52 protein-coding genes, 1 other RNA gene and 3 pseudogenes (1 of these 56 only partly in view) are annotated in these 48,171 nt (G+C 61.5%); 31 read left to right on the plus strand and 25 right to left on the minus strand.

Annotation, left to right across the window (positions count from 1 at the left end; genetic code table 11):
- Nucleotides 1–161: the 5' end (the start) of a translation elongation factor 4 gene (gene lepA / locus AC1DMK_RS22750; RefSeq protein WP_037065484.1), read on the minus strand. It extends 1,675 nt beyond the left edge of the window; only the first 161 of its 1,836 coding nucleotides appear in the window; it begins with the start codon at nucleotides 159–161; the stop codon falls past the left edge of the window.
- Between the two features lie 140 nt (nucleotides 162–301).
- On the opposite strand from lepA, the gene AC1DMK_RS22755 reads away from it, so the two are divergent.
- Complete coding sequence (locus AC1DMK_RS22755; RefSeq protein ID WP_477862223.1) at nucleotides 302–868, plus strand: helix-turn-helix domain-containing protein; 567 nt, start codon at nucleotides 302–304, stop codon at nucleotides 866–868.
- A 19-nt stretch (nucleotides 869–887) separates the two neighbouring features.
- Entirely contained in the window at nucleotides 888–1,406 is a 519-nt protein-coding gene (locus AC1DMK_RS22760) for a GNAT family N-acetyltransferase (RefSeq protein ID WP_477862225.1), read from the plus strand.
- 4 nt (nucleotides 1,407–1,410) lie between these two features.
- Here the strand turns inward: AC1DMK_RS22760 and AC1DMK_RS22765 are convergent, their stop codons facing one another.
- Both AC1DMK_RS22765 and AC1DMK_RS22770 read right to left on the minus strand, forming a co-directional pair.
- Nucleotides 1,411–1,878: a group III truncated hemoglobin gene (locus tag AC1DMK_RS22765; protein WP_477862227.1), complete on the minus strand. Its 468-nt coding sequence runs from the start codon at nucleotides 1,876–1,878 to the stop codon at nucleotides 1,411–1,413.
- 340 nt (nucleotides 1,879–2,218) lie between these two features.
- The gene (locus tag AC1DMK_RS22770) at nucleotides 2,219–2,929 is read right to left on the minus strand and encodes an LssY C-terminal domain-containing protein (RefSeq protein ID WP_477862229.1); all 711 of its coding nucleotides are present in this window, start codon (nucleotides 2,927–2,929) and stop codon (nucleotides 2,219–2,221) included.
- A 192-nt stretch (nucleotides 2,930–3,121) separates the two neighbouring features.
- Between AC1DMK_RS22770 and recF the strand changes: the two genes are divergently transcribed.
- Both recF and AC1DMK_RS22780 read left to right on the plus strand, forming a co-directional pair.
- The gene (gene recF, locus AC1DMK_RS22775) at nucleotides 3,122–4,246 is read left to right on the plus strand and encodes a DNA replication/repair protein RecF (protein ID WP_477862231.1); all 1,125 of its coding nucleotides are present in this window, start codon (nucleotides 3,122–3,124) and stop codon (nucleotides 4,244–4,246) included.
- Complete coding sequence (locus AC1DMK_RS22780) at nucleotides 4,243–5,067, plus strand: molybdopterin-synthase adenylyltransferase MoeB (protein WP_477862233.1); 825 nt, start codon at nucleotides 4,243–4,245, stop codon at nucleotides 5,065–5,067. Before recF ends, AC1DMK_RS22780 begins: the two co-directional genes overlap by 4 nt.
- Before the next feature lie 60 nt (nucleotides 5,068–5,127).
- On the opposite strand, the gene AC1DMK_RS22785 is transcribed toward AC1DMK_RS22780, so the two are convergent.
- A complete protein-coding gene (locus tag AC1DMK_RS22785; protein ID WP_037065399.1) occupies nucleotides 5,128–6,129 on the minus strand; it encodes a 2-hydroxyacid dehydrogenase in 1,002 nt (333 codons plus the stop codon).
- Nucleotides 6,130–6,309: 180 nt separating this feature from the next.
- Between AC1DMK_RS22785 and AC1DMK_RS22790 the strand changes: the two genes are divergently transcribed.
- Nucleotides 6,310–6,849, plus strand: coding sequence for an SH3 domain-containing protein (locus AC1DMK_RS22790; protein WP_037065400.1), 540 nt, complete (start codon nucleotides 6,310–6,312; stop codon nucleotides 6,847–6,849).
- 32 nt (nucleotides 6,850–6,881) lie between these two features.
- Here the strand turns inward: AC1DMK_RS22790 and AC1DMK_RS22795 are convergent, their stop codons facing one another.
- Entirely contained in the window at nucleotides 6,882–7,874 is a 993-nt protein-coding gene (locus tag AC1DMK_RS22795) for an adenosine kinase (RefSeq protein ID WP_037065401.1), read from the minus strand.
- Between the two features lie 418 nt (nucleotides 7,875–8,292).
- Between AC1DMK_RS22795 and AC1DMK_RS22800 the strand changes: the two genes are divergently transcribed.
- Nucleotides 8,293–9,240: an AEC family transporter gene (locus AC1DMK_RS22800; RefSeq protein ID WP_477862236.1), complete on the plus strand. Its 948-nt coding sequence runs from the start codon at nucleotides 8,293–8,295 to the stop codon at nucleotides 9,238–9,240.
- A 57-nt stretch (nucleotides 9,241–9,297) separates the two neighbouring features.
- Here AC1DMK_RS22800 and AC1DMK_RS22805 read toward each other — a convergent pair whose 3' ends face one another.
- Nucleotides 9,298–9,873, minus strand: a complete 576-nt coding sequence (locus tag AC1DMK_RS22805) for a c-type cytochrome (RefSeq protein ID WP_477862238.1) — start codon at nucleotides 9,871–9,873, stop codon at nucleotides 9,298–9,300.
- Nucleotides 9,874–10,027: 154 nt separating this feature from the next.
- On the opposite strand from AC1DMK_RS22805, the gene AC1DMK_RS22810 reads away from it, so the two are divergent.
- Together AC1DMK_RS22810 and AC1DMK_RS22815 are read left to right on the plus strand one after the other, a co-directional pair.
- Complete coding sequence (locus AC1DMK_RS22810; protein WP_477862240.1) at nucleotides 10,028–10,783, plus strand: 3-deoxy-manno-octulosonate cytidylyltransferase; 756 nt, start codon at nucleotides 10,028–10,030, stop codon at nucleotides 10,781–10,783.
- A 10-nt stretch (nucleotides 10,784–10,793) separates the two neighbouring features.
- Nucleotides 10,794–11,657: a prephenate dehydratase gene (locus tag AC1DMK_RS22815; protein ID WP_477862241.1), complete on the plus strand. Its 864-nt coding sequence runs from the start codon at nucleotides 10,794–10,796 to the stop codon at nucleotides 11,655–11,657.
- 37 nt (nucleotides 11,658–11,694) lie between these two features.
- On the opposite strand, the gene AC1DMK_RS22820 is transcribed toward AC1DMK_RS22815, so the two are convergent.
- The 5 genes from AC1DMK_RS22820 to AC1DMK_RS22840 form a co-directional block, all read right to left on the minus strand.
- Entirely contained in the window at nucleotides 11,695–12,063 is a 369-nt protein-coding gene (locus tag AC1DMK_RS22820) for a VOC family protein (protein WP_037065406.1), read from the minus strand.
- Between the two features lie 116 nt (nucleotides 12,064–12,179).
- Entirely contained in the window at nucleotides 12,180–12,401 is a 222-nt protein-coding gene (locus AC1DMK_RS22825; RefSeq protein ID WP_477862244.1) for a hypothetical protein, read from the minus strand.
- A 69-nt stretch (nucleotides 12,402–12,470) separates the two neighbouring features.
- Nucleotides 12,471–13,160, minus strand: a complete 690-nt coding sequence (locus AC1DMK_RS22830; protein ID WP_037065410.1) for a helix-turn-helix transcriptional regulator — start codon at nucleotides 13,158–13,160, stop codon at nucleotides 12,471–12,473.
- Between the two features lie 9 nt (nucleotides 13,161–13,169).
- Complete coding sequence (gene nudC, locus AC1DMK_RS22835; RefSeq protein ID WP_037065412.1) at nucleotides 13,170–14,132, minus strand: NAD(+) diphosphatase; 963 nt, start codon at nucleotides 14,130–14,132, stop codon at nucleotides 13,170–13,172.
- A complete protein-coding gene (locus tag AC1DMK_RS22840) occupies nucleotides 14,129–14,539 on the minus strand; it encodes an HIT family protein (RefSeq protein ID WP_051974119.1) in 411 nt (136 codons plus the stop codon). The genes nudC and AC1DMK_RS22840 overlap by 4 nt, the downstream gene beginning before the upstream one ends.
- A gap of 89 nt (nucleotides 14,540–14,628) precedes the next feature.
- Here AC1DMK_RS22840 and ffs point away from each other — a divergent pair.
- From ffs to AC1DMK_RS22860, 4 genes are all read left to right on the plus strand, one after another.
- Nucleotides 14,629–14,725: signal recognition particle sRNA small type (gene ffs / locus AC1DMK_RS22845), an RNA gene on the plus strand.
- A gap of 46 nt (nucleotides 14,726–14,771) precedes the next feature.
- Entirely contained in the window at nucleotides 14,772–16,640 is a 1,869-nt protein-coding gene (locus AC1DMK_RS22850; RefSeq protein ID WP_477862247.1) for a DNA polymerase III subunit gamma/tau, read from the plus strand.
- A 22-nt stretch (nucleotides 16,641–16,662) separates the two neighbouring features.
- Nucleotides 16,663–16,986, plus strand: coding sequence for a YbaB/EbfC family nucleoid-associated protein (locus AC1DMK_RS22855; protein WP_037065415.1), 324 nt, complete (start codon nucleotides 16,663–16,665; stop codon nucleotides 16,984–16,986).
- Between the two features lie 69 nt (nucleotides 16,987–17,055).
- Entirely contained in the window at nucleotides 17,056–17,667 is a 612-nt protein-coding gene (locus AC1DMK_RS22860; RefSeq protein WP_037065417.1) for a LysE family translocator, read from the plus strand.
- Between the two features lie 20 nt (nucleotides 17,668–17,687).
- Here the strand turns inward: AC1DMK_RS22860 and AC1DMK_RS22865 are convergent, their stop codons facing one another.
- Nucleotides 17,688–18,167: an Lrp/AsnC family transcriptional regulator gene (locus tag AC1DMK_RS22865; RefSeq protein WP_477862250.1), complete on the minus strand. Its 480-nt coding sequence runs from the start codon at nucleotides 18,165–18,167 to the stop codon at nucleotides 17,688–17,690.
- 112 nt (nucleotides 18,168–18,279) lie between these two features.
- Here AC1DMK_RS22865 and AC1DMK_RS22870 point away from each other — a divergent pair, with 112 nt between their 5' ends.
- On the plus strand, nucleotides 18,280–18,816 hold the full coding sequence (locus AC1DMK_RS22870; protein WP_477862252.1) for an RBBP9/YdeN family alpha/beta hydrolase: 537 nt from the start codon (nucleotides 18,280–18,282) through the stop codon (nucleotides 18,814–18,816).
- Here AC1DMK_RS22870 and AC1DMK_RS22875 read toward each other — a convergent pair.
- Nucleotides 18,813–19,430 carry an MOSC domain-containing protein gene (locus tag AC1DMK_RS22875; protein WP_477862254.1) on the minus strand — a complete coding sequence of 206 codons (618 nt, stop codon included), beginning with the start codon at nucleotides 19,428–19,430 and terminating at the stop codon, nucleotides 18,813–18,815. The two genes, AC1DMK_RS22870 and AC1DMK_RS22875, sit on opposite strands and share 4 nt — an antisense overlap.
- A 57-nt stretch (nucleotides 19,431–19,487) precedes the next feature.
- Between AC1DMK_RS22875 and recR the strand changes: the two genes are divergently transcribed.
- Together recR and AC1DMK_RS22885 are read left to right on the plus strand one after the other, a co-directional pair.
- Nucleotides 19,488–20,093, plus strand: a complete 606-nt coding sequence (recR, locus tag AC1DMK_RS22880) for a recombination mediator RecR (RefSeq protein ID WP_477862256.1) — start codon at nucleotides 19,488–19,490, stop codon at nucleotides 20,091–20,093.
- Between the two features lie 109 nt (nucleotides 20,094–20,202).
- Nucleotides 20,203–21,456, plus strand: a complete 1,254-nt coding sequence (locus tag AC1DMK_RS22885; RefSeq protein ID WP_477862258.1) for a lytic murein transglycosylase — start codon at nucleotides 20,203–20,205, stop codon at nucleotides 21,454–21,456.
- A 2-nt stretch (nucleotides 21,457–21,458) separates the two neighbouring features.
- Here the strand turns inward: AC1DMK_RS22885 and AC1DMK_RS22890 are convergent, their stop codons facing one another.
- Together AC1DMK_RS22890 and AC1DMK_RS22895 are read right to left on the minus strand one after the other, a co-directional pair.
- Nucleotides 21,459–21,914 (minus strand): N-acetyltransferase family protein, encoded by a 456-nt coding sequence (locus AC1DMK_RS22890; RefSeq protein ID WP_477862260.1) that lies wholly within the window; start codon nucleotides 21,912–21,914, stop codon nucleotides 21,459–21,461.
- A gap of 8 nt (nucleotides 21,915–21,922) precedes the next feature.
- Nucleotides 21,923–23,581, minus strand: coding sequence for an MFS transporter (locus AC1DMK_RS22895; RefSeq protein WP_477862288.1), 1,659 nt, complete (start codon nucleotides 23,579–23,581; stop codon nucleotides 21,923–21,925).
- 209 nt (nucleotides 23,582–23,790) lie between these two features.
- Here AC1DMK_RS22895 and rimP point away from each other — a divergent pair, with 209 nt between their 5' ends.
- The 9 genes from rimP (at nucleotide 23,791) to AC1DMK_RS22940 (ending at nucleotide 35,027) form a co-directional block, all read left to right on the plus strand.
- Entirely contained in the window at nucleotides 23,791–24,396 is a 606-nt protein-coding gene (gene rimP / locus AC1DMK_RS22900) for a ribosome maturation factor RimP (protein WP_477862262.1), read from the plus strand.
- Nucleotides 24,397–24,457: 61 nt separating this feature from the next.
- Nucleotides 24,458–26,062: a transcription termination factor NusA gene (gene nusA / locus AC1DMK_RS22905; RefSeq protein WP_037065432.1), complete on the plus strand. Its 1,605-nt coding sequence runs from the start codon at nucleotides 24,458–24,460 to the stop codon at nucleotides 26,060–26,062.
- Nucleotides 26,062–26,751 carry an RNA-binding protein gene (locus AC1DMK_RS22910; protein WP_037065434.1) on the plus strand — a complete coding sequence of 230 codons (690 nt, stop codon included), beginning with the start codon at nucleotides 26,062–26,064 and terminating at the stop codon, nucleotides 26,749–26,751. Before nusA ends, AC1DMK_RS22910 begins: the two co-directional genes overlap by 1 nt.
- A gap of 102 nt (nucleotides 26,752–26,853) precedes the next feature.
- Nucleotides 26,854–29,592 carry a translation initiation factor IF-2 gene (infB, locus tag AC1DMK_RS22915; RefSeq protein WP_477862265.1) on the plus strand — a complete coding sequence of 913 codons (2,739 nt, stop codon included), beginning with the start codon at nucleotides 26,854–26,856 and terminating at the stop codon, nucleotides 29,590–29,592.
- A 75-nt stretch (nucleotides 29,593–29,667) separates the two neighbouring features.
- A complete protein-coding gene (gene rbfA / locus AC1DMK_RS22920; protein ID WP_037065439.1) occupies nucleotides 29,668–30,075 on the plus strand; it encodes a 30S ribosome-binding factor RbfA in 408 nt (135 codons plus the stop codon).
- A gap of 12 nt (nucleotides 30,076–30,087) precedes the next feature.
- Nucleotides 30,088–31,020 (plus strand): tRNA pseudouridine(55) synthase TruB, encoded by a 933-nt coding sequence (gene truB / locus AC1DMK_RS22925; protein ID WP_477862267.1) that lies wholly within the window; start codon nucleotides 30,088–30,090, stop codon nucleotides 31,018–31,020.
- A gap of 165 nt (nucleotides 31,021–31,185) precedes the next feature.
- Nucleotides 31,186–31,455: a 30S ribosomal protein S15 gene (gene rpsO, locus AC1DMK_RS22930; protein ID WP_037065443.1), complete on the plus strand. Its 270-nt coding sequence runs from the start codon at nucleotides 31,186–31,188 to the stop codon at nucleotides 31,453–31,455.
- A 341-nt stretch (nucleotides 31,456–31,796) separates the two neighbouring features.
- A complete protein-coding gene (gene pnp / locus AC1DMK_RS22935) occupies nucleotides 31,797–33,935 on the plus strand; it encodes a polyribonucleotide nucleotidyltransferase (protein ID WP_037065444.1) in 2,139 nt (712 codons plus the stop codon).
- A 75-nt stretch (nucleotides 33,936–34,010) separates the two neighbouring features.
- Nucleotides 34,011–35,027: a class I SAM-dependent methyltransferase gene (locus AC1DMK_RS22940; protein ID WP_477862270.1), complete on the plus strand. Its 1,017-nt coding sequence runs from the start codon at nucleotides 34,011–34,013 to the stop codon at nucleotides 35,025–35,027.
- 266 nt (nucleotides 35,028–35,293) lie between these two features.
- Here AC1DMK_RS22940 and fabI read toward each other — a convergent pair whose 3' ends face one another.
- The 3 genes from fabI to fabA are packed head-to-tail and all read right to left on the minus strand — an operon-like array spanning nucleotide 35,294 to nucleotide 37,903.
- Entirely contained in the window at nucleotides 35,294–36,100 is an 807-nt protein-coding gene (fabI, locus tag AC1DMK_RS22945; RefSeq protein WP_037065446.1) for an enoyl-ACP reductase FabI, read from the minus strand.
- Between the two features lie 4 nt (nucleotides 36,101–36,104).
- Entirely contained in the window at nucleotides 36,105–37,328 is a 1,224-nt protein-coding gene (gene fabB / locus AC1DMK_RS22950) for a beta-ketoacyl-ACP synthase I (protein ID WP_037065447.1), read from the minus strand.
- 59 nt (nucleotides 37,329–37,387) lie between these two features.
- Nucleotides 37,388–37,903, minus strand: coding sequence for a 3-hydroxyacyl-[acyl-carrier-protein] dehydratase FabA (gene fabA / locus AC1DMK_RS22955; protein ID WP_037065448.1), 516 nt, complete (start codon nucleotides 37,901–37,903; stop codon nucleotides 37,388–37,390).
- 302 nt (nucleotides 37,904–38,205) lie between these two features.
- Between fabA and irrA the strand changes: the two genes are divergently transcribed.
- Nucleotides 38,206–38,625, plus strand: coding sequence for an iron response transcriptional regulator IrrA (irrA, locus tag AC1DMK_RS22960; RefSeq protein ID WP_037065449.1), 420 nt, complete (start codon nucleotides 38,206–38,208; stop codon nucleotides 38,623–38,625).
- Nucleotides 38,626–38,627: 2 nt separating this feature from the next.
- Here the strand turns inward: irrA and AC1DMK_RS22965 are convergent, their stop codons facing one another.
- The gene (locus tag AC1DMK_RS22965; protein WP_037065450.1) at nucleotides 38,628–39,263 is read right to left on the minus strand and encodes a trimeric intracellular cation channel family protein; all 636 of its coding nucleotides are present in this window, start codon (nucleotides 39,261–39,263) and stop codon (nucleotides 38,628–38,630) included.
- Between the two features lie 120 nt (nucleotides 39,264–39,383).
- Between AC1DMK_RS22965 and AC1DMK_RS22970 the strand changes: the two genes are divergently transcribed.
- Nucleotides 39,384–39,866: a hypothetical protein gene (locus AC1DMK_RS22970; protein WP_115105990.1), complete on the plus strand. Its 483-nt coding sequence runs from the start codon at nucleotides 39,384–39,386 to the stop codon at nucleotides 39,864–39,866.
- Nucleotides 39,867–39,872: 6 nt separating this feature from the next.
- Here AC1DMK_RS22970 and AC1DMK_RS22975 read toward each other — a convergent pair whose 3' ends face one another.
- Together AC1DMK_RS22975 and AC1DMK_RS22980 are read right to left on the minus strand one after the other, a co-directional pair.
- Complete coding sequence (locus tag AC1DMK_RS22975) at nucleotides 39,873–40,658, minus strand: YdcF family protein (RefSeq protein WP_477862275.1); 786 nt, start codon at nucleotides 40,656–40,658, stop codon at nucleotides 39,873–39,875.
- 63 nt (nucleotides 40,659–40,721) lie between these two features.
- A complete protein-coding gene (locus AC1DMK_RS22980) occupies nucleotides 40,722–41,438 on the minus strand; it encodes a YoaK family protein (protein WP_037065456.1) in 717 nt (238 codons plus the stop codon).
- Between the two features lie 566 nt (nucleotides 41,439–42,004).
- On the opposite strand from AC1DMK_RS22980, the gene AC1DMK_RS22985 reads away from it, so the two are divergent.
- The 4 genes from AC1DMK_RS22985 to AC1DMK_RS23000 all read left to right on the plus strand — a co-directional run bounded on the left by AC1DMK_RS22985 (nucleotide 42,005) and on the right by AC1DMK_RS23000 (nucleotide 45,900).
- A complete protein-coding gene (locus AC1DMK_RS22985; protein WP_477862278.1) occupies nucleotides 42,005–42,934 on the plus strand; it encodes an ArdC family protein in 930 nt (309 codons plus the stop codon).
- A gap of 89 nt (nucleotides 42,935–43,023) precedes the next feature.
- Nucleotides 43,024–43,575 carry a calcium-binding protein gene (locus AC1DMK_RS22990; RefSeq protein WP_477862280.1) on the plus strand — a complete coding sequence of 184 codons (552 nt, stop codon included), beginning with the start codon at nucleotides 43,024–43,026 and terminating at the stop codon, nucleotides 43,573–43,575.
- Between the two features lie 374 nt (nucleotides 43,576–43,949).
- Nucleotides 43,950–44,861: a calcium-binding protein gene (locus AC1DMK_RS22995; RefSeq protein WP_477862282.1), complete on the plus strand. Its 912-nt coding sequence runs from the start codon at nucleotides 43,950–43,952 to the stop codon at nucleotides 44,859–44,861.
- Between the two features lie 730 nt (nucleotides 44,862–45,591).
- Nucleotides 45,592–45,900 carry a DUF736 domain-containing protein gene (locus tag AC1DMK_RS23000; RefSeq protein ID WP_037065464.1) on the plus strand — a complete coding sequence of 103 codons (309 nt, stop codon included), beginning with the start codon at nucleotides 45,592–45,594 and terminating at the stop codon, nucleotides 45,898–45,900.
- A 48-nt stretch (nucleotides 45,901–45,948) separates the two neighbouring features.
- On the opposite strand, the pseudogene AC1DMK_RS23005 reads toward AC1DMK_RS23000, so the two are convergent.
- From AC1DMK_RS23005 to AC1DMK_RS23015, 3 pseudogenes are all read right to left on the minus strand, one after another.
- Nucleotides 45,949–46,151 (minus strand): annotated as a pseudogene (locus tag AC1DMK_RS23005) (HU family DNA-binding protein).
- Between the two features lie 37 nt (nucleotides 46,152–46,188).
- A pseudogene (locus AC1DMK_RS23010) lies at nucleotides 46,189–46,501 on the minus strand (WGR domain-containing protein).
- A gap of 173 nt (nucleotides 46,502–46,674) precedes the next feature.
- Nucleotides 46,675–46,857 (minus strand): annotated as a pseudogene (locus AC1DMK_RS23015) (type IV secretory system conjugative DNA transfer family protein); the annotation flags it as partial.
- A gap of 40 nt (nucleotides 46,858–46,897) precedes the next feature.
- Between AC1DMK_RS23015 and AC1DMK_RS23020 the strand changes: the two are divergent.
- Nucleotides 46,898–47,245, plus strand: a complete 348-nt coding sequence (locus AC1DMK_RS23020) for a hypothetical protein (protein WP_477862284.1) — start codon at nucleotides 46,898–46,900, stop codon at nucleotides 47,243–47,245.
- A gap of 58 nt (nucleotides 47,246–47,303) precedes the next feature.
- On the opposite strand, the gene AC1DMK_RS23025 is transcribed toward AC1DMK_RS23020, so the two are convergent.
- Nucleotides 47,304–48,171: HEPN domain-containing protein (locus AC1DMK_RS23025; RefSeq protein ID WP_477862286.1), on the minus strand; the 868-nt coding region annotated here is incomplete at its 5' end.

Raw genomic sequence — 48,171 nt, forward strand, 5'->3', positions numbered from 1 at the left:
TCGAGCACCTGTTCCGACATGTCGCGTTCGGCAAGGCCGCCGGTCGACTGGATCAGGCGGTCGGCCAGCGTCGACTTGCCGTGGTCGATATGGGCCACGATCGAGAAGTTGCGGATATGGTCAAGGGCGGTGCGGTTCGGATTGGTGCTCATGGGCGCCATATAGCAGCGCATCCCCTTGCCGCAAAGCGGAAAAGCAGGGTTTCGTTGACGATAAGTCGCAGTTCGGGTGCCGCGCGAATTGCACTTGATTCCATCATCGGACTATGCATTTCTATTATAGTGGAATAATGGATCAGGTGATGGAACAGGAACTCGAAGCGGCGATCGGCGTCCGCATCCGCAAGCTCCGGATCGACAAGAGCCTGACGCTGGACGACCTCGCCACCGCCTCGGGCGTTAGCCGGGCCATGATCTCGCGGATCGAGCGTGGCGAGGCGAGCCCGACTGCCTCTCTGCTGGCGCGGGTCTGTGCGGCCCTCGGCCTTTCCCTCTCGGCCTTCTTTGCCGAAGAGGGGCAAGCCTCGCCGCTGTCGCGCCGGCAGGAGCAAAAGGTCTGGCGCGACCCGCAAACCGGCTACGTCAGGCGCTCCGTCTCGCCGCCCGGCACCGCCTCGGATGTCGATATCGTCGATGTGGAATTCCCGGCCGGCGCCCGCGTCAGCTTCCCGCCGCATGCGGCAATGAGCGGCATGGCTCAGCATATCTGGCTCTTCGACGGCGAACTGGAAATGACGACGGGCAAGACCGTCCACCGACTGCTTCCCGGAGATTGCCTCTTCATGCCGGTCGCCGCGGGCCACATCTTCCACAATCCCGGCAACAAACCGGCCCGCTACTGTGTCGTCCTCGACCGCCGCGGGCGCTAGTTCACTTCAGGAGAAACCCATGACGACCATCCGCCTTCTCGGCGCGGCAGAAGCCCGCGCGGCCATTCCCGATCTGTGCGACGTGCTCGCCGATTGCGTCAACGGCGGCGCGTCCGTCGGCTTCATGCAGCCCCATGGCTTGGAGGATGGCGAACCCTACTGGCAGGGCGTTGCCGACGCCGTTGATGCGGGCGCGACCCTGCTTCTCGTTGCCGAGATGGATGGAAAGGTCGTCGGTACGGTGCAGATCGGCGCCGCGCAGATGCCGAACCAGCCGCATCGCGCCGACCTGAAGAAGCTTCTGGTGCATCGTTCAGCCCGCGGCAAGGGCCTGGCACGTCTGTTGATGGATGCAGCCGAGCGCCAGGCCGCCAGCCGCGGCAAGAGCATCCTTGTGCTCGACACCGCAACCGGCAGCGATGCCGAAGCGATCTATCCGCGTCTCGGCTGGGAACGCGTCGGCGTCATTCCCGATTACGCGCTCTGGCCGCAGGGCGGCTTTTGCGCCTCCACCTTCTTCTACAAGCGCATCGCCTGAGGCCTCAGGCCGGCTTGCCTCGCGGGTCGTCGAGCGCCGGATTGTAGAAGAGCGAAAGCGTCAGGCTCCTGGCGATCCGCTCCGCGGTTGCCATGAACCAGGCCTTCGCCTCGGCATTCGGCGCGATATCGTCGAGCGTTTCCGAAAAGAGCGCCAGCCATTGCGCAAAGAGCGCCGGCGTCAAGTCGGAGACGCCGGTATGCGCCTGCACCGGCTTGCCGCCATAGGCGCCGCTGCGAAAGGCGACGGCCGACCAGAAGCTCTTCATCTTTGCCATGTGCTCCGGCCAACGGCCCGAAAGCCTGGCGTCGAACACCGGCCCGAGGGCAGGGTGCTTCAGCACCCGGCCATAAAAGGTCTCGACCAGCCTGTCGATGAACGCTTCATCGACGCCCATCGCCTGCATCTCGGCTTCTGCGCGCTCGCGAATGGCAGCCACATGTGCCGCCCGGCCCTGTATTTCGGTGTTCATTGTTCACTCCGGCATGCCGCTCATCGCGACCGCCTCTCATATAGGCAGTCGATGCCGCTCAGTGAAGGCCGAAGCGATGCCGGCGACAACCGCGCAATGCGTCATGGCGTCGCCGGTGGCCCCACTCCTGTGCCTGCCACAGGAATGAGGGCGGGGACGTAGATATTGGCGCAGATGAAGAAAAGTCAGTGGCTTAGCGGAAATCCGCTGCTCGATTGTCCCCGCTCCCCAAACCCGTACCTGCAATTGCCGCGTCCCGTCATTGGATACACCGCAAGGTATTGCGGCGAGGGGGGCCTGGGTGTGGGTGAACGACGCAGGCTCTCTTATCCCGCGTTCGTTACCGGTCTGCGCCGCGAAGCACGCCGACCAGGGCCCTCCCATCGGTGAAATAGGGATCGCCGCCCCCGTTGCGGCCGGTTTTCGTGGCCCCGATGCCTGGGATCTCGTAGGTCGACGAGAGTTGCCCGGCCTTGAGAAGGTCGCCGATCGTCAAATCCCGCTCCGCATCGACATCCGGTCCGATGTGATGGGTGATCTGGCCGGTGTCGTGGCTGAACCCCACCCCGCGGTCGAAGCTCGCCGAGCCCAGCCACAGCGGGCGCCCGTCCGCGCCGGTCTTTGGGGTCAGCCAGAAACGCACGTGGTTGCGCTCGTCGGCGCTCTTGCCGACGGACTTTTCAAATGCCAGATCCTGCTTGCGCCCCTCAAACAGCAGCGGGCTCACCGGCGCATCGAGGTCGGGCCGATCAAGCACGACGCTCAATCCGATTTCAGCCGATGTCCGCAAGGTGATTTTATCGGCGGGATCCCATCCCGCTGCCGCGAATGCCCGGATTACCTCTTCCTTGGAGCCGACTAGACCGACATTGATGGGGTCTCCAGGAATGTCCTGTTCAGTGGTCGTGACCATTTTGCCAAAGTCGGCAACGCGGCTGGCATCCCGAAGGATCCATATTTCTGGAACGATGAAATAGGCGGCAAACAGATAGGCAACCAAAAGTGCCAGCATGCCGCTTATCGCCATCCGCGTTTTCGTGCGATGTCTCATCCCGGTTCGCGTCGCCTCATGTCTCCTGAGCGCTTATAGCATACTGTCTCTCCGGTTGATCGCGCAAATTGCAGGGAGAAACGCGCGGCAAGGAAGGGGTTGCGAACCGCCGTCCGCACCGACAAGGGTGCCCGCCCTTGCCATTGCTGCCCGTAGCGCTTAGCTCTCAGCCGTCACGAATCCGGATATAGCATGCCGCATAAGGTCACCATTTCCCGCCTCAAGCTCTCCGATTTCCGCAACTATGCGGCCGCGGCATTGTCTCTTGATGGCCGGCATGTCGTGCTCACCGGCGACAACGGCGCCGGCAAGACCAATCTCATGGAAGCGGTCTCCTTCCTGTCGCCCGGTCGCGGCATGCGGCGCGCCACCTATGGCGACATCACCCGCGTCGGCGCGACCGCCGGCTTTTCGATCTTCGCAGAGCTCGACGGCATGGAAGGTGACGTCGAGATCGGCACCGGGCTCGATACGACCGACGACACGGCCTCGCGCCGGCTGCGCATCAACGGCACCGCCGCCAGGACCGCCGACGAACTCACCGATCATCTGCGCCTGCTCTGGCTGACGCCCTCGATGGACGGGCTCTTTACCGGCGGCTCGTCCGAGCGCCGTCGCTTTCTCGATCGCCTCGTCCTGTCGCTCGATCCCGCCCACGGCCGCCGCGCCAGCGATTTCGAACGCGCCATGCGCAGCCGCAACAAGCTGCTCGACGAGCGCCGGTTCGATCCGTCCTGGCTCTCCGGCATCGAAGAGCAGATGGCAAGCCTTGGCATCGCCATGGCGCTGGCGCGCCAGGAAATGCTCGGACTTCTGAGCCGCCTCATCGGGGAAACGCGCGAAACCTCCCCCTTTCCCTCGGCCTCGCTGGAGCTTGCCGGTTTCATGGACGGACAGTTCAGCCGCCCCGCCGTCGATCTTGAGGACGACTATGCCGCGATGCTCGCCGAAAGTCGCTATCGCGACGCCGCCGCCGGCCGCACGCTTGACGGTCCGCACCGCGCCGACCTCCTGGTTCGCCACCGCGACAAGCAGATGGAAGCAGCGCGCTGTTCGACCGGCGAACAGAAGGCATTGCTGGTCGGGCTGATCCTTGCGCATGCCCGGCTGGTCGGCAATCTCACCGGCCACGCGCCGGTCCTGCTGCTGGACGAGATCGCCGCCCATCTCGACGAAGGCCGCCGCGCCGCGCTCTTCGACCTCATCGATGCCTTGGGCGGCCAGGCCTTCATGACCGGGACGGACCGGTCGATGTTTTCCGCGCTCGGGGATCGGGCGCAGTTCTTCACCGTTGCCGATGGGAGGGTTTTCGAATGACGGATGCCGCTTTCCCCCTTGCCGGCGGCCATGGTAGCATCGGACCCATGGAACCCTTGAGCCCCGAAGAAATCGCCAGATACCAGCGCCATATCCTGCTTCCCGAAATCGGCGGGGCGGGCCAGCAGAAGCTGAAGGCGGCGCGCGTCCTTGTCATCGGCGCCGGCGGTCTCGGCGCGCCGATCCTGCAGTACCTCGCAGCCGCCGGCGTCGGCACGCTTGGCATTGCCGATGACGACCTGGTGTCGCTTTCCAATCTGCAGCGTCAGGTCATTCATGATTCCGGCACGATCGGCGAACAGAAGACTGAAAGCGCTGCCTTTGCGATTGCAAGGCTCAATCCGCATGTGAAGGTGATCCGCTTCGAGGAACGCTTCACGGCGGACTCGGCACGGCGTCATCTCTCCGGTTTCGATCTTCTGGTTGATGCATCAGACAATTTCGACACGCGCTACGCGGCGGCGGATGCAGCGCAAGCCGCCCGGATCCCGCTTGTCACGGGCGCAGTCGGCCGCTTCGACGGTTCGGTAACGGTTCTGAAGCCATACGAGACAGGCACCGATGGCATCGAGAACCCCACCTATCGCGATCTCTTTCCGGAAAAGCCGCCTGCCGGCCTCATCCCCGTCTGCGCAGAAACCGGCGTCATCGGGGCGCTGACCGGCGTCATCGGCACTTTGATGGCGATGGAGGCGATCAAGCTGGTGACCGGCACGGGCGATCCTCTCATCGGCCGGCTGCTGCTCTATGACGCCTTGTCGGCCCGCTTCGATACGATCCGCTACAAGCGGCGGCGCCCGAAGCAGAGCCAGGCCTCATGAAAATCCGTCGCCCGCTTTCCTCGGGACGACATCGATCGAAATGGGCAAAATGCTCGCGGCTCAGCGACCCGGCAGCACCCGGTTCGGCGGGCGATGACCGTCGATGAAAGCGCGGATATTGATGATCACCTTGTCGCCCATGTCGATGCGGCCTTCGATCGTCGCCGAGCTCATATGCGGCAAAAGCACCACCTTGCCCTCGTTGGCGAGCTTGATCAGCTTCGGATTGACGGCCGGCTCGTTCTCGAACACATCGAGGCCGGCGCCGGCCAACTTGCCTTCCCTGAGACTCTTGATGAGCGCCGCCTCGTCGATCACGTCGCCGCGAGCGGTGTTGACGAGATAGGCCGTCGGCTGCAGCAGCGCGAGGCGCCTGGCCGACAGCAGATGAAAGGTGGCCGGCGTCGAAGGGCAGTTCACCGAGACGATGTCGACGCGGGCGAGCATCTGGTCGAGGCTTTCCCAATAGGTCGCCTCCAGTTCGTCTTCGGTCGCCGGGCTGACCCGTTTGCGATTGTGGTAATGGATCGACAGACCGAACGCCTTGGCGCGTCGCGCAACCGCCGTGCCGATGCGGCCCATGCCGACGATACCGATCCGCTTGCCGTGAATGCGGCGCCCAAGCATCCAGGTCGGCGACCATCCGGCCCATTCACCGGGTTGGTCCGTCAACACCCGTGCACCTTCGCCTAGCCGGCGCGGCACGGCGAGAATGAGCGCCATGTTCATGTCGGCGGTATCTTCGGTCAGCACGTTCGGCGTGTTGGTGACGGTGATTCCCTTGCGGGCGGCGGCCTCGACATCGATGTGGTCGGTGCCGTTCGAGAAGCTGGCGATCAGCTTCAGCTGCGGCCCGGCTTGCTCGATCAGCGTGGCGTCGATCCGGTCGGTGACGGTGGGCACCAGCACGTCGGCCGATTTCATCGCCGCGATCAGTTCCGCCGCGGAGCGCGGCGCGTCGTCGATGTTGAGTTCCGCATCGAAGAGTTCGCGCATGCGTGTCTCGACCGCATCCGGCAGTTTGCGTGTGATGTAGACCTTCGGTTTTTTCTTCGTCGTCATGTCCGCCGGAGCTGCCTTGTTCAGAGGTCCTTAACCAAGACGCGGGATAATTTCCCCGTTCCGGGCAATTTCTACCAGACCCGCGCGCGAAGACAAACAAAACTCGTTCAGCGTGCGGCCGAATCGAAGACCGAACATCAGGCAGCAGACATGCCTTGAATTTGAGCGAACGGAAGTCCCATGCGTAGCACAGTCCTGAAATCATGCCTCGCCATTGCGGTCGGTTTCGTGCTTTCGGCGGGAACCGCCGAATTGAGTTTCGCCCAGGCGGCAAAAGGTCCGAGCGGCCTGCCGCTGCCGCGCTTCGTCACGCTGAAGTCCAAGCGCGTCAACCTTCGCATCGGTCCGGGCACGGACTTTGCCGCATCCTGGATGTACCTGAAGGCGGGCCTGCCGGTGGAAATCATTCAGGAATACGACAACTGGCGGCAGATCCGCGATGCCGACGGCACCTCGGGCTGGGTCAACCAGTCGCTGCTGTCCGGTTCGCGCGCCGCCATTGCCGCACCGTGGATGAAGGGCAAGGGCAAGGGCGTCTTCGTCAACATGCGGCGCGAGGCCTTGCCGTCTTCGACGGTGGTGGCCAAATTGGAGCCGGGCGTCATGATGAACATCGGCGAATGCAACGGCGACTGGTGCTTTGCCAAGACCGACGGCGCCGAAGGTTGGGTGGCGCAGTCGGAAGTCTGGGGTGCCTACCCAGGCGAAGCCTTCAAGTAAGGGGCGAAGCCTTCAAGTAAGGGGCGAAGCCTTCAAGTAAGGCTTGCCTGCTTGCCGGCCTCGGCCAGCGACCTCATCGGCCGGGGTCCGATCTGCTGGATGACGATGCCGGCGGCGAGGCAACCGAGCTTGCCGCAATCGGCCAGCGTCCGGCCCTGCGTGTAGCCGTAGAGGAAACCGGCGGCGAACAGATCGCCCGCCCCTGTCGTATCGACCAGTTCCCTGATCTTGATCGCATCGACGTAGAAGCGCTCCGTCCCTTTGAGGATCACGGCGCCGTTTTCGCTCATCGTCACGGCCGCGATCTTGCAGTCCTTGGCGATCTTGGTGAGGGCATCCTCGAAATCGTCGGTTTCATAGAGCGCCAGCGCTTCCTGCCGGTTGGCAAAGACGATATCGACGGTACCCGATCGCATCAGGTCCAGAAACTCGCCGCGGTAGCGATCGACGCAGAAGCTGTCCGAAAGCGTCATCGACATCTCGCGGCCGTTCTCGTGGGCGATGCGGGCGCAGTCGCGGATGGCTTCCTTGGCGCGCGGCGGATCCCAGAGGTAGCCCTCGAAATATGTGACCTTGGACTGCGCCACGACGTCCGGCTCGACATCTTCCGGACCGAGTTCGACGCAGGCGCCGAGATAGGTGTTCATCGAGCGTTCGCCGTCCTCGGTGACGAAGATCATCGAGCGCGCGGTCGGTGGAAAGGTGCCTCTCGCCTGGGTCTGGTAGTGAACGCCCTGCGCCCGGATGTCGTGCGCAAAGATCTCGCCAAGCTGATCCTCGGCCACCTTTCCGAAATAGGCCGCCTTGCCGCCGAAGCTCGCAATGCCGGCTGCGGTGTTGCCGGCGCTGCCGCCCGATGCTTCAAGCGCCGGGCCCATATGCGCATAGAGAAGCTCTGCGCGCTCGGCATCGATGAGGTTCATCGCCGCTTTGGTGATCTTGTGATCAATGAGGAACTGCTCGTCGCAACGCGCAATGATATCGACGATGGCGTTGCCGACAGTCAGAACATCGAATTTGGTCATGAAATGGGAGGTCCCGGTTATTGGTGATAGCCGGTAGTCGGTCTTAGCGGATTTTCGCCGCATGGGAAGAAGAAATGCCGTCCCTGCCGCTCTTGTCTCCGCAAAAATGTCGCGGCGACGTCATGTGCCTGTCATTTCCGATGATTATAAGCAGCGTCAACCAGATTGGCATGGGCGGCTCACCGGCTGCAGCCAATACAGAAGGGAATGATACCCTTCGACGATACCGGAAGCGACGCTGACCACGGATGAACTGGCAGCATTGCAGGCCGGCTATCCGGCAAGGCCGGATGCGGAAAAGCGGGCATGGCCCGCTTTTTTTGTCGTTGCCACAAGGCGTTGCGGCCATTCACGTTTGTCACCGTCGACGATTTGCTGCTAGACCTTTGCCCTCCGCATGCAAAGGCAGCACTTCCTGATGTCAGCCATCATTTTCGACGTCCTTCCCATCTTCGTCATGATCCTGATCGGCTGGCTGATCGTCAAGGCGGGTCTGATGAAGGCCGAGATCGGCGACGCGCTCAGCGAATTCGTCTTCAAGATTGCCGTTCCGCTGCTGCTGTTCCGGACGATCGCTGAGGCCGATTTTCACGGTGCATCGCCGTTTCGCCTGTGGATCGCCTATTTCTCCGGCGTCGCCGTGACCTGGTTTGCGGCTCATATCGCCGCAACCCGGTTCTTCGGCCGCGACGATCGCATCGGCGTTCTGGCCGGTGTGTCGTCGGCTTTCGCCAACACCATCTTCATCGGCCTTCCGCTTGTGCAGCGCACCGTCGGCGACAAGGGACTTGTGCCGCTTTCGATCCTGATCGCGGTTCATCTGCCTGTCATGATGATCGTGGGCACCATCCTGATGGAGCGCGCCGAGCACAAGATCGCCGGCGGACAGGAACGCAGTTTCGTCAGGTTGCTCCGCCAGATCGCCCAAAATCTCATCCGCAATCCGCTGGTGATCGGCCTTGCGGGAGGTGCCGTCATGCATCTCTTGGGTCTTCAGATGCCGGGACCGGTGGAGATGATCGTCGATCAGATCGCCGGCGTGGCCGGTCCCGTCGCGCTCATTTCGCTGGGTATGGCGCTCCAGAAGTATGGCATCTCAGGCAATGTCGGAATAGCCAGCGTCACATCGGCGTTCAAGCTCCTCTTGCTTCCGGCCTGCGTCTGGACTGCGAGCCATCTGGTTGGGCTGGCCAGCGACTGGACGTCGGCGCTGGTGTTGATCTCGGCCGTGCCCACCGGCGTCAACGCCTGGCTTATTGCCAATCGCTTCGGTGTCGGACACAGCCTCGCAGCCTCGACGATAACGGTGACCACGGCGCTTGGCGCCATTTCGGTATCCTTCTGGGCCTTTCTCCTCGGCGCATAGCCAAACAAAAGCCCGGCTTGCGGCCGGGCTTCGATCGTCGTCAGGATGTTGCCAGCCTTACTGCGTGGCTGAATCGGGCGCGTTCGGGTCCGGCAGGGGAACCGGCGAATCGGCCAGCGTGTGCAGGTACAAGATGACATTGGCGCGATCGGTATCCTTCGGCAGACCGGCAAAGCCCATCGCCGTGCCGGCAACGTACTTCTTGGGAGCGGCCAGGAAATGGTTCAGGTGGTCGAAGGTCCACTTCTCGCTGCCGCCCTTGGAGAAGTCCTTCATGGCGGAGGAATAGGCAAAGCCTTCATGCGTGGCGATCTGGCGATCAACGGCACCAAAGAGGTTCGGACCAACCTTGTTGGGCCCCCCCTTGGTGGCGTCATGACAGGCCTGACACTTCTTGAATACGGTCTCGCCAGCCTTGGCGTCGGCCTTGGCTAGCAATTGTGCGATCGGAACAGCGGCAGCGGGTGCTGCCTCACCGCCGCCAGCGGCGGATGCCTCTTCGGCAACGATCGCAAACCCTTCTTTCTCCGGCTTCTCGGAATGAAAGATTCCCTCCGACGCGATGGAGACCGACATCAGAACGAAAATCGTTCCGAGCAGCGCCCCCACTGCCGTATTCACGTAAGAATTCATCTGCAATGCTCCCMTCGCAGCCGGCAGACATAAAACCGGACCATCTTGAAATCGCGCGGAACCTATGTCTTTTGGCTATTTGTTGCAACAGTCTAAATGGTCTACTGCGTGAGACTTTTTGACACTTTCCCTCCCGGATTTGAAGGCCTGAACAATGACCAGTCCAAATTTAGACAACGTGCTCGTCCTGATCCCGGCGCGTATGGCCTCGACCCGACTTCCCGGCAAGCCGCTTGCTGACATCTGCGGCCTGCCGATGATTGTCCAGGTCGCGCTGAGGGCAAGGGATGCGGCTCTCGGACGGGTCGTCGTGGCAGTGGACGACCAGCAGGTCTTCGAAGTGGTGTCTAAAGCCGGCTTCGAAGTCGTCATGACCAGAAAGGATCATCAGTCCGGATCGGACCGCATCTACGAAGCGCTTCAGAAGGTGGATCCCGAGGGTCGCGCGAAGTTCATCGTCAACGTTCAGGGCGATCTGCCGACGATCGAGCCGGAAACGGTTCGCGCGGCGCTGCGTCCATTGGACGACGATACGGTCGATATCGCCACCTTGACCATCGAAATCGAGGACGAAGCGGACAAGACCGCCCCGCACATTGTCAAGGTCATCGGCTCGCCGCTCTCCAAGACCCGCCTGCGGGCGCTGTATTTTACCAGAGCGACAGCACCCTGGGGAAACGGCCCACTCTACCACCATATCGGCCTCTACGCCTACCGCCGGTCCGCCCTTGAGCGCTTCGTATCGCTCGGTCCGTCGGCTCTCGAACTGCGCGAATCGCTGGAACAGCTGCGGGCGCTGGAGGCCGGCATGCGCATCGACGTCGAGATCGTTGACACGGTTCCGCTCGGTGTCGATACTCCCGCCGACCTTGAAAAGGCGCGTCGCATTCTTTCCGCAAAATCGAACTGACGGATCTCCTATGAACATCGACACCAACAGGATCGCCTTCCAGGGCGAATTCGGCGCGAATTCGGACATGGCATGTCGCGACATGTTTCCGACCATGGAGCCGCTGCCCTGCCAGACGTTCGAGGATGCGTTCGTGGCCGTCGACAACGGCGAGGCCGACCTGGGCATGATCCCGATCGAAAACACCATCGCCGGCCGCGTCGCAGACATCCATCACCTGCTGCCCGAATCGCGGCTGCACATCATCGGCGAGTACTTCATGCCGATCCGCTTCCAGCTCATGGTGCTGCCTGGCGTTGCGAAGGACGAGATCCGCACCGTGCACAGCCACATCCACGCGCTTGGGCAGTGCCGCAAGATCGTTCGCGCCAATGGCTGGAAGGCGGTCGTTGCCGGCGACACGGCGGGCGCTGCAAAGCTCGTTCAGGAAACCGGCGACCGCACGATGGCGGCACTCGCTCCGCGTCTCGCCGCTGACCTGTACGGCCTCGACATCGTCGCCGAGAATGTCGAAGATACCGAAAACAATGTCACCCGTTTCGTGATCTTGTCACGCGAGGAGGAATGGGCGCACCGGGACTCTGAGGAAGAGAAGCTGGTCACCACCTTCGTCTTCAACGTCCGAAATATCCCCGCTGCCCTTTACAAGGCGCTTGGCGGCTTTGCGACCAACGGCATCAACATGACGAAGCTGGAGAGCTACCAGCTCGGCGGAAAATTCGTAGCCACGCAGTTCTATGCCGACATCGAAGGCCATCCGAACGACGCCAATGTCCGGCGCGCCCTCGAGGAACTGCGGTTCTTCTCGGAAAAGGTCCGCATCCTCGGCGTCTACAAGGGCCATCCGATGCGCGGTCACCTGCAGAAATCATGAAAAAGGGCGCCAATATCGGCGCCCTTTTTGCAGTGGCTTACTTGTCCGGCTCGCAGACGCGCAGCCGGTGGCCGTCCGGATCAAGGACGACGAAGGTCGGCCCGAAATCCATCGTCGTCAAATCCTGGGCAATGGGCAGTCGCCGCTTTCGCCAATCGTCATAGACCGCGGCGACGCCCCGTTCGCCGGGAACCATGAAGGCGATTTCCGCCCGGCTGCCAATGGCGGAGGGCTGCGGCTCGACCTTGCTCAGGCGCCAAAGCCCGAGCGTAAAGCCCCCGTCCAGCGCGAAGGCCACGAAGTTCGCAGCCGCGGCCACAGGTTCGCGGCCCAGCAGGTCCTGGTAGAAGGTGGCGCTTTCGGCCGGATCCTTGACGTAGAGGATAATCAGGTTTGGGCTGTTCATATCGTGGTCCCTCGGTCTCGTTGAATGATGTGCGCACGACCAGAACAAACTGCCAATTTCTGGCAGCATCGTTCTGTGCATGCGGTCTTTTTTGAAGTGGTTTGCCCAGAGGCTAGCTATTGCTCGCGACGCGGGTTGCTGCAATCGGCAAACCCGAGGTCGCGCTTCATGTGGTCGGGCATGGAGCCGAGGTCGAGCCGCAGATAGCCGGTCCGTACCATTCTGCGGGATGCCTCGAGCATCATACGCAGCATCAAAGACTGCGGCCCAGCATAGGTCGGAGCGTCCTCGACAACTCGGTTGTCGCACGTCGCGGGGGAGAGGTTTAGGCGTGCCATGATCGGGTTCTCCTGTTTGGATTGATCCCGATAATAGCGAAGCCTACTGTCAGTTTATGGCAGTAGGCTCTAGGGTTCGGATGGAATGTCCTGCTGGTCGCGCCATTCCTTCAGAAGCACCGCGCGCCGGCGCGGATAGCGCGCCTCCTGCGATGCCATGTCAACGATACGGTCGGTGCGAAAATGGCGATAGTCCTGGCGAAGTTCGCACCAGGCCACCATGACCCGCACCTGCTCGAAATAGCTGAGTGCGAACGGCCAGACCTTGCGGACGGAGGCACGCCCGCTTTCGTCCGTGTAGGTCAGTTTGAGAATGCGCTCGGTGCGGATCGCCTTGCGAATGACCTCGAGATCCGCCTTGTCGGCGACCGGCGGGCGCAGATGCACGAGAAGCGTCGAGCTTTCGATTTCGTCGCGCATGTCGCGCGGCAGGACATCCGCAATCTTGGCCAATGCATCGGCACCGGCCGCGGCAAGCCGCGGATCGGCAGCCCGTGCCACCCAGCGAGAGCCGAGAACCAGGGCCTCGATTTCATCCTGCGAAAACATCATCGGCGGCAGCATGAAGCCCGGCTTCAGGATGTAGCCGAGGCCTGCCTCGCCCTCGATCTGAGCGCCTTGCGCCTGAAGGCTCGCAATGTCCCGGTAGAGCGTGCGGATGCTGATGCCCGTTTCTTCAGCCAGAACGGCGCCGCTGACGGGACGGCGGTAGCGGCGCAATGTCTGCAGCAATGTCAGCAGGCGTTCAGAGCGTGCCATGGCACGGACCTATCGTTCTTTCCACTCCACCCAGTCGCGCATCAGGCGGTGGGCGATCGCTCCCTTGGGCGGCGGTGCCTGACCGTTGGTGCCGGGGCGCTGAAGCATCTCGATCGTTTCCTCGCGCGAGAACCAGCGGCAGTCTTCCAGCTCCTGCTCGTCGCGCTTGATATTGGTCGACTTGGCCTCGGCATAACAGCCGATCATCAATGTATGCGGCATCGGCCAGGGCTGCGAGGCGTGGTAGCGGATGCGGCCCGTGCGAATGCCCGATTCCTCCAGCGTCTCGCGGCGAACGGCATTTTCGATCGTCTCTCCCGGCTCGACGAAGCCGGCGAGACAGGAATACATACCCGGCGCGAAATGCGGGCTGCGGCCGAGCATGCACAGATCGCGCTCCTCGTCGATCGTCAGCATGATGACGACGGGATCGGTGCGCGGGAAGATGGTGTGCTCGCAGGCGGTGCAAATGCGCTTGTAGCCGCCGATATGGATGTCCATCGTCGAGCCGCAGCGGCCGCAAAACCGGTTGTCCCGGTTCCAGCGAATAAGGCTCGCACCCTGCGCGAATTCTCCGAGCAGGACGTCATCGACCAGCATGTCGCGAAACAGCGACCGGCCGTCGGCGGGCTTGTATTGGCTGGCCAGTTCCTCCTCGGAAACGCCGACCGGAACGGCAAGGCGCGGCTCGCCGGTCTTGCGATAACCGAGCAGAATCGTTTCGTCCCAGTTCGGACGCAGATCCTTCAACTCGTAGCGCGCAAACAGTGGATCGAGCACCTGACCATCGTGCTTCAGCACCAGCTTGTCGCCGGTGAAGGCAAAGATATGCGTGCCTTCCTTGGCGAGTGCGTTGTCTACGGAACTCTCGTCGCGGTGCTCGGAATCGCGGATCAGGTCATTGGCGGCAAACGCTGTCAGATTGCTGGGTTCCGGATGCGGCACATCCGAATCGAAAAGCGAACGGCTCATGATGAAAGGGCTTCCCGCAACTTCTCTATCAATTCATCTCTCTTTCCGTCTTCGTAAGGTTCTGCTTTGCCGAATCCCCAGACAGGCCCCGGCCAATTGGCATCGCCTTCGAAGCGGGCGATGACATGAACATGAAGCTGGCGGACGACGTTGCCAAGAGCCCCGACGTTGATTTTTGTCGCGCCGGTGATCGTCTTGAGGGTTGAAGCGACCAGCTCGGTCTCGAATGTCAGAAGCACCTGATCAAGAGGTGTCAGCTCGAAAATCTCGGTGATATCGGCTCGCCTCGGGACGAGAATCAGCCAGGGCCAGCGGGCATCCGCCGACAGCCGGAGGTCGCAGAGGCCTGTCTGCATGACACTCCTGCTGTCGCTTTGAAGCCGATGGTCGAGCGTAAAGACGTCCAACAGGTATTCCTCCAGAGTTTTCCAAAGGCTAGCAGTTTTTTTTGTGCTTGGCTTGCTTTTGATGGCGATATTGCCGATATGTGCATCCGGGAGGTTGGTGGTGGACGAGCCACTCGCCAACCGGGTCAGGTCCGGAAGGAAGCAGCCCTAACGAGCCCGGCACGGGTCATCGTGCCAGCCTCCCACCCTTCTCTCCATCCTTGCCCGGGCAGTCCGGGCGCTAAGCAGGGCGATGAGCGACACCGAGCGACAATCAAAAGATGCCGCCTCGACGGGCACCGGATACCGGGTGCTGGCACGCAAATACCGCCCCAAGGATTTCACCGATCTGATGGTCGGCCAGGAGCCGATGGTCCGGACGCTGACCAACGCCTTCGAGACCGGTCGCTTGGCCCAGGCCTACATGCTGACCGGCGTTCGCGGGGTCGGGAAGACGACGACGGCGCGCATTCTGGCGCGCGCCCTGAACTACAAGACATCCGAGATCGACAAGCCGACGATCGACCTGCGCATCCCCGGCGAACACTGCCAGGCGATCATGGAAGGCCGCCATGTCGATGTCATCGAGATGGACGCCGCCTCGCATACCGGTATCGACGATATCAGAGAGATCATTGAGCAGGTGCGCTACCGCCCGGTTTCGGCGCGCTACAAGGTGTACATCATCGACGAAGTGCACATGCTCTCGACGCAGGCCTTCAACGGCTTGCTGAAGACGCTCGAAGAGCCGCCGGAGCATGTGAAGTTCATTTTTGCCACCACCGAAATCCGCAAGGTTCCGATCACGGTGCTGTCGCGCTGCCAGCGCTTCGATCTGCGCCGCATCAGCGCATCCGATCTCGTTGGCCTGTTCACCACCATTGCGTCCAAGGAAGGCATCGAGGCCGAGCCCGACGCGCTGGCGATGATCGCCCGCGCAGCCGAAGGCTCGGCGCGCGACGGCCTCTCGCTGCTCGATCAGGCGATCGCCCATGGCGGCGGCGCAGTGCTGACGGACTCCGTCCGCGGAATGCTCGGCCTTGCCGATCGCGCCCGTATCGTCGATCTCTTCCATCACGTCGTCAAAGGCGATGTCGCCTCAGCGCTGGGCGAGTTCCAGAGCCAGTACGAGGCCGGCGCGAACCCGGTTGCCGTTCTCACCGATCTGGCCGATTTCACGCATCTGGTAACGCGGCTGAAATACGTGCCCGACGCCGCAAACGATCCTTCGCTCAGCGAAATCGAGCGCACCAAGGCGGCGGAATTCGCAACAGGCATCGCAGTGACGACGCTGTCGCGCATCTGGCAGATGCTGTTGAAGGGAATTCCCGAGGCGGAGGCTTCCTCGCGGCCGGCTGGTGCTGCCGAAATGGTGCTGATCCGGCTCGCGCATGCCGCGCACCTTCCTGCACCTGAAGATGCTGCGCGTCGTCTGGCTGAATTTTCCGAGAACAACGGTGGTGTCCGGCCAACGGCACCCTCGGGCAATGGCGGCGGAAATGGCACTACGGTGAACTATCAGGCAAGCGTCGCGGCCAGAGCAACCGATGCCACGCCGCGCCCGCAACCCTCCGGCTCGACTGCGGTGCTGCGCTCAGTCCCCAATCCCGATCCGCAGGACATGCCCGTCGGCCGTGTCGAGACCAGGCCGACCGAGGTGCCCAAGCCCCTGGTTTCGGTCAATTCGATCAGCGACATCGTCAATCTGGCTTCCGAAAAGCGCGACGTGAAGATCAAGGCGCTGGTGCGCACCTTCGTCCGCCCGGTCCGGGTCGAGCCGGGCCGCCTCGACGTGAACCTGACGGATGGCGCCCCGCCGACACTGCTCAACGAGCTGGCGGTCAAGCTCAAGGACTGGACCGGAATTCACTGGATTGTCAGTCTCAGCCGCGACGCCGGCCAGCCGACCATGGTCGAGGCTGAAGCCCAGGCCAAGCAACAGCAGGTAAGCGACGCGCGGCAGGACCCTGACGTGGCCGCGATCCTCGCGCAGTTCCCGGGCGCCAAGATCATCGACGTACGCGTGAGAGCGCCGGAGCCAGAGGAAGAGGAAGTCCAGGCCCCTGCCGCCGCCGAATCCGAAGACGGCGACATCCTGCCCGGCGACGATATAGAATTCTGAGTGACGAAGAAGGAGCAAGACGATGCGCGACATCATGGGCATGATGGGCAAAGTCAAGGAAATGCAGGCGAAGATGGAGAAGATGCAGGCGGAAATCGCCGAGCTCCACGCTGAAGGCAAGTCCGGCGGCGGACTTGTGACCGTCATCCTCAACGGCAAGGGCGAGATGCAGAGCCTGAAGATCGATCCTTCGCTCTTCAGGGAAGACGATGTCGAAATCCTCGAAGACCTGATCGTTGCCGCCCACAAGGACGCCAAGGACAAGGCGGAAGCTGCCGCTGCCGAAAAGACCAAGGCGCTGACCGCTGGCCTGCCGATCCCGCCCGGCTTCAAGATGCCGTTCTGATCCACTCGAAAATCGAGAGGGGATGCCGTCGAACGGCATCCTTCCAGTTTCGCAATGGGAGGATTGCAGATGACGCTGACCACCTTGTTCGTCTTTGCCTGTGCGCTGTTCGTGGGTGCCGGCTCTCCGGGTCCGAGCGTTGCCGCGCTTGTCGCCCGGGTGATCTCCAAGGGTGCGCGCGATGTGTTTCCGTTTCTCGCCGCCATGTGGCTCGGCGAAGCGATTTGGCTGACCAGTGCCGTTGCCGGTCTTGCCGCGATTGCCGAGACCTTTCACTACGCCTTCGTTGCCATAAAATGGCTTGGCGTCTGCTACCTTCTCTATCTTGCCTGGAAAATGTGGTCTGCCTCGCCGGGGGACAGTCATGAAACGCTGCCTGAGGCGCAATCCGCACGGAAGCTTTTCTTCGCCGGCATGACGGTAACGCTCGGCAATCCGAAGATCATGATGTTTTACATGGCGCTGTTGCCGTCGATCATCGACATCGGCGCAGTGACGATCGTCGGCTGGGCCGAACTCGTCGCAACGATGCTGCTGGTGTTGATTGCGATCGATTTCGGCTGGGCGCTGCTTGCTTCAAAGGCGAGAGCATTCCTGAAGAGCCGCCGCGCTGTCCGCATCGCCAATCGCGTGAGCGCCGGCACGATGGCCGGCGCAGCCGTTGCCATCGCCATGCGCTAACGCACTGCGTTTGGGTTCCGTCAGCGCCCCCGCGCGGGCCGCAACAAGTCTCGCCCAATCGACTTCGGCGGCTCGCTGCGCAGCACGAGCGAGGTTGTCACCGCGCCATAGCGCGCAATGCTGTCGACGATGACTTCAAGCGCCGACGGTGTCGGGACCAGAACCTTCAAAACAAAGCAGTCCTCGCCCGTCAGCCGCAATACCTCGATCACCTCAGGCATCTCCGAAAACTGCTTCAGGCAGGCGCGGATATGTTCGTGTGTCGTCCTCAACCGAATGACCGCCATCATCCCGAGGCCAAGCGCTGCGGCACTGATCCGCGCTCCGTAACCCTCTATGATCCCCCGTTCTTCCAGTCGTTTCAGCCGCTCCGACGCAGCCGGTTGCGACAGGCCGACCTTGCGCCCCAGCTCTGAAACGGAAATTCGGCCGTCGGCCTGCATGATCTCGATGATCAGCATGTCGGTCGGATCCAGCTGCCGCTCAATGAAATCGGCCATTGATACTTACCTTTAATCTATCGGCGGATGGCTTGCCTATCCGATGGTTTCCTATGTCGTTCGCCGACTATCTCATGCAGTTTACGGACGAGGCAACAGCAAAGGAAATGCCATGAGAGAGGTGATCATCGTGCCGGGAATCGGCGGTTCCGGCGAGGCCCATTGGCAATCGCGGTGGGAAAAGGCCGAGCCGCGCATGCGACGATTTTCACCGTCGAGTTGGGACGAGCCGGCGCTTGACGATTGGATCGAAGCGCTGGATCGTCAGGTCGGAAAATCGGCCGAAGCGCCGCTGCTCGTCGCCCACAGCCTCTCCTGCCTGCTGGTCGCATACTGGGCGGGACGCACCAGCCATGCAGCCGCCGGCGCTCTACTGGTTGCGCCTCCCGACCCGGCGTCAGCCGCCTTTCCGGTCGAAGCGGTGCATTTTTCCAATCCGCCAACGACAGCGCTGCCGTTTCCCTCGCTGGTCATCGCCAGCAGCGACGATCCCTATGGCTCGCTCACCTATTCCCGCGCCCGGGCAGACCAATGGGGCAGCGCCTTCATAGATGCCGGTGCCCATGGCCACCTCAACGGCAGCAGCGGTCTCGGCGACTGGCCGGAGGGAAGAGCAGCTCTGGCGGCTTTCGAAGCCGGCCTCGGCTAACGCTCTGCTTCCAGAATGTTGCGCAGCTTGTAGTGGACCGGGGCGGCGAGATACCGGATCCGGTCCTCGGGAGACAGCCGCTTGCAAAAGGTTGCGATCATCTCCGGCATCGTCACCCTTGCGCCTTTGAACGGGCGAAGTTCGACAGGCTCTCCAGCCGTCGCCATCCCGCCATGGATGACGCGGCAATAGACACCGGGACGGGCCGCTTGCGCGTACCGCTTGACGAATTGGGGATCGCCCATTCTGGCGGCAAAGGTGGCGCAAGGGAGGCGCGCGGCCGTCGCCTCGAGAACAAGATCGCCGGCTATCAACCTGTCGCCGACGGCAACAACCCTGTTGTCGAGCCCTTCGATCACAAGATTTTCGCCGAAGGTGCCGGGGGCGATCGTGTAGCCCAGTTGCCCCGACCACCAGTCGAGGGTGATCGAGCCCTCGATATAGACGGCCTGGTCCACCCCGCCATGATGTTTTCTGTTGCAGGTCGCGTCGCCGACGAGCCCTTCTGCGTCAACAAGCGCGCTGGCGCCTATCGCGTGCTTGTTGATCCCGGTCTTGTAGCTCTTGCCCGGCAGCTTTTCGGGATTGCCGATGCAGACGGCGAGGATTTTCATGCGATCCGGGGTCCTTGGATGTTTCCGTTTTACCAACATATGGGCTAATAACCGCTCATGGCAAAGCGAGTCACCGGCCCCGAAATCGAAAAACTGATCCAGCTCCTGGCGAAAGTGCCGGGCCTCGGCCCGCGCTCCGCGCGCCGAGCTGCCCTGCATCTGATCAAGAAAAAAGACCAGCTGCTGGGGCCGCTGTCGAATGCGATGGGCGAGGCCTACGACAAGGTCAAGATCTGCTCCTGCTGCGGCAATGTCGATACCGTCGATCCCTGCACGGTCTGCACCGACGAGCGGCGCGACCGATCCGTCATCATCGTCGTCGAAGATGTCTCAGACCTTTGGGCGCTGGAGCGCGCCGCGGCGCTCAATGCCGCCTATCATGTGCTCGGCGGCACGCTTTCGCCACTCGATGGCGTCGGGCCGGACGACCTGAACATTCGCGGCCTGATCGAGCGGGTGACTGCTGGCGGCATCCGGGAGCTGATCATCGCCGTCAACGCCACCGTCGAGGGTCAGACGACAGCACACTATATAACCGATCAGCTTGCCGGACTGGATGTGAAGATCACGCGACTGGCGCATGGCGTGCCGGTCGGTGGCGAACTTGATTATCTCGACGAAGGCACGCTGGCGGCGGCGCTGAGAGCACGAACGGCAATCTAGAGCAATGCCAGCAAAAGTGCGTAGCGGTTTGCATCCGCAATTGCGTAAAAACAAAAGATAGAGCGTTTTCGCGATTCACAGAAAGGCGGAAACGTTCCAGGGGGAGAGCATGGGCAAACGGATTTTCGGCCGCCTTTTCGTTGTGAGCGCGGCGTTTCTGACGCTGTCGTGTCTGCCTGCTTTCTCTGCGTCGAAAGCCGACGTCGAGGCACAGTTCGAAAGGTGGGTGCAGGCCGATCTCTGGCCGCAAGCGGAGAAGAACGGCATTTCCGAGCAGGCGTTTCAGGCCGCGTTCGCCGGCGTCGAGCTGAACTGGAACCTGACCGACCTCGCCCCTCCCGGTTTCCCGCCGCCAAAGCAGCAGAAACAGACGCAGGCCGAGTTTTCCTCGCCGGCACCCTATTTCAACGACGACCGCCTGAAGAGGCTGGCGGTGACAGGACGCGGCTTTGCCTCGCAATACGCCTCGACCCTGAAAAGGATCGAGCAGACCTACGGCGTGCCGGGTTCGATCGTGCTTGCGATATGGGGGCGCGAGACGGGCTTCGGCGCGGCGAAAATCCCGAACTCGGCGATCGAGGTGCTGGCCACCAAAGCTTTCATGTCGACCCGCAAGGACATGTTCCGCACCGAGTTGATCGCTGCACTTCACATCATCGATCGTGGCGATGTGACGCCCGCCGGCTTCAAGGGTTCGTCCGCAGGCGCGCTCGGCCAGCCTCAGTTCATGCCGACCAGCTACCTCAAATATGCCGTCGATTTCGATGGCGACGGGCATCGCAATATCTGGACATCGGTTCCCGACACTCTGGCCTCGATCGCCAACTTCCTCGTCAACAAGGGTTGGCAGCGTGGTCGCGGTTGGGGCTACGAAGTGACGATCCCCGAGCAGGTGTCCTGCGCGCAGGAGGGGCCCGATCTTGCCAAGCCGATTTCGCACTGGGCGTCACTTGGGATCGATCGCGTGACAGGCAAGGCTTTTCCGGCCGATGAGAAGAAGGCAAGCGGCATGATGCTGGTCCCGGCCGGTCGCGACGGGCCGGAATTCATCGTCACGCCGAATTTCTACGTGATCAAGGAATACAACAATTCCGACCTCTATGCCCTCTACATCGGCAATCTCGCAGATCGGATCGCCAATGGTTCCGGGGCTTTCCAGGGGATGTGGGGCGACGTCGGCAAGATGCTGCGCTCAGACGTCGCCGCCATGCAGAAGGCGCTGGAGAAGACGGGATACGACGTCGGCGGTACCGACGGACTGCCGGGCTACAAGACGCGTCGCTCGATTGGCCAGTGGCAGGAAAAGACCGGCATGAAGCCCACCTGCTACCCCGAGGCGTCGATGATCGGCAAACTGAAGTAGGTTCAGAGATTGCGCTTCAGGCCCTCGTGGCTCGCAACGAAGCCGAGCTGCTCGTAGAAGCGGATCGAATCCGGACGGGTCTTGTCGGAGGTCAGCTGCACCAGGCCGCAGCCGCGCTCGGCGGATCGCTCGACCGCCCACTCGATGAACCGCGATCCGAGGCCAGAACCGCGGACGCTCCTGGCGATGCGCACGCTCTCGATCTGGCCGCGCCACATTCCCGTCCGCGATAGGCCGGGGATAAAGGTCAGTTGCAGACAGCCGAGAACGCGATCGCCGTCATCTGTGGCAACCGCCAGCAATTGGTTGGGATCGGTATCGATGGCGGCAAATGCCAAGATGTAGCGCGGATCTGGCGGATCGGACGCGATCTCCCGCGTCTTGCCGAGATCGTCGTCGGCAAGCAGCTCGATGATGGCAACGAGGTCGCAACGTCGGGCGGCGCGAAAGCTATGCATGATTTGCCTCAGTGATGCAGATCGATCGGCGCCTTGTAGAAGACGTCGTCGTTTGGCGGAATAGCCTGCCGCTCGATCAGCCGGTGTACGGATGGCGTGGTCTCGCCTCTGTGAAGGGCGCGAAGGCGATCGGTGTTTTCGGCATCCGCCTGCGTTCGGCGCTGGTTGTGCCTGATATATTCGACCCAGGTGGGCGTATGGTAGGTTTCGGTCCAACTGCCCGGTTTTTCCAGGTCGCGCATCAGCGCCCAGTTCCTGGCGCCGTCACGGATGCGGATGCGCCGGCGCTCGCCCATCAGCATCAGGAACTCGGGAAGATCGTCGTCGCCGATTTCATAGTCGACCTGAATGACGATCGGCCCGCTGCGCGGCGTGATGTCGAGCCCGAGCTCCGGCTCGGTAAAGCGGTTCAGCGGATCGAGATTGAGCGACGCGAAAGCCGGCATGGAAAAGCGCAGGCCAACGAGGATGCCCGATAGCATGACGACTGCGGAAATCAGGAGCGCATCGGCGACGCCGTAGCGATCGGCCGCGATGCCCCAGAGCCAGCTTCCGCCGGCGATACCGCCGAACGTCACCGTCTGGTAGAGCGACAGTGCCCTGCCGACCACCCAGCGGGGCGTCGAGAGTTGCACGATCGTGTTGAAGAGCGACAGCGCAAGCACCCAGCATCCGCCTGAAATGACCAAGCCGGCACAGGTCAGCGCGGCGACCGGGCTCAAGGCGGCGACGGTCGCGCTGAGCGCAAAGCCGGCAAATGAAAGGCGCACGATCGTCTCGCTTGAGAACTGCTCGCGCAGCCGTGCATTCAGCACCGCCCCGCCGATCGCGCCGATGCCGAAGGAGCCTAGCATCAGGCCGTAGGTCAGCGGCCCGCCGATAACGAGCTCCAGCGCCACGATCGGTAGCAGCGCCAGAACCGAGCTGGCGCCGATGCCGAAGATGAAGCCCCGCAGCAGCACCTTCTGGAGGTTGGGCGACATCGAGATATAGCGAAGTCCGGCAAAGATGGCGCTTGCGAGCGCCTCGCGCGGCAACGTCGAGGCGGCAATGACAGGCTTCCAGCGCACCAGGGCATAGATCAAGGCGAAATAACTCAGTGTGTTGACCGCAAAGGCGGCTGCGGCCCCGGCGGCCGCCACGATGACACCGCCGAGCGCCGGGCCGACGCTGCGCGTGATGTTGAACCCCACGCTGTTGAGCGTCACGGCTGCAGGCAGGTCCGCGCGCGGTACCATGTCCCCGACCGATGCCTGCCAGGATGGGTTGTTCAGCGCCGTGCCGCAGCCGATCAGGAAGGTGAAGAAGAGCAGCAGCCAGGGCGAAAGCCAGTCGAGATAGGCGCAGATGCTGAGAAGCGCGGAGACCGCCAGCATGAAGCATTGCGCCGCCAGCATGACCCGACGGCGGTCGAAGCTGTCGGCAAGTGCGCCCGATACGAGCGAGAACAGCATGATCGGCAGCGCGATCGAAGTCTGAACCAGCGCAACCATGTCGCCAGACGAGGTAATCGTCGTCATCATCCAGGCGGCACCCACAGCCTGGATTAGGCCGCCGAAATTGGACGCGATGCTGGCAAACCAGATGGTTCGGTAGGTCTCGTGCCGCAGGGGCGCCAATGTTGTGGAACTGTAGGCCACGATCCCTCCCGCGCGATTGCCCTGCATCTTCGAAATCAATATATGTCGAATGGTCATGCTGGCTACACATTCGCTCGCTCGGCCGCCGGCTTGGCGATGGACCTTGCAATTTCGTAAAAACGGGCCTATATGGCTCTCAAATCTTGATCGTACTGATGAAGAGTGGGCCGCAAGGACCCGCTCTTTTTTATTACCGCGATCATCCGAAATGCATGAAATTGCGAGGAGCGCACCGCTTGTCGGATCCGACGAACGTAGACAATCAACTTGAGCCGCGGCTGATCACTGAGACCGGGCTTGACCAGCGCCTTGCCGACATTATCGAACCTGTGCTTGTCGGCATGGGCTTCCGTCTGGTCCGCGTCCGCATGATGAACCAGAACGGCGCGACGCTGCAGATCATGGCCGAACGCAACGACGGAACGATGAACGTCGAAGGCTGCGAAGAAGTCTCGATGGCCATTTCTCCGGTTCTGGATGTGGAAGATCCGATCGATAAAGAGTATCATCTGGAAGTGTCCTCGCCGGGTATCGACCGTCCCATGGTGCGGAAATCCGATTTTACCCGTTGGCAGGGACACCTTGTGAAGTGCGAAACGTCGATCATGATCGGCAATCGCAAACGCTTCCGTGGAAAGATTCTCGAGACGGATGCGGATGGTTTCACGCTTGAGCGTGACCAGGTTGCCGATGGCGAAGAACAGAACATTAAAATTCCTTTCACCGCACTCAGCGATGCAAAGCTTATTCTGACCGACGATCTGATCCGCGATGCGCTGCGCGCCGACAAGCTGGCGAAGGCACAGGCCGCGAACCAGAACGAAACGGAAGACGAAGAATAGACCGATCAACTTGTGGCTCCAGGGACGGGAACCCCGGAAGCCTAGACGGAGAGAAAAGACAATGGCAGTCAGTGCGAACCGGCTCGAACTTCTGCAGATCGCAGATGCAGTGGCGCGCGAAAAGGTCATCGACCGCGAGATCGTGCTTGCCGCAATGGCAGACGCGATTCAGAAGGCAGCGCGTTCGCGTTACGGCACTGAATCCAACATCCGCGCCGACATCAATCCGAAGACCGGCGAAATCCGCCTGCAGCGCCTGCTCGAAGTCGTCGACAAGGCCGAGGACTACTCGACCCAGATCCCGCTGGAACTGGCTCGCGACCGCAACCCGGACGCCGCCCTTGGCGACTTCATCGCCGATCCGCTGCCGCCGATGGATTTCGGCCGTATCGCAGCCCAGTCTGCCAAGCAGGTCATCGTGCAGAAGGTTCGCGAAGCTGAGCGTGATCGTCAGTTCGACGAATTCAAGGACCGTGTCGGGGAAATCGTCAACGGTACCGTCAAGCGCGTCGAATACGGCAACGTCATCGTCGACCTCGGCCGTGGCGAAGGTATCATCCGCCGCGACGAAATGATCCCGCGTGAAAACGTCCGCTATGGCGATCGCGTCCGCGCATATGTCTATGACGTCCGTCGCGAGCAGCGCGGGCCGCAGATCTTCCTGTCGCGCACGCATCCGCAGTTCATGGTGAAGCTCTTCACCATGGAAGTGCCTGAAATCTACGACGGCATCATTCAGGTGAAGTCGGTTGCCCGCGACCCCGGCTCGCGCGCCAAGATCGCCGTGATCTCGAACGATAGCTCGATCGATCCGGTCGGTGCCTGCGTCGGTATGCGCGGTTCGCGCGTCCAGGCCGTCGTCGGCGAGCTCCAGGGCGAAAAGATCGACATCATTCCGTGGTCGCAGGATCCGGCGACCTTCGTCGTCAACGCCCTGCAGCCGGCTGAAGTCGCCAAGGTCGTTCTCGACGAGGACGCAGAGCGCATCGAAGTCGTGGTTCCTGACGAGCAGCTGTCGCTGGCCATCGGTCGCCGCGGCCAGAACGTTCGTCTCGCGTCGCAGCTGACCGGCTGGGACATCGACATCATGACGGAAGCCGAAGAGTCCGAGCGCCGCCAGAAGGAATTCAACGAGCGCACCAACCTGTTCATGGATTCGCTCGACGTTGACGAAATGGTCGGCCAGGTTCTGGCCTCCGAAGGTTTCGCAGCCGTCGAAGAACTCGCTTACGTCGATCTCGACGAAATTGCCTCGATCGATGGCTTTGACGAAGAGACTGCACAGGAAATCCAGCAGCGCGCCCGCGAATATCTGGAGCGCCTGGAAGCCGAAATGGACGACAAGCGCAAGGCACTCGGCGTCGAAGACGAGCTGCGCCAGATCGACGGCATGACAGCCCAGATGATGGTTGCTCTTGGCGAAGACGGCATCAAGACGATCGAGGACTTCGCCGGTTGCGCCGCTGACGATCTGGTCGGCTGGAGCGAGCGCAAGAACGGCGAAACCAAGAAGTTCGAGGGTCTGTTCTCGAAGTTCGACGTGTCACGCGTCGAAGCGGAACAGATGGTTGTCCAGGCACGCCTCGCAGTTGGCTGGATCACCGAGGAAGACCTGGTAAAGGAAGCGGAAGCTGAAGAAGCTCCCGAGGCCGAGCAGGAAGTTTAATGTCTGCGCGTGAGCCGACCGTTTCTCCTGAGGACGACGATCTTGCAGGATATGACGTGAATGGTCGCATGTGCATCGTGACGCGCGAAAGTGGATCGCCTGATGAGTTGATCCGCTTCGTTGCAGCTCCCGATGGGACGGTGGTCGCCGATCTGAAGCGACAGCTTCCCGGACGCGGCTGCTGGGTAAAGATCGATCGTTCGCTGGTCGACAAGGCCGTGGCGAAGAAGCTCTTTGCACGGGCGTTGAAGGCGGATGTGAAGGTGGCGGCCGATCTCGGCGAGACGGTCGAAAAGCTGCTGATGCAGCAGCTGATGCAGATGATGAACATGGCCCGCAAGGCCGGTCAGTTCGTCAGCGGGTCCGCGAAGGTGGATGCCGCGGTCAGGAGTGGCGCCGCCATCGCGGTGTTCCATTCGACGGACGCCGCAGCCGACGGCGTGAGAAAAATCGACCAGGCCCGCAAGGCCTGGCACCTCGGAATGGAGACCGAGGAGGAAATACCTTCCTACCGCCTCTTCTCGGAGAGCGAAATGGAAGGCCTGATGGGCCAGAACGCTTTTATCCATGCTGCAGTGCTTGCAGGGCAGGCGGGTGAGGGTGTAGTGAAGCGCGCAAAGATGCTCGAACAGTACCGCAATGGCGGTCAGTCCCGGGCAGCGGGCGGCGCTGGCCGGCAAAAACAATGATGCGGTCACCGGCTTTGTCCGGTCCCAAGATCATTGATCGACAGTATTTGATTGACAGGGCCTGATGACGTCATCGCTCCCTGTCCGAAGGAACGGGAACGAATGACCGATAGCAATGACGACAAGACACTGGGCGGCGCGGGCAAGAAGACTCTGACCCTGAAACCGTCGGGGATGAGCCAGGGCACCGTGCGCCAGGATATGGGTCGCGGTCGCACCAAGGCGGTCGTTGTCGAGACCCGCAAGCGGCGTCCGATGCGTCCTGAAGACGAACGCCCGATTACGCCAGCCGCACCGGTAACTCCTGTTCGCGCCGCTGAACCTGCGCCAGCGCCGGCTCCAGCGCCTGTTCAGGCTCGGGCTCCGCAGGCCCCCCAGCCGCGCATTCATCAGCCGGGTGGTCAGTCGCAGCGTCCGCAGCAGCCCTCATCGCAGTCGCCCCGCCAGCAGGATCGCCCGCGTCCGGTGGTTTTGAACCACCTGTCGCCGGAAGAAATGGATGCACGTCGCCGCGCGCTTGCCATGGCGCAGGTCCGTGATGCGGAAGACGCCGTGCGCCGTGCCGAGGAAGAAAAGCGCCGCGCCGCCGAAGAAATCGTTCGCCAGGCCGCCGAAGCGGAAGAAGCGAAGGTCCGGGCCGCCGAAGAGGCAGTACGGGCCGCTGAAGCCGCTGCGGCTCCCGCCCCTGCAGCCCCTGCTGCCGCCGAAGCCAGTCCGGCAGCGCCGCGCGTCCAGTCGGCAGCGCCGGCCGTTCGCCGCCCTGACGCGGCATCGCCGTCGCAGGCACGTCCGGCTCCCGGTGGCGCTGCTGCCCCGGCAGTTCGCGGTCGCCGTGAAAACGAGACCGAAGATCGTGCCGCTCCCCGCGGTGCCCCGGCTCGTGGCCGCGTCGTGCGCCCCGAACCGGCAAAGCCTGTCACCACGCGTCCGAAGACGGAAGACGAACGTCGCCGCGGCAAGCTGACGATCGGCACTGCCGGCGTCGACGACGATGGTACTGCACGTGGTCGCTCGATGGCCGCCATGCGCCGCCGCCAGGAAAAGTTCCGCCGCAGCCAGATGCAGGAAACCCGCGAAAAGGTTGTTCGCGAAGTCATCCTGCCTGAGACCATCACCATTCAGGAACTGTCGCAGCGCATGTCCGAACGCGCCGTCGACGTCATCAAGTACCTGATGAAGGAAGGCCAGATGATGAAGCCGGGCGACGTCATCGACGCCGACCTTGCCGAACTCATCGCCGGCGAATTCGGCCACACAGTCAAGCGCGTCTCTGAATCCGACGTCGAACTCGGCATCTTCAACGTTGCCGACCAAGCAGGCGAGCTCGTTTCGCGTCCACCCGTGGTCACCATCATGGGTCACGTCGACCACGGCAAGACCTCGCTGCTCGACGCCATTCGCAAGACCAGCGTCGTGTCGGGCGAAGCCGGCGGCATCACCCAGCACATCGGTGCCTATCAGGTCGAACAGAACGGCCAGAAGATCACCTTCATCGACACCCCCGGTCACGCCGCCTTCACGGCCATGCGTGCTCGCGGTGCCCAGGCAACCGACATCGCCATCCTGGTGGTTGCGGCCGACGACAGCGTCATGCCGCAGACGATTGAATCGATCAACCACGCCAAGGCGGCCGGTGTACCGATCATCGTTGCGATCAACAAGGTCGACAAGCACGAGGCTGATCCGCAGAAGGTTCGCAACCAGCTGCTGCAGCACGAAGTCTTCGTGGAATCCATGGGCGGTGAAGTGCTCGACGTCGAGGTTTCGGCCAAGACCGGGCTCAATCTGGACAGGCTTCTCGAAGCCGTCCTGCTGCAGGCCGAAATTCTGGACCTCAAGGCCAATCCGAACCGCACGGCGGAAGGCACGGTCATCGAAGCCCAGCTCGACCGCGGTCGCGGTGCGGTTGCCACCGTTCTCGTGCAGAACGGTACGCTGCGCCCAGGTCAGATCATCGTCGCCGGCGACGTCTGGGGCCGTGTCCGCGCCCTCGTCACCGACAAGGGCGATCATGTGAAGGAAGCAAGCCCGGCCACTCCGGTCGAGGTTCTCGGTCTTTCCGGTACGCCGGCTGCCGGCGACAAATTCGCTGTGGTCGAAAACGAGAGCCGCGCCCGTGAAATCTCGGAGTATCGTCAGCGTCTCGCCCGCGACAAGGCGGCTGCCCGCCTGTCTGGCCAGCGCGGTTCGCTTGAACAGATGATGACGCAGCTGCAGACCGCAGGCGTGAAGGAATTCCCGCTGGTCATCAAGGGCGACGTGCAGGGCTCTATCGAAGCCATCGCCGGCGCGCTCGACAAGCTCGGCACGGACGAAGTGCGCGCCCGCATCGTACATTCGGGTGCCGGCGGTATCACCGAGTCCGACGTCTCGCTGGCCGAAGCGTCGAACGCTGCGATCATCGGCTTCAATGTCCGTGCCAACGCACAGGCCCGTACGTTTGCCGACCGCCAGGGCATCGAGATCCGCTACTACAACATCATCTACGACCTCGTCGATGACGTTAAGGCGGCGATGTCGGGTCTGCTCTCTCCGGAGCGTCGCGAAACGTTCCTCGGCAATGCCGAGATCCTCGAGGTGTTCAACATCACCAAGGTCGGCAAGGTCGCAGGTTGCCGTGTCGTCGAGGGCAAGGTCGAACGTGGTGCAGGCGTCCGCCTGGTGCGCGACAACGTCGTCATCCACGAAGGCAAGCTCAAGACGCTCAAGCGCTTCAAGGACGAAGTATCGGAAGTTCCGGTCGGTCAGGAATGCGGCATGGCCTTCGAAAACTACGAAGACATCCGTGCAGGCGACACGATCGAATGCTTCCGCGTCGAGCATATCACCCGCACACTCTAATCGTGCGAGACTAGAACTGTGGACGGGCGCCGGATCGTATGAGGCCGGCGCCCGAACCTTTTGAGGCAAAGAACAATGGCAACAAAACCTACCTCCGCGCAAACGCAGCGCATGCTGCGCGTCGGCGAGCAGGTGCGCGCCGCGATAACTCAGGTTCTTCAGCGCGGCGAAGTGCGCGATGACCTGATCGAAAAGACCGTCATTTCCATTTCCGAAGTCCGCATGTCGACGGATCTGAAGGTCGCGACGGCTTTCGTCACACCGCTCGGCGTGGCCGACCATGACGCGATCATCACTGCGCTGAACCGTCACGCCAAATACATTCGTGGCCGTCTCGGCCCGCAGCTCCGGCAGATGAAATACATGCCGGAAGTCCGTTTCCGCGACGATACGAGCTTCGACAACTACAAGAAGATCGACGAGTTGCTGCGCTCGCCCGAGGTCCTGCGTGATCTCGATGGTGGCGATACCGAAGAACAATAGTAGAAGAGACTGATGTCCAAACCACGCAAGCCCAAAGGCCGTCCGATCTCGGGCTGGCTTATCCTTGACAAGCCTGTTGACTTCGGCTCGACGGAAGCCGTTTCCAAGATCAAATGGCTGTTCAAGGCCCAGAAGTGCGGCCATGCCGGCACGCTCGATCCTCTCGCCTCAGGCATGCTGCCGATTGCGCTTGGCGATGCGACGAAGACAGTTCCCTATGTGATGGATGGTCGCAAGGTCTACGAATTCACCGTGACTTGGGGTGAAGAGCGTGCGACCGACGACCTCGAGGGCGATGTGACTAAGAGCTCCGACACGCGCCCGACGGAGCACGAGATCCGCGATCTCCTGCCGAGCTATACGGGCGTGATCAATCAGGTGCCGCCACAGTTCTCCGCCATCAAGATATCAGGCGAGCGCGCCTACGATCTGGCGCGCGAAGGTGAGACCGTGGAGATTCCGTCCCGCGAGGTGGAGATTTTCCGCCTGACGCTGCTCGGCTGCCCGGACGCCGACACCGCGCATTTCGAAGTCGAGTGCGGCAAGGGTACCTATGTGCGTGCGCTGGCACGCGATTTCGGCCGCGAGTTTGGCTGCTACGGCCATGTTTCCGGTCTGCGTCGCACCTTCGTCGCACCCTTTGCAGAAGAGAGCATGATACCCTTGGCAGACCTGGTCGCGCTTGAGGAAATCGAGGACATGGACGAGCGCCTGGCGGCGCTCGACGCCCTGCTGATCGAAACCAGCGAGGCACTCTCTGCATTGCCGCATCTTGTGGTCAATGACGATCAGGCGCATCGCCTGAAGATGGGCAACCCCATTCTCGTCCGCGGCCGAGACGCCCCGGTTGACGAAAGCGAGGCCTATGCCACGGCACGCGGCAAGCTCGTCGCGATCGGCGAAATCGGCCAGGGCGAGTTCCGCCCCAAGCGCGTCTTCGGTTGACAAAACCGCCGCAGGAGGCGCGCCCAGGCATGCCTCTTCCCTTTGCTGTCTGAATGGTTTATAGGCAGCGCCAGCATCAGGCACGGCCTGAGTGCATTCGCGGCCAAAGCTGGACGACATCCCGGCTTTTGGCGACCTATCTCCTCTCATCGAAAGGAACATACGATGTCGGTTACTGCTGAGCGCAAGACGGCTCTGATCAAGGAATACGCAACGTTCGAAGGCGACACCGGTTCTCCGGAAGTTCAGGTCGCGATCCTGACCGAGCGTATCAACAACCTGACCGGCCACTTCAAGGACCACAAGAAGGATAACCATTCCCGCCGTGGTCTGCTGACGATGGTTTCAAGCCGCCGCTCGCTTCTTGACTACCTCAAGAAGAAGAACGAAGGCCGCTACACCAAGCTGATCACCAGCCTGGGTATTCGCCGCTAATCATTTTCCGGCGGGCGCTCCTTATGGGCGCCCGCCGGATGCTTTTCGGGAGCCTGGTTCCCGGTGAAATTTTGCCGCCGCGCGCTATATCAAGTGCGGTAGAACTGCACGGCGGACCCGGATGGGCCGGATCTGCCAAACCAACCGTTGACCTGTCATGGGGCAGGATTGCCGGATGCTTTCGGCCAAGGCTTCAGTAGCGTTGGCCTGGCTTCTCTCCGAAGCCATCGATGAAAAGCCTCCCGTTGTCTTGCCCATGATGTGTCATCATTGATTGCGGTCGACTGTGCGCTGTGTCCGATGGATTGCGGCGCGTGCTCCCGCATTGAAGGACAAGACATATGTTTGATACCCATACCGTGGAAATCGAGTGGGCAGGCCGCCCGCTGAAGCTCGAAACCGGCAAGATCGCCCGTCAGGCTGACGGCGCCGTTCTCGCGACCTACGGCGAAACAGTGGTTCTCGCCACCGTCGTTTCCGCCAAGGCGCCGAAGCCGGGCCAGGACTTCTTCCCGCTGACCGTCAACTACCAGGAAAAGACCTACGCAGCCGGCAAGATCCCCGGCGGCTACTTCAAGCGCGAAGGTCGCCCGTCTGAAAAGGAAACGCTGGTTTCGCGTCTGATCGATCGCCCGATCCGCCCGCTGTTCCCGGAAGGCTACAAGAACGACACGCAGGTCGTTGTCACAGTCATTCAGCACGATCTTGAAAACGATCCCGACGTCTTGTCGATGGTTGCAGCGTCTGCTGCGCTGACGCTCTCTGGCGTTCCCTTCATGGGCCCGGTCGGCGGCGCGCGCGTCGGCTACATCAACGGCGAATACGTCCTCAACCCGCACCTCGACGAGATGGAAGAGTCGATCCTCGACCTCGTTGTCGCAGGCACGCACGACGCCGTTCTGATGGTTGAATCCGAAGCCAAGGAACTGAACGAAGAAGTCATGCTCGGCGCTGTGATGTTCGGTCATCGCGGTTTCCAGCCGGTTCTCGACGCGATCATCAAGCTCGCTGAAGTTGCCGCCAAGGAGCCCCGCGACTTCCAGCCGGAAGACCATTCCGAGCTTGAAGCCGAAATGCTCAAGCATTTCGAAGCCGAACTGCGCGAAGGCTACAAGATCACCCAGAAGGCTGATCGCTACGCAGCCGTCGACGCCGTCAAGGCAAAGGTCAAGGCTCACTTCTTCCCCGAAGGCGTCGAGCCGAAGTACACCCCCGAAGTTATCGGCGCTGTGTTCAAGCACCTGCAGGCGAAGATCGTTCGCTGGAACATCCTCGACACCAAGAGCCGCATCGACGGTCGCGATCTCGAAACCGTTCGTCCGATCGTCTCGGAAGTCGGCCTCCTGCCGCGCACCCACGGTTCGGCGCTCTTCACCCGCGGTGAGACGCAGGCGATCGTTGTTGCCACCCTCGGCACCGGCGAAGACGAGCAGTACGTCGACAGCCTGACGGGCATGTACAAGGAGCGCTTCCTGCTCCATTACAACTTCCCTCCCTACTCGGTTGGCGAAACCGGCCGCATGGGTTCCCCGGGCCGTCGCGAAATCGGCCACGGCAAGCTCGCATGGCGCGCTATCCGCCCGATGCTGCCGACCGCCGAGCAGTTCCCTTACACGCTGCGCGTCGTCTCCGAGATCACCGAGTCGAACGGCTCGTCCTCGATGGCCACCGTTTGCGGCACCTCGCTCGCTCTGATGGACGCCGGCGTTCCGCTTGCCAAGCCGGTTGCCGGTATTGCCATGGGTCTGATCCTCGAGGGCGATCGCTTTGCGGTCCTCTCCGACATTCTCGGTGACGAAGACCACCTCGGCGACATGGACTTCAAGGTTGCAGGTACCGCTGACGGCATCACATCGCTGCAGATGGACATCAAGATCGCCGGCATCACCGAGGAGATCATGAAGGTCGCCCTCAGCCAGGCCCAGGGCGGTCGCAAGCACATCCTCGGCGAGATGGCCAACGCCATCACCGAAAGCCGTGGCCAGCTCGGCGAATTCGCTCCGCGCATCGAAGTCATGAACATCCCGGTCGACAAGATCCGCGAAGTCATCGGCTCCGGCGGCAAGGTCATTCGCGAAATCGTCGAAAAGACCGGCGCGAAGATCAACATCGAAGACGATGGCACGGTCAAGATCGCTTCTTCTTCCGGCAAGGAAATCGAAGCAGCCCGCAAGTGGATCCACTCGATCGTTGCCGAGCCTGAGATCAACCAGATCTACGAAGGCACGGTCGTCAAGACCGCCGACTTCGGCGCTTTCGTCAACTTCTTCGGCGCCCGCGACGGCCTGGTCCACATCTCGCAGCTTGCTTCCGAGCGCGTTGCCAAGACGCAGGACGTCGTCAAGGAAGGCCAAAAGGTTTGGGTCAAGCTCCTCGGCTTCGACGAGCGTGGCAAGGTCCGCCTGTCGATGAAGGTTGTCGACCAGGCAACCGGCCAGGAAATCCCTGCCGACAAGAAGAAGGAAGAAGCAGCCGAATAAGCTGCGCCTTCCCCAGACTTCATGGGCGCGGGATAGTTTCCGCGCCCTTTTTGTATCCGAGAACGAGACGAGACCATGAGCCGCGACACGCTGAAGACCCTGTTCCATCCCTTTGTAAGCGGCACCGTCGAGGCGCCCGGCGAGGGCGAGCGCGTGCTGTTCCTCGGCGCCGAGGCGGGCTTTGCCCTGCCGGAGAGCTTTGCTGCCTCCCTGAGCGCCGTCCAGGGCTTCCGGCCGCTTTACCGGCAGTTGCTCTCCCAACGGATCGAAACGACGCCAGAGATCGACGGTGAGGACTACGACGCGGTTCTCGTGCTCTGCAACAAGCACAAGGGCGAGAACGAGGCAAACATTGCCACGGCACTCGGCCGCGTAAAGATCGGTGGTCTTGTCGTGATCGCCGGCGGCAAGGAAGACGGCATCCAGCCGCTGCGCAAGCGCATGGAAGCCTTCGGCCTTTCGATCGAGCACATGCCGAAATATCACGGCGTTGCTTTCTGGTTCGGAGCGCCCGCCGATGCCGGGGAGATCATTTCCAAATTCGCCAAGCCGCCGGTGCGTGTCGATGGCCGCTTCGTGGCGTCGGCCGGCATGTTCTCGCATGACCGCATCGATGACGGTTCGGAACTGCTCGCCTCGCGCCTACCTGTCGATTTCACCGGCGACGTGGCCGATTTCGGTGCCGGCTGGGGCTACCTCTCGGTCGAGCTGGCCGCACGGTCGCCTGGCGTGGGCCGTCTGGACCTCTACGAGGCCAACCACGCCGCCCTGGAGGCCGCCATGGCCAATCTGGCCGAGAACTCCCCGAAGGCGCCTGCACGCTTCTTCTGGCACGATCTGGCCGCCGAGCCGGTCAAGGACAAGTACGACCTCATCATCATGAACCCGCCCTTCCACGAAGGCCACGCCGCCGAGCCTTCGCTCGGTCAGGCAATGATCAAGACGGCCGCATCGTCGCTGCGTGGCGGCGGTCGCCTGCTGCTCGTGGCAAACCGCGGCCTGCCGTATGAACCTGTGCTGGCGGCAAACTTCAAGGAAAGCGGCGAAACCTGCCGCAACGCCCGCTTCAAGGTGCTCTGGGCGAAGAAGTAGTCGCTCAGGCAGCTTCGATTTCCTGGCGAGCAGCGCACCTGAGGAGCGCGTCAGGCCAGGTTCCTTTGCGGCCACGTCAATCGCATCCAGCATGCCCTGGTCGAAGGTGACGTTGGCGCGAACCGTTCGCGTCGTGTCTTCGATGAACGCCACGCGGGGCCCATCGGCCGCTCCGCAGCCGATGAAACAGAATACGCATTGAAGGAAGCAAAAAGGCCATGCGCAACATATTGCGCATGGCCTTTATGGCTCCATTAGCTGGTCGCTTACTCGACGTCTGCCTTGCGCAGCGTCTCTAGCGCCGGCATCGACGTGATGTTGTAGCCTGCGTCGACGAAATGGATCTCGCCTGTGACGCCGGCCGAAAGATCGGAGAGCAGATACAGCGCCGAGCTGCCGACGTGATCGATCGTCACGGTCTTGCGCATCGGCGAATTGCGCTGGTTCCACGAGAGAATGGCGCGCGCGTCCGAAATGCCGGCACCGGCGAGCGTCCGGATCGGACCTGCCGAGATCGCGTTGACGCGAATGCCCTGCGGGCCGTAGTCGGCAGCGAGGTAGCGCACGGACGCTTCGAGGGCGGCCTTGGCGACGCCCATGACGTTGTAGTTMGGGATCACGCGCGTCGAGCCGTTGTAGGTCAGCGTCAGCATCGACCCGCCGTCGTTCATCAGCGGCGCACAGCGCTTGGCGATCTCGGTGAAGGAAAAACAGGAGATCACCATCGTGCGGCTGAAGTTGTCGCGCGTGGTGTCGGCATAGAGGCCCTTCAGCTCGTTCTTGTCGGAAAAGCCGATGGCGTGAACGATGAAGTCGAGCTTGCCCCAGCGTTCCTTGATGGCGTCTATGACGCCATCAACGGATGCGAGGTCCTCGACATCGCAGGGCAGCACGAAATCGGAACCCACTTCTGCGGCAAGCGGCTTGACGCGCTTGCCCAACGCATCGCCCTGAAAGGTAAAGGCGAGCTCGGCGCCCTGCGCCGCAAGTGCCTTCGAAATCCCCCAGGCGATAGAATGATTGTTCGCTACGCCCATGATGAGGCCGCGCTTACCCTGCATGATTCCCGTCATTTTATTATCCGTTAAAGCGCTGGAAGACGAGCGTGGCGTTGGTGCCGCCGAAGCCGAAGGAGTTGGAGAGGGCAATGTCGATCCTGGCGTCATCGATGCGCTTGCGAACGATCGGCACGCCGTCGAACTCTGGGTCGAGTTCGGCGATATGTGCGCTTTCGCCGATGAAGCCGGCCTGCATCATCAGCAGCGAGTAGATCGATTCCTGCACGCCGGCTGCACCCAGCGAATGACCGGTCAGCGACTTGGTCGACTGGATGTGCGGAATTTTGTCGCCGAAGACCTCGCGGATGGCCCCGATTTCCTTGCTGTCGCCGACCGGCGTCGAGGTGCCGTGCGTGTTGACGTAGTCGACGTCGCCCTTAACGGTGGCGAGCGCCTGGCGCATGCAGCGGATCGCGCCTTCTCCCGATGGTGCGACCATGTCGTAGCCATCGGAGGTTGCGCCGTAGCCGACGATTTCGGCGTAGATCTTGGCGCCGCGTGCCTTGGCATGCTCGAGTTCTTCGAGAACGAGAACGCCGGCGCCACCAGCGATGACGAAGCCGTCGCGGCTGACGTCGTAGGCGCGTGAGGCCGTCGCCGGCGTATCGTTGTATTTGGAGGACATCGCGCCCATCGCATCGAAAAGGTTCGACATGGTCCAGTCGAGATCTTCGTGGCCGCCGGCGAACATGATGTCCTGCTTGCCCCACTGGATCATTTCAGCGGCATTGCCGATGCAATGTGCGGACGTCGAGCAGGCTGACGAGATCGAGTAGTTGACGCCGTGGATCTTGAACCAGGTCGCGAGGGTCGCCGACGCTGTCGAAGACATCGCCTTCGGCACGGCAAACGGGCCGATGCGCTTCGGGCTGTTGTTCTTGATGGTGATCTCGGCGGCTTCAATGAGCGTGCGCGTCGACGGGCCGCCCGAACCCATGATGATGCCGGTGCGTTCGTTGTTGCTGATATCGCTTTCTTCCAGACCGGAATCGGCGATCGCCTGCTTCATGGCCACATGATTCCAGGCGCCGCCTTGCGAAAGGAAGCGCATGGCGCGGCGATCGACCAGATCGGTCGGGTCGAGTGTCGGGCTCCCCCATACCTGGCACTTGAAGCCGTGTTCGGCAAAATCGTTGGAGAAGGAAATGCCGGACTTGGCATCGCGTAGCGAGGCGGTAACCTCGGCGGCATCATTGCCGATCGAGGAAACAACGCCCAGACCCGTGACAACTACCCGTCTCATGTGCTTCGACCTTTTCGTTTTTTCTAACTTGGAAAGCCAGGCGGATGCGCCCGGCGTAATCAGGCTGCTTTGTCCTTCGACAGTCCTACGCGTAGGTCGCTCGCCTGATAGATAACCTCGCCGTCGGCCTTGAGCCAGCCGTCGGCCGTGCCAAGCACGAGGCGACCGCGCATGACACGCTTGAAATCGATGCCATACTCAAGGAGCTTCGTCGTCGGGCGAATCATGCCCTTGAACTTCACTTCCCCTGTCGAAAGGGCCATGCCGCGCCCCTGTTCGCCCAGCCAGCCCAGGAAGAAGCCGGTCAACTGCCACATGCCGTCGAGGCCAAGGCAGCCGGGCATGATCGGGTTGCCGGCGAAGTGGCAGGGAAAATACCAGTCGTCAGGCTTCACGTCATACTCGGCGCGAATATAACCCTTGTCGAAGCTGCCGCCCGTTTCGCAGATGTCTGTAATGCGGTGGACCATCAGCATCGGTGGGAGGGGTAGCTGCGCATTGCCCGGGCCAAACAGCTCGCCGCGGCCGCAGGCCAGGATTTCCTCGTAGTTGAAGCTGGATTGTTTCGTCGCCATGAAAACTCTAATTCCCCCCGCAACTATGCCGATGGATGTGAACGTTTAGTCCAAGTTCAGCAGAAAATGAAGCACAAGCATGGCTGAGCTCCACCCACCGACGAAGACCGCCTGTGCGCCCTATTTGGTGGTCGAATACAGGAAGGCCAAGGCCGCGACCAGAGTTAATTACGCCAAAACCCCGATTTCGCGGCCTTTTCGCACCTGTTGTCCCCATTGAAACTATTGAAAGGCTTTTGCGCAAAAGTTATATGGCTTAGGAAACCTGATTGCGTGACGCTAGATTAACTGGAGTTTGTCGGATGGCGGCTGAAGCCCAGCTTACCATAGAAGCAAGGCTGCGTGGCGCTGGCCTGCGGCCGACGCGTCAGCGTGTCGCGCTGGGCGACCTGCTGTTTGCCAAGGGCGATCGGCATCTGACCGTCGAGGAACTGCACGAGGAGGCCGTGGAAGCCGGTGTGCCGGTGTCGCTGGCAACCGTCTACAACACGCTGCATCAATTCACCGAGGCAGGCATGATCCGCGTTCTTGCCGTCGAGAGCGCCAGGACGTATTTCGACACCAACGTTTCCGACCATCACCATTTCTTTGTCGAGGGCGCAAATGACGTTCTCGATATTCCGGTCAGCAACCTGACCATCGGCAACCTGCCAGAGCCTCCCGAGGGTCTCGAAATCGCGCATGTCGATGTGATCATCCGCCTACGTCCCAAGCGGCGCTGATCCTACATCACGTCGTCGGGATGACGGCCGGGCTTGGCCTTGTAGGTCGGAAACGTCCAACCGAAATAGAGCGCGCCGCCGCGCACTGCAAACGCGGCAAGTACGCCGACGGCCGAGGCCGAGTATAGCGGCAGATCGAGCGCGTTTGCGGCCGTGAAGATCCCGGCGCCGACCAGCGCCGCGGTTATGTAGATCTCGGGCCGCAGCAGCACCGATGGCTCGTTGGCAAGCAAGTCGCGCAGAATGCCGCCGAAGGTCGCCGTCAGCGTGCCGGTAACGATCGCGATCGTCGGTGAACCTGTTGCCGCAAGCCCCTTGGCGGCCCCCATGACGCAATATGCCGAAAGGCCCACGGCATCGAGCCAGATCAGCAGCCGATAGCGTGACTCGACCAGGTGCGCGGTGAAGAAGACGACGATACCGACGGCGCAGCAGACCAGAACATAAGTGGGATTGAGAACCCAGAAGACCGGCACGCGGCCGAGAACGATGTCGCGCACCGTGCCGCCGCCGGCGCCGGTGACGATCGCGAAAAACAGGAAGCCGATCAGATCGAGCTGCTTGCGGGACGCCGCCAGCGCACCCGTGGCCGCAAATAGCGCAACGCCGGCATAGTCCAGGTAGACGAAAGGCGACATCAGTCCTCCAGGGCCGGCTGAATATTTCGGATGAGTGAATCATGGTGGCAAGGGCGGCGCAAGCCGGGTCAGGCAACGTGTCTGACCAACAGCGTCCTTATCCGACCAAAAGAGAAACCCGTGAAAACGCTCCTGATCGCCCTCAACCTTGTCGCTTTCCTCGTGGTCCCCGTTGCGGCCTTCGCCCAGCAGTCGCTGATCTCCGACCCGGAGATCTACGAGAAGAAGCATTTTCAGGAGCAATGCACCAAGGCGGAGTTCTCCGACGGCTACATCATCCGTCAGGACATCAACAATGACGGACTGATCGATGCGGTCGTCAACGAGGGTGAACTCACTTGCGACGGCGAGAAGGGTCCACAGTGCAACGACGACGGCTGCACCTATAATTTCTATCTCCAGGTGGCCGAAGGCGGCTACTTCATGATCGCGACGGCACAGATCTACGGCTACGATTTCGTCCAGCGCTTCGGCAACATGGTCCTGGCCATGAAAATGCACCCGCGCTTCTGTGATCGGCCCGATGCGGACAGGCAAAAGGAACCCTGCACCGTGACGGCGCGCGTGCGCGGCACGAAGTTTGTCACAATTTCCAGAAAGTAGCCTCGCTCAGCCGGGATAGATCGCGGACGTGCGGCCGGCGAAATAATAGCCGACGAGCCCGAACCATTCCCGCACTGCCGTCGCAAGGTTTTGCGAATTCCGTCCGGGCTGCGTGAAGTCGAGCCCCAGCCCCTCGCGTCCGTCCGTCCGGTAGTCCGTCGGCCAGGGCACCACGTCGATCCCGAGCTTGCGGAAGATGCCGACAGAACGCGGCATGTGGAAGCCCGAGGTTATCAGCAGGCAGTTCGACAGACCCTGGCTCGTGAGAAGCGCCTTTGTGTTCATGGCGTTCTCGAAGGTCGTGCGCGACGTCGTTTCCTCGACCAGCCGTTCCCTGGCAACGCCGAACAGCGGGAAGAAACGTGCCGATATCACCGCATCGCCCTCGTAGACGCCCGACATCGAGCCGTCACCGCCAGAGATGAGGATGCGCGCCTGCGGATATTTCTGCGCCAGCCGCAGCGCCTCGATGAAGCGGTCGCCGCCGGCGTTGAACTCGATGCCGTGCCGGGCGGTATTGACCTCGTTTTCAAAGGCGCCGCCGAGCACGATCATGCATTGCAGGCTCTGCGGATCCTGCGGTTTTGGAAAACGATCCTCAAGTCCCTGCAGCAGGTAGTTGCCGACAGTTGTGTACAGCGTCGCGAAGAGGATCAGGCATGCCAGCGTTGACGACAGCAGGCTGATGCCTCGCCAGCGGATCAATCCGCAAAACACCGCAAGCAGGACGAACAGGAAGGCCAGCGACAGCGGCTGACCGAAAACCCAGACAAGCTTCGAAAAGAGGAACAAGAACGAACTCCTTCAATCGTTTCCATGTCTTCTAGCTGATTCTGTTGACCAACAATGCGACGATCATCTGATGCGCGGTGCCGGACGCGGCTGGGCGCCCTGATTGAAACGGCGCTGCAGCGGCTTTGGAATGAGAAGAGCGCCCAGCGCCACCAGCATGGCAAAAACGGAGATGAGCCAGAGCGCTCCGGCACCGGCGATATGCGCCAGCAGCGCGCCGACGATCGCACCCGCCAGCATGCCGATCCATGGAACGATCTGGATCGTCCAGTCGAGGCGACGGTCGCCGAGGATCCAGCGCCCGATACCGCGCCCGAACCGCGACAGAGCACCGGTCACATAGGTCAACCCGATCGGCAGCCCTTCGATGTGCTCGACGGCGGCATTCACCATGCCCATGGAAGCGACGATCAGGTAGAAGCGCGGCATCGTCAGGCTGTCAGCCGTCATCAACGATGCAAGCGCCAAGGCGGTGCTGACGCATGCGAGCACCACGAAGATCCGGCGCTCCGCGAAATGGGCAATGACGATGCCGGCGGCGTTTCCGAGCACGAAGACGAAGATCGCCGAGAGAAGAACGGCCGCATGATGCAGGTTGCCATCGCCAAGCGCCAAGGCCGCCCGCGTCGTGTTGCCGGTCATGAAGGACACGAAGTCCCCGGTCAGGGCGAGCCCCGTCGCGTCCGTCATTCCCGCCAGAAACGATATCGCACCGGCCAGCACAAGGCCGGTTGCCGTTCGTCGCGTGCGGATGATGCGTCTTCGTCTTTGTCTTGTCATCGGTCGGCGTCCAGTAGCCGGGCGTCCCGGCATCATCAGCAAGTTAGAGACAGTCACTAAAGATTTGGCAAAACCTCTCCGGGTCTGCCGGAAAAATCGCCGTCGTTCCGCAACTTTTCGCGAAGCTCGAAGTGGGGCAAGAAGGCCGCTTTCGGGGCCGGGGTCCGAGAGAGCGGCGCCGCAGTGACGCAATCCAGCCGCGATTGCCCGCCGACCCGCAGCGGCCACCTGATCGTTTCGAACATTCCTTGCGACGGGACCCATTCAGAGCGGCTACACGCGACATGCGCGACGTTCCACCCAAAATACTGATTTCGAACGACAATTGTGAACGGGCCATGCGGGGTGCCGTCTTCTTGGGTGACTGTCCCCCGCGTTTGCCTGCGATGACAAGCGATCCCACGACCTGCCCCGGCTCTGGTCCTGCCAGGCCCGCGCTGGCCGCAACGGCTTCGCCGTCCTCCACTATCGTTTCGGCCCGTCGGGTGCCGGCCGCCGCTTGAAGCCTGGCTCTTGGACCGCCGTGGCAGGTCGCGGTGGTCGCGACCTCAATCGGAGGTTCAATCATGACGGGACAGCAAAGCCACCAACGATCCGATCTCTACGGTCGCATCACCAGCAAGATCATCGCCGACCTCGAACAGGGCGTCCGTCCCTGGACCCAACCCTGGCGGGCAGCACATCCGACCTATCCCGTCTCAAGGCCACTGCGCCACAATGGCGATACCTACTCGGGGATCAACGTCCTTCTGCTCTGGTCCGAAGCCATCGCCCGGGGCTTCACGTCCTCGACCTGGATGACCTTCCGCCAGGCACTCGCGCTCGGCGGCGCGGTCCGCAAGGGGGAGACCGGAACGACTGTCGTCTTCGCCAGCTCATTCGTCCGCACCGAGACCGCCGACACCGGGCAGGCGGTCGATCGCGACATTCCGTTCATGAAAGCCTACACGGTCTTCAACATCGACCAGATCACAGGTCTCGATGACCGGTTCAATACGATCAAAGGATGGCCTGATCCGCTGGATCGCCTTGGTCACGCCGGTCGCTTCTTCACAAACACAGGCGCTCTGATCCGGCATGGAGGAGCGTCGGCTTATTATGTGCCAGCTCGTGACTATATCCAGATGCCACATCTCGAGGCCTTTCGCGACGAGGCATCCTATGTCGCAATCCTCAGCCACGAGATGACGCACTGGACGGCACCAAAGGATCGGCTCGATCGGGATCTCAGCCGCTATGCGAAGGACCGGGCTGAACGCGCTCGCGAAGAGCTCATTGCCGAACTCGGCAGTTGCTTTCTCTGCGCTGATCTCGGGGTCGTTCCCGAACTTGAACCCCGTGCGGATCACGCAAGCTATATCGACGGATGGCTGGACGTACTTGGCAGCGACACGCGCGCAATCTTCACCGCCGCCGCACATGCACAGCGCGCAGCCGACTATCTGCACCACTTGCAGCCATCAAGCGGCGGGGAGGGGCTTAGGCCACCTTCCTAGGAACGTGGTAAAAGTGTCACCCAAGTTCCGGTACGAAACGTCACCTATCTCTCAACTTCGAAACGGAATTCGATTCGATCTGGATACCCGTGGATACCACTCATAACGGAACGATCGACATCAATATCCAGGAATGGGCGGGCATCGACGAGGTTGACAACCGCTCCAGCGCTTCCGTCTATCTCAACTTTGCGACGGATGCCRATCTTTCCAATGTTGGATTGGCCGATATCACCGGGATCAGGGGCAGCGCGGCTGACAACACCCTGGTCGGGACTGTCAGTTGGGATTCGGCCCTTTCCGACATCAGGGGAGTATCGATCGAGGGGATGGCCGGCAATGATTCCATCATGTGGTCAATCCTGGGTGACCGTATCATTGGTGGTACCGGCGACGACCGCCTGACGGGCGGCGCGGGCAACGACGTCTTTGTGTTCGGTTCCAACGACGGGTTGGATTTCATCACCGATTTTGCCGACGGCATCGATCACATCTCAGCGGCGTCGGGGGTCTCTAACATCTCCTTCTCGAGTTATGACGACGGAAGCGGTGCGCTGCAGGCGTCCGTCTGGTTCGACAACACGCAGGTGGTCTTTGTTGGGCTGAATCCCGGCCAGATCACCGCAGCAGACCTGATATAAAACGAACGGCCCGAGCAGGCGGTCGCAAGCCGCCTGCTCGGGCCGTTTAGACTGCCGGATGAACGCGCATTAACCATTTGTTAACCACCCGACGGTCACAATCCAAAGTCGAATAAACGCACATCTTCGCGCGCATGACGCCGCCTCCCTTTCAAGGCCTGGTCACCGATGACGGTGAACCAGCCTCCTGAGGATACAAGTTCGTGACCACGATCCCTTCTTCCGCATATGTTTCCTCTGCCGCCTATCTTCTGCTCGGCATTCGCAACAAGGCAGCCGAAGAGGGTGCTTCGCCGCAATCGACGGCCGCCCGTATTCTGCAGGGACTGATCGACTCAGGCATCCAGACGATGGGCCCACCTCAGGACTTCCTCATGCGCATGAAGTATGACACCGGCATGATCGTCGTCGGCTCCTCTTTCCAGTCGCTCCAGGGCACGAAGGGAGACGACGTCATCTGGGGCGGCTCCGACACCTCCATCTCCGGTGGCGACGGCAACGACATCCTGCGGGGAGGACCGGGGTCAACGATTTCTGGCGGCGCCGGCGACGATGTAATCTGGGGCAACTACCGCAGCACGATCTCGGGCGGCGCTGGCAACGACTACATTGACGCCGACTTCCGCGGCACTGCCAACGGGGACGAAGGCGACGACACGATTCACGGTAGCGAAAGCGAAATTACCGATCTACAGGGGAACAACACAATCGATGCTCACAGTCGCAGCACAATCGTTGTTGGCGACGGAAACAACATTATCACTGCTGGCAATAGCAGCACTGTGCAGACCGGCAACGGGAATAATAGAATTGAACTCTACTCAAAAAGCTCAGCTAAGGCCGGCTCCGGAGACGATACGATTAACGCTTGGTTTGGCAGCGTGGCAGACGGCGGCGCCGGCGACGACGATATTGACGGCGATTTCGCATCAGAGGTTACCGGCGGCGCTGGCAATGATCGGATTTTCCTTGGCCACGGTTCGACAGCGCATTTTGCTGCCGGTGACGGGCAAGATAAATTGCTTGTCGGCTCGAGCGACAGCGTCCTAAAATTTGGTGAGGGCCTGACGGCGGACAAGATGCACGTCGAATCAACCAAGGGCGGCGCAATCATCACCTTTGAGGGCTCGACGGATAAGATCGCCGTCGATTTCATGGGACAGTCGAGCACGACTTTAACGGTTTCGTTTCAGGACGGAACCACCCAGGTCGTCAAAGGACTCAAACCGTACAATATCGCGGCTGCGACGGCCGAGGCGCGTGCCGCAGCTTATAAGGAATTCTGAGCCTCTCCATCCTATCCGAAAGTCGCCCGCATGACGCCGCCCCATTCAGGCCTGGTCTCCAATGACGTGGAACCTACCTCCCAAGGATAAAGCTCATGACCACGATCCCTTCTTCCGCATTTGATTCCTCCGTCGCCCATCTTCTACTCGGCATCCGCAACAAGGCGGCCGAAGAGGGGGTGTCGCCGAAATCGACAGCCGCCCGAATCTTGCGGAGCCGTTCGACACTGAGATCCGGACTGCGAGGTTATCGCAGGTCTTGGTGAGACCTGCCTAACACGCGCGCTTTTGGCAGCTGAGACGAGCAGTTTGTATTTGCTGTACGCACCCACCTATTGGAGAAGCGGCCGCCTGCGATCAAGTTTGGCCTTTGTGTGCTGAGCGTGCTGGAGCGTAGGGCAGGGCGTTTCCAACCGATCACCGCCAGATGACGCCATTGCCGTATTGTTTGCGAACCTGTCAGCGGGCTCACCCACTGCGGTCTCGATGGGGCATGTCTGACCGAAGATCACCGAGCTGCAGCTCGGCTCGATCGGCATCCGCAACGGCCGGCTCGTTTTCTTCCCCTGTGCGCCGAAGCGCCCATTCCTCGCGAAGCAAGAAAGCCTCTCCCTTGGCCATCCTCCACTGCGTTTCGGCCTTTCAGGTGCAGGCCGATCGTCCCCGGTCCTGTCGACAGCCATCGAGGCCGCGGTGGGCGCGGCCCGAACAACAGAAAAGGAACACGGCAATGGCAACCATCGGCTCTTTCACCGCTTCCGGCAACGGCTTCAACGGCACCATCAAGACCCTCAATCTCAACGTCAAGGCAACCGTCCGCGCAGTCGAGCGCGCTACCGGAAAGGGTCCGGACTTCCGCATCCTCGCAGGCAATGTCGAGTTCGGCGCAGCGTGGAAGAAGACCTCGAATGAAGGCCGCGACTACCTCTCGGTCAAGCTCGACGACCCGAGCTTCCCGGCCCCGATCTACGCAACCCTGATCGAGGTCGAAGGCGAGGAGGGCCTCTCCCTGATCTGGTCCCGGCCGAGCCGGGACTGATAGCAACGAAGGCCCCGCCGAAAGGCGGGGCTCTCCCAAGTCGTGGGATCACTTGTTCAGTGCATCCTTGAGCGCCTTTGCAGGCGCAAATGTCAGCTTCTTCGAAGCCGGGATTTTCACGGTCGATGTCTCTGCATCGCAGCCGGCAGCTTCTGCGATCGCCTTGAACACGGATTCGACGATGCCTTTGGCCTGGACCTTCGTTAGGCTGTTGCGGCAATCTTGTCGGCGATTTCATTGGTGGTGGTCATGGAATTCCCTGCATCATTTAAGAAGACGGAATCCCTGTCAGCTTGCGATGGGGTTGCCATTGACGCGCTGCGGCGAGGAATGCCGGACAGCCGGGATTTCCACAGGTGGTTTTGGCCTATAGCCTCGATTTCGCTTTTCGCGGAGAAGTTCGAGGAACAGACGCGATGGCGTGCTTCTCTTCATTGAAGAGGTGCACCTTCTGCTGACCACGCGTCCCGATCCTCCCCCAGCTGCGCACGAGCGACACTTCTCCGGACAGTGTCGGCTGGACGGCGAGCGCATAGAACCGTGCCATGTTCTTCTCAGGCTCGATACGCTCGACATAGAGGTGATAGTGCTGCGTAATCATCCACGCAGAGTCACACCTTCAGATTCCGGTGTGCAATCAGAGTTTCGAATCCTCCGATGCGCATGGATTCATTTTCGTGATCGGACGTTGCCGCCGACGCCGCCTTTCCGCCTTTCCGCCTTTCGGCGTTGAAGAATGTAGCCTGTCGGGGGCAAGGGCAATCGAGACTCACTTCATTCCGAGCTTTTAATGTTGCTGTTGAAGCGGTTGTGGCCGACGCAGGTTCTCATATCTTCGCGCCGGAACCAGATAGCGCGACCGCATCTCAGTGGCGCGTTGCCGGCGGTGAAAACGATCCGCTCGCCCGCGCGCATCCGCAGGACCTCATGGGGCAGGATCAGTGGGCGGCGTGCGAGGCCGCGCCGGTCATCTTTCATAAACGTCAAGGAGCCGAAGATGACGAACGAGCAGCACATCGAGGAATTGCGTGCCGAACTGCGAAATGCGCCAACGATGACAGAACGCCGGCAGATCGAAGGCGAACTGGCCGCTGCGATTGCCGAAAACAAGAAACTGCACCCTGGTTGGTCCGGCTCATCATCTCAGTCGCAATGGCTATTCAGGAGTGTCGGGGTGGCTTTGATGATACGGCATTCACAACGGCGGCGTCGGGTCCATTCCGCATTTAGTGGCCGCGTTTGTGTATCTTCCGACTTCGGCACCGCCAAATCGACCGCGTCTCCTTCGCCGGCGGACGGCGTGCGCTTTAGCAGCCGGCGACGATGGCCGTCTGGGTGCTATTAGGTCCCAATGCATTGTCGGAAGCGTGAATCCCGAGGAAATAGATGATGCGAGCGGCGGATCAACGCCGCGAGTTCAGACGATCCTCACAGACATCTTTTACCAGCTCATGTAGAAGCTTGATCCGTTCGACAAGCCAGGTCAGTTCTTCGGCGGTGATCTCGTAGTGCGCGGAATAGCGGGCATCGACGTAGGCGCGGTCAAGCCTCGAGAAGCAGCGGCGGGCGAATTTGGTGTCGCGCGGCCATGCATCGATCAATTTTGGTGCGATGCGTTCCGCGTGGGTGCGCAATGTGTTCAGCCGGTGGGATTTCGGGCTGTAGAGCGTCAGGACAAGCAAGACGCAATGGTAGAAGCGCTCCGTTGCCTGGTGAAGGTTAAATGCCGCAAGCTTCAAGCTGCCACGAGTTTGGCAGAATTCTGCGATGACTATGAACTCCCAAGCATCAGGAAACCACTGATCGAAATGACGTTGCGCTTCGTCTCGTGCCGCCGCCGGGGTCAGCGGCTTCGGCTCTGCGAACGGATGCCCTGCTTCCTCGTAAAGCACGATCCCATCGCGGGCGATATCGATGAAGAACGGCAGGCCGCGCGCCAGCTTGTCGTTGACATCACTGAGACTGTGGGCAATCACTTTGGCCGGTGTTTCGAGATGCCGGGTGACAGCAAACTCTTGTAGCAGACGTTCATCGATCTTCCACCAGACCTCGTTTTCTTCGGCGAAGCTGTGTGTGTTGACGACGGCCAGCAGGTCGTAATCCGAACGGTAGCCGCTGTCATGGTCTTCGACCCAGTCGCCGCGGGCATAGGAGCCGTACAGCACGAGCTTTAGGATTTTGCCGGCGCGCTGCTTGTCGGAGAGCTTGGTCTTCTGATGGTCGTTGAACTCGTCGAACACGATCTGCATGACCCGCGAAAGCTCGCGGCGC

The organism is Rhizobium sp. 05L419, assembly GCF_056397845.1.

What these genes read in the sequence shown, in the direction of transcription:
- AC1DMK_RS22755 (WP_477862223.1), top strand. Translation starts at nt 302, where the DNA reads ATGGAACAGGAACTCGAAGCGGCGATCGGCGTCCGCATCCGCAAGCTC.
- AC1DMK_RS22760 (WP_477862225.1), top strand. Translation starts at nt 888, where the DNA reads ATGACGACCATCCGCCTTCTCGGCGCGGCAGAAGCCCGCGCGGCCATT.
- AC1DMK_RS22765 (WP_477862227.1), bottom strand. Translation starts at nt 1,878, where the DNA reads ATGAACACCGAAATACAGGGCCGGGCGGCACATGTGGCTGCCATTCGC.
- AC1DMK_RS22770 (WP_477862229.1), bottom strand. Translation starts at nt 2,929, where the DNA reads ATGAGACATCGCACGAAAACGCGGATGGCGATAAGCGGCATGCTGGCA.
- recF (WP_477862231.1), top strand. Translation starts at nt 3,122, where the DNA reads ATGCCGCATAAGGTCACCATTTCCCGCCTCAAGCTCTCCGATTTCCGC.
- AC1DMK_RS22780 (WP_477862233.1), top strand. Translation starts at nt 4,243, where the DNA reads ATGACGGATGCCGCTTTCCCCCTTGCCGGCGGCCATGGTAGCATCGGA.
- AC1DMK_RS22785 (WP_037065399.1), bottom strand. Translation starts at nt 6,129, where the DNA reads ATGACGACGAAGAAAAAACCGAAGGTCTACATCACACGCAAACTGCCG.
- AC1DMK_RS22790 (WP_037065400.1), top strand. Translation starts at nt 6,310, where the DNA reads ATGCGTAGCACAGTCCTGAAATCATGCCTCGCCATTGCGGTCGGTTTC.
- AC1DMK_RS22795 (WP_037065401.1), bottom strand. Translation starts at nt 7,874, where the DNA reads ATGACCAAATTCGATGTTCTGACTGTCGGCAACGCCATCGTCGATATC.
- AC1DMK_RS22800 (WP_477862236.1), top strand. Translation starts at nt 8,293, where the DNA reads ATGTCAGCCATCATTTTCGACGTCCTTCCCATCTTCGTCATGATCCTG.
- AC1DMK_RS22805 (WP_477862238.1), bottom strand. Translation starts at nt 9,873, where the DNA reads ATGAATTCTTACGTGAATACGGCAGTGGGGGCGCTGCTCGGAACGATT.
- AC1DMK_RS22810 (WP_477862240.1), top strand. Translation starts at nt 10,028, where the DNA reads ATGACCAGTCCAAATTTAGACAACGTGCTCGTCCTGATCCCGGCGCGT.
- AC1DMK_RS22815 (WP_477862241.1), top strand. Translation starts at nt 10,794, where the DNA reads ATGAACATCGACACCAACAGGATCGCCTTCCAGGGCGAATTCGGCGCG.
- AC1DMK_RS22820 (WP_037065406.1), bottom strand. Translation starts at nt 12,063, where the DNA reads ATGAACAGCCCAAACCTGATTATCCTCTACGTCAAGGATCCGGCCGAA.
- AC1DMK_RS22825 (WP_477862244.1), bottom strand. Translation starts at nt 12,401, where the DNA reads ATGGCACGCCTAAACCTCTCCCCCGCGACGTGCGACAACCGAGTTGTC.
- AC1DMK_RS22830 (WP_037065410.1), bottom strand. Translation starts at nt 13,160, where the DNA reads ATGGCACGCTCTGAACGCCTGCTGACATTGCTGCAGACATTGCGCCGC.
- nudC (WP_037065412.1), bottom strand. Translation starts at nt 14,132, where the DNA reads ATGAGCCGTTCGCTTTTCGATTCGGATGTGCCGCATCCGGAACCCAGC.
- AC1DMK_RS22850 (WP_477862247.1), top strand. Translation starts at nt 14,772, where the DNA reads ATGAGCGACACCGAGCGACAATCAAAAGATGCCGCCTCGACGGGCACC.
- AC1DMK_RS22855 (WP_037065415.1), top strand. Translation starts at nt 16,663, where the DNA reads ATGCGCGACATCATGGGCATGATGGGCAAAGTCAAGGAAATGCAGGCG.
- AC1DMK_RS22860 (WP_037065417.1), top strand. Translation starts at nt 17,056, where the DNA reads ATGACGCTGACCACCTTGTTCGTCTTTGCCTGTGCGCTGTTCGTGGGT.
- AC1DMK_RS22865 (WP_477862250.1), bottom strand. Translation starts at nt 18,167, where the DNA reads ATGGCCGATTTCATTGAGCGGCAGCTGGATCCGACCGACATGCTGATC.
- AC1DMK_RS22870 (WP_477862252.1), top strand. Translation starts at nt 18,280, where the DNA reads ATGAGAGAGGTGATCATCGTGCCGGGAATCGGCGGTTCCGGCGAGGCC.
- AC1DMK_RS22875 (WP_477862254.1), bottom strand. Translation starts at nt 19,430, where the DNA reads ATGAAAATCCTCGCCGTCTGCATCGGCAATCCCGAAAAGCTGCCGGGC.
- recR (WP_477862256.1), top strand. Translation starts at nt 19,488, where the DNA reads ATGGCAAAGCGAGTCACCGGCCCCGAAATCGAAAAACTGATCCAGCTC.
- AC1DMK_RS22885 (WP_477862258.1), top strand. Translation starts at nt 20,203, where the DNA reads ATGGGCAAACGGATTTTCGGCCGCCTTTTCGTTGTGAGCGCGGCGTTT.
- AC1DMK_RS22890 (WP_477862260.1), bottom strand. Translation starts at nt 21,914, where the DNA reads ATGCATAGCTTTCGCGCCGCCCGACGTTGCGACCTCGTTGCCATCATC.
- AC1DMK_RS22895 (WP_477862288.1), bottom strand. Translation starts at nt 23,581, where the DNA reads ATGCAGGGCAATCGCGCGGGAGGGATCGTGGCCTACAGTTCCACAACA.
- nusA (WP_037065432.1), top strand. Translation starts at nt 24,458, where the DNA reads ATGGCAGTCAGTGCGAACCGGCTCGAACTTCTGCAGATCGCAGATGCA.
- AC1DMK_RS22910 (WP_037065434.1), top strand. Translation starts at nt 26,062, where the DNA reads ATGTCTGCGCGTGAGCCGACCGTTTCTCCTGAGGACGACGATCTTGCA.
- infB (WP_477862265.1), top strand. Translation starts at nt 26,854, where the DNA reads ATGACCGATAGCAATGACGACAAGACACTGGGCGGCGCGGGCAAGAAG.
- rbfA (WP_037065439.1), top strand. Translation starts at nt 29,668, where the DNA reads ATGGCAACAAAACCTACCTCCGCGCAAACGCAGCGCATGCTGCGCGTC.
- truB (WP_477862267.1), top strand. Translation starts at nt 30,088, where the DNA reads ATGTCCAAACCACGCAAGCCCAAAGGCCGTCCGATCTCGGGCTGGCTT.
- rpsO (WP_037065443.1), top strand. Translation starts at nt 31,186, where the DNA reads ATGTCGGTTACTGCTGAGCGCAAGACGGCTCTGATCAAGGAATACGCA.
- pnp (WP_037065444.1), top strand. Translation starts at nt 31,797, where the DNA reads ATGTTTGATACCCATACCGTGGAAATCGAGTGGGCAGGCCGCCCGCTG.
- AC1DMK_RS22940 (WP_477862270.1), top strand. Translation starts at nt 34,011, where the DNA reads ATGAGCCGCGACACGCTGAAGACCCTGTTCCATCCCTTTGTAAGCGGC.
- fabB (WP_037065447.1), bottom strand. Translation starts at nt 37,328, where the DNA reads ATGAGACGGGTAGTTGTCACGGGTCTGGGCGTTGTTTCCTCGATCGGC.
- fabA (WP_037065448.1), bottom strand. Translation starts at nt 37,903, where the DNA reads ATGGCGACGAAACAATCCAGCTTCAACTACGAGGAAATCCTGGCCTGC.
- irrA (WP_037065449.1), top strand. Translation starts at nt 38,206, where the DNA reads ATGGCGGCTGAAGCCCAGCTTACCATAGAAGCAAGGCTGCGTGGCGCT.
- AC1DMK_RS22965 (WP_037065450.1), bottom strand. Translation starts at nt 39,263, where the DNA reads ATGTCGCCTTTCGTCTACCTGGACTATGCCGGCGTTGCGCTATTTGCG.
- AC1DMK_RS22980 (WP_037065456.1), bottom strand. Translation starts at nt 41,438, where the DNA reads ATGACAAGACAAAGACGAAGACGCATCATCCGCACGCGACGAACGGCA.
- AC1DMK_RS22985 (WP_477862278.1), top strand. Translation starts at nt 42,005, where the DNA reads ATGACGGGACAGCAAAGCCACCAACGATCCGATCTCTACGGTCGCATC.
- AC1DMK_RS22995 (WP_477862282.1), top strand. Translation starts at nt 43,950, where the DNA reads ATGCGCATGAAGTATGACACCGGCATGATCGTCGTCGGCTCCTCTTTC.
- AC1DMK_RS23000 (WP_037065464.1), top strand. Translation starts at nt 45,592, where the DNA reads ATGGCAACCATCGGCTCTTTCACCGCTTCCGGCAACGGCTTCAACGGC.
- AC1DMK_RS23020 (WP_477862284.1), top strand. Translation starts at nt 46,898, where the DNA reads ATGACGAACGAGCAGCACATCGAGGAATTGCGTGCCGAACTGCGAAAT.